At 42.9% G+C, this 57,173-nt stretch carries 41 protein-coding genes, 1 tRNA gene, 1 other RNA gene and 2 pseudogenes (1 of these 45 only partly in view); 16 read left to right on the forward strand and 29 right to left on the reverse strand.

What is annotated here, in order from left to right:
• From F9K33_04080 to sulP, 7 genes are all read right to left on the reverse strand, one after another.
• Window positions 1-303, reverse strand: the 5' portion of a protein-coding gene (locus F9K33_04080; GenBank protein ID KAB2880739.1) for a hypothetical protein. Its footprint begins 240 nt before the window's first position; 303 of the gene's 543 nt are visible here — the first part of the coding sequence; the start codon lies at window positions 301-303; its stop codon lies beyond the left edge, outside the window.
• 60 nt (window positions 304-363) lie between these two features.
• The gene (gene nbaC / locus F9K33_04085; protein ID KAB2880740.1) at window positions 364-888 is read right to left on the reverse strand and encodes a 3-hydroxyanthranilate 3,4-dioxygenase; all 525 of its coding nucleotides are present in this window, start codon (window positions 886-888) and stop codon (window positions 364-366) included.
• A gap of 14 nt (window positions 889-902) precedes the next feature.
• Window positions 903-1,565 (reverse strand): hypothetical protein, encoded by a 663-nt coding sequence (locus tag F9K33_04090; GenBank protein KAB2880741.1) that lies wholly within the window; start codon window positions 1,563-1,565, stop codon window positions 903-905.
• Window positions 1,566-1,598: 33 nt separating this feature from the next.
• A complete protein-coding gene (gene zwf, locus F9K33_04095; GenBank protein KAB2880781.1) occupies window positions 1,599-3,110 on the reverse strand; it encodes a glucose-6-phosphate dehydrogenase in 1,512 nt (503 codons plus the stop codon).
• 254 nt (window positions 3,111-3,364) lie between these two features.
• The gene (gene gnd / locus F9K33_04100) at window positions 3,365-4,258 is read right to left on the reverse strand and encodes a decarboxylating 6-phosphogluconate dehydrogenase (protein ID KAB2880742.1); all 894 of its coding nucleotides are present in this window, start codon (window positions 4,256-4,258) and stop codon (window positions 3,365-3,367) included.
• Window positions 4,259-4,490: 232 nt separating this feature from the next.
• Window positions 4,491-4,715 (reverse strand): translation initiation factor, encoded by a 225-nt coding sequence (locus F9K33_04105; GenBank protein ID KAB2880782.1) that lies wholly within the window; start codon window positions 4,713-4,715, stop codon window positions 4,491-4,493.
• Between the two features lie 91 nt (window positions 4,716-4,806).
• Window positions 4,807-6,528, reverse strand: a complete 1,722-nt coding sequence (gene sulP, locus F9K33_04110; protein KAB2880743.1) for a sulfate permease — start codon at window positions 6,526-6,528, stop codon at window positions 4,807-4,809.
• A 127-nt stretch (window positions 6,529-6,655) separates the two neighbouring features.
• On the opposite strand from sulP, the gene F9K33_04115 reads away from it, so the two are divergent.
• The 6 genes from F9K33_04115 (at window position 6,656) to F9K33_04140 (ending at window position 11,291) form a co-directional block, all read left to right on the forward strand.
• Window positions 6,656-8,044, forward strand: coding sequence for a tetratricopeptide repeat protein (locus F9K33_04115; GenBank protein KAB2880744.1), 1,389 nt, complete (start codon window positions 6,656-6,658; stop codon window positions 8,042-8,044).
• 15 nt (window positions 8,045-8,059) lie between these two features.
• Window positions 8,060-8,857, forward strand: a complete 798-nt coding sequence (locus F9K33_04120) for a DUF4292 domain-containing protein (protein KAB2880745.1) — start codon at window positions 8,060-8,062, stop codon at window positions 8,855-8,857.
• Between the two features lie 6 nt (window positions 8,858-8,863).
• Window positions 8,864-9,844, forward strand: coding sequence for a glycosyltransferase family 2 protein (locus F9K33_04125; GenBank protein ID KAB2880746.1), 981 nt, complete (start codon window positions 8,864-8,866; stop codon window positions 9,842-9,844).
• 24 nt (window positions 9,845-9,868) lie between these two features.
• The gene (smpB, locus tag F9K33_04130; protein KAB2880747.1) at window positions 9,869-10,336 is read left to right on the forward strand and encodes an SsrA-binding protein SmpB; all 468 of its coding nucleotides are present in this window, start codon (window positions 9,869-9,871) and stop codon (window positions 10,334-10,336) included.
• A gap of 149 nt (window positions 10,337-10,485) precedes the next feature.
• Complete coding sequence (locus tag F9K33_04135; GenBank protein ID KAB2880748.1) at window positions 10,486-10,935, forward strand: CBS domain-containing protein; 450 nt, start codon at window positions 10,486-10,488, stop codon at window positions 10,933-10,935.
• Window positions 10,935-11,291, forward strand: a complete 357-nt coding sequence (locus F9K33_04140; protein KAB2880749.1) for a DUF309 domain-containing protein — start codon at window positions 10,935-10,937, stop codon at window positions 11,289-11,291. The genes F9K33_04135 and F9K33_04140 overlap by 1 nt, the downstream gene beginning before the upstream one ends.
• On the opposite strand, the gene F9K33_04145 is transcribed toward F9K33_04140, so the two are convergent.
• Both F9K33_04145 and priA read right to left on the reverse strand, forming a co-directional pair.
• Complete coding sequence (locus tag F9K33_04145) at window positions 11,266-12,573, reverse strand: PAS domain S-box protein (protein KAB2880750.1); 1,308 nt, start codon at window positions 12,571-12,573, stop codon at window positions 11,266-11,268. The genes F9K33_04140 and F9K33_04145 overlap by 26 nt on opposite strands.
• Window positions 12,574-12,594: 21 nt before the next feature.
• The gene (gene priA, locus F9K33_04150) at window positions 12,595-15,135 is read right to left on the reverse strand and encodes a primosomal protein N' (GenBank protein ID KAB2880751.1); all 2,541 of its coding nucleotides are present in this window, start codon (window positions 15,133-15,135) and stop codon (window positions 12,595-12,597) included.
• A gap of 117 nt (window positions 15,136-15,252) precedes the next feature.
• Between priA and F9K33_04155 the strand changes: the two genes are divergently transcribed.
• Window positions 15,253-17,244: a hypothetical protein gene (locus F9K33_04155; protein ID KAB2880752.1), complete on the forward strand. Its 1,992-nt coding sequence runs from the start codon at window positions 15,253-15,255 to the stop codon at window positions 17,242-17,244.
• A 42-nt stretch (window positions 17,245-17,286) separates the two neighbouring features.
• Here F9K33_04155 and F9K33_04160 read toward each other — a convergent pair whose 3' ends face one another.
• Both F9K33_04160 and F9K33_04165 read right to left on the reverse strand, forming a co-directional pair.
• Window positions 17,287-18,075: a DUF1223 domain-containing protein gene (locus tag F9K33_04160; GenBank protein ID KAB2880753.1), complete on the reverse strand. Its 789-nt coding sequence runs from the start codon at window positions 18,073-18,075 to the stop codon at window positions 17,287-17,289.
• Window positions 18,076-18,146: 71 nt separating this feature from the next.
• Complete coding sequence (locus F9K33_04165) at window positions 18,147-19,808, reverse strand: hypothetical protein (GenBank protein KAB2880754.1); 1,662 nt, start codon at window positions 19,806-19,808, stop codon at window positions 18,147-18,149.
• 225 nt (window positions 19,809-20,033) lie between these two features.
• Here F9K33_04165 and F9K33_04170 point away from each other — a divergent pair, with 225 nt between their 5' ends.
• A complete protein-coding gene (locus F9K33_04170; protein KAB2880755.1) occupies window positions 20,034-20,990 on the forward strand; it encodes a hypothetical protein in 957 nt (318 codons plus the stop codon).
• Between the two features lie 129 nt (window positions 20,991-21,119).
• Window positions 21,120-21,407: a hypothetical protein gene (locus tag F9K33_04175; protein ID KAB2880756.1), complete on the forward strand. Its 288-nt coding sequence runs from the start codon at window positions 21,120-21,122 to the stop codon at window positions 21,405-21,407.
• Here the strand turns inward: F9K33_04175 and surE are convergent.
• The 7 genes from surE to pgl form a co-directional block, all read right to left on the reverse strand.
• On the reverse strand, window positions 21,404-22,168 hold the full coding sequence (gene surE, locus F9K33_04180; protein ID KAB2880757.1) for a 5'/3'-nucleotidase SurE: 765 nt from the start codon (window positions 22,166-22,168) through the stop codon (window positions 21,404-21,406). The genes F9K33_04175 and surE overlap by 4 nt on opposite strands.
• 21 nt (window positions 22,169-22,189) lie before the next feature.
• Complete coding sequence (locus F9K33_04185; GenBank protein KAB2880758.1) at window positions 22,190-23,071, reverse strand: acetyl-CoA carboxylase carboxyltransferase subunit beta; 882 nt, start codon at window positions 23,069-23,071, stop codon at window positions 22,190-22,192.
• Between the two features lies 1 nt (window position 23,072).
• Entirely contained in the window at window positions 23,073-23,567 is a 495-nt protein-coding gene (gene rimI / locus F9K33_04190) for a ribosomal-protein-alanine N-acetyltransferase (protein KAB2880759.1), read from the reverse strand.
• Window positions 23,564-24,238: a tRNA (adenosine(37)-N6)-threonylcarbamoyltransferase complex dimerization subunit type 1 TsaB gene (tsaB, locus tag F9K33_04195; GenBank protein ID KAB2880760.1), complete on the reverse strand. Its 675-nt coding sequence runs from the start codon at window positions 24,236-24,238 to the stop codon at window positions 23,564-23,566. The genes rimI and tsaB overlap by 4 nt, the downstream gene beginning before the upstream one ends.
• A 9-nt stretch (window positions 24,239-24,247) precedes the next feature.
• Window positions 24,248-24,748, reverse strand: a complete 501-nt coding sequence (tsaE, locus tag F9K33_04200) for a tRNA (adenosine(37)-N6)-threonylcarbamoyltransferase complex ATPase subunit type 1 TsaE (GenBank protein ID KAB2880761.1) — start codon at window positions 24,746-24,748, stop codon at window positions 24,248-24,250.
• Entirely contained in the window at window positions 24,749-28,132 is a 3,384-nt protein-coding gene (locus F9K33_04205; protein ID KAB2880762.1) for a GHKL domain-containing protein, read from the reverse strand.
• Window positions 28,133-28,194: 62 nt separating this feature from the next.
• Window positions 28,195-28,932: a 6-phosphogluconolactonase gene (gene pgl, locus F9K33_04210; protein ID KAB2880763.1), complete on the reverse strand. Its 738-nt coding sequence runs from the start codon at window positions 28,930-28,932 to the stop codon at window positions 28,195-28,197.
• A gap of 158 nt (window positions 28,933-29,090) precedes the next feature.
• Between pgl and F9K33_04215 the strand changes: the two genes are divergently transcribed.
• The 3 genes from F9K33_04215 to F9K33_04225 all read left to right on the forward strand — a co-directional run bounded on the left by F9K33_04215 (window position 29,091) and on the right by F9K33_04225 (window position 34,215).
• The gene (locus F9K33_04215; protein ID KAB2880764.1) at window positions 29,091-30,161 is read left to right on the forward strand and encodes a branched-chain amino acid aminotransferase; all 1,071 of its coding nucleotides are present in this window, start codon (window positions 29,091-29,093) and stop codon (window positions 30,159-30,161) included.
• Between the two features lie 19 nt (window positions 30,162-30,180).
• The gene (gene pepF, locus F9K33_04220; protein ID KAB2880765.1) at window positions 30,181-32,145 is read left to right on the forward strand and encodes an oligoendopeptidase F; all 1,965 of its coding nucleotides are present in this window, start codon (window positions 30,181-30,183) and stop codon (window positions 32,143-32,145) included.
• A 204-nt stretch (window positions 32,146-32,349) separates the two neighbouring features.
• Window positions 32,350-34,215, forward strand: a complete 1,866-nt coding sequence (locus F9K33_04225; protein ID KAB2880766.1) for an ABC-F family ATP-binding cassette domain-containing protein — start codon at window positions 32,350-32,352, stop codon at window positions 34,213-34,215.
• Between the two features lie 15 nt (window positions 34,216-34,230).
• Here F9K33_04225 and F9K33_04230 read toward each other — a convergent pair whose 3' ends face one another.
• Genes F9K33_04230 through F9K33_04240 form a run of 3 tightly spaced genes read right to left on the reverse strand, consistent with a single transcriptional unit; the run spans window position 34,231 to window position 37,370 of the window.
• Window positions 34,231-35,676, reverse strand: coding sequence for a serine hydrolase (locus F9K33_04230; GenBank protein ID KAB2880767.1), 1,446 nt, complete (start codon window positions 35,674-35,676; stop codon window positions 34,231-34,233).
• Between the two features lie 19 nt (window positions 35,677-35,695).
• Window positions 35,696-36,748: a hypothetical protein gene (locus F9K33_04235; GenBank protein ID KAB2880768.1), complete on the reverse strand. Its 1,053-nt coding sequence runs from the start codon at window positions 36,746-36,748 to the stop codon at window positions 35,696-35,698.
• Between the two features lie 19 nt (window positions 36,749-36,767).
• Complete coding sequence (locus tag F9K33_04240; GenBank protein ID KAB2880769.1) at window positions 36,768-37,370, reverse strand: sigma-70 family RNA polymerase sigma factor; 603 nt, start codon at window positions 37,368-37,370, stop codon at window positions 36,768-36,770.
• A gap of 143 nt (window positions 37,371-37,513) precedes the next feature.
• Here F9K33_04240 and F9K33_04245 point away from each other — a divergent pair, with 143 nt between their 5' ends.
• From F9K33_04245 to F9K33_04255, 3 genes and pseudogenes are all read left to right on the forward strand, one after another.
• Entirely contained in the window at window positions 37,514-38,419 is a 906-nt protein-coding gene (locus tag F9K33_04245) for a MarR family transcriptional regulator (GenBank protein ID KAB2880770.1), read from the forward strand.
• 12 nt (window positions 38,420-38,431) lie between these two features.
• Window positions 38,432-39,926 (forward strand): annotated as a pseudogene (locus F9K33_04250) (ABC-ATPase domain-containing protein).
• Between the two features lie 77 nt (window positions 39,927-40,003).
• Window positions 40,004-40,351, forward strand: a complete 348-nt coding sequence (locus F9K33_04255; GenBank protein ID KAB2880771.1) for a ribonuclease E inhibitor RraB — start codon at window positions 40,004-40,006, stop codon at window positions 40,349-40,351.
• Window positions 40,352-40,438: 87 nt separating this feature from the next.
• Here the strand turns inward: F9K33_04255 and F9K33_04260 are convergent.
• Window positions 40,439-43,715: pseudogene (locus tag F9K33_04260) on the reverse strand (glycosyl hydrolase).
• A gap of 331 nt (window positions 43,716-44,046) precedes the next feature.
• Between F9K33_04260 and F9K33_04265 the strand changes: the two are divergent.
• Window positions 44,047-45,882 (forward strand): DUF4209 domain-containing protein, encoded by a 1,836-nt coding sequence (locus tag F9K33_04265; GenBank protein ID KAB2880772.1) that lies wholly within the window; start codon window positions 44,047-44,049, stop codon window positions 45,880-45,882.
• Window positions 45,883-46,037: 155 nt separating this feature from the next.
• Here F9K33_04265 and F9K33_04270 read toward each other — a convergent pair whose 3' ends face one another.
• The 7 genes from F9K33_04270 to F9K33_04300 all read right to left on the reverse strand — a co-directional run.
• A complete protein-coding gene (locus F9K33_04270) occupies window positions 46,038-49,121 on the reverse strand; it encodes an efflux RND transporter permease subunit (GenBank protein KAB2880773.1) in 3,084 nt (1,027 codons plus the stop codon).
• Between the two features lie 27 nt (window positions 49,122-49,148).
• The gene (locus tag F9K33_04275; protein KAB2880774.1) at window positions 49,149-50,669 is read right to left on the reverse strand and encodes an efflux RND transporter periplasmic adaptor subunit; all 1,521 of its coding nucleotides are present in this window, start codon (window positions 50,667-50,669) and stop codon (window positions 49,149-49,151) included.
• 82 nt (window positions 50,670-50,751) lie between these two features.
• Window positions 50,752-51,144 carry a hypothetical protein gene (locus tag F9K33_04280; GenBank protein KAB2880775.1) on the reverse strand — a complete coding sequence of 131 codons (393 nt, stop codon included), beginning with the start codon at window positions 51,142-51,144 and terminating at the stop codon, window positions 50,752-50,754.
• 166 nt (window positions 51,145-51,310) lie between these two features.
• Window positions 51,311-51,689: a transfer-messenger RNA gene (gene ssrA, locus F9K33_04285) on the reverse strand.
• A gap of 135 nt (window positions 51,690-51,824) precedes the next feature.
• A tRNA-Lys gene (locus tag F9K33_04290) sits at window positions 51,825-51,897 on the reverse strand.
• A 129-nt stretch (window positions 51,898-52,026) separates the two neighbouring features.
• Complete coding sequence (locus F9K33_04295) at window positions 52,027-56,580, reverse strand: PAS domain S-box protein (protein KAB2880776.1); 4,554 nt, start codon at window positions 56,578-56,580, stop codon at window positions 52,027-52,029.
• Window positions 56,581-56,600: 20 nt separating this feature from the next.
• A partial coding sequence (locus tag F9K33_04300) for a DUF481 domain-containing protein (GenBank protein ID KAB2880777.1) occupies window positions 56,601-57,173 on the reverse strand: 573 nt, incomplete at its 5' end.

Below are 57,173 nucleotides of genomic sequence, written 5' to 3' on the forward strand. Positions count from 1 at the left end.
CGGCATGCGTACGATATCTCCCGATAATTTCCAAAACTTGCCGACAACGCCAATAACCAATTCATCGCCGTGTTTTTCAAACAGTAATATAAAACCGGAGCTGGAAATGTCTGAGACAGTCAGTTTATTTCCTTTTAAAACATTTTTTTTTGATTTGAAGATAACAGGCAGGCCCCGAAGAAAAAACAAAATACGTATGAGCGGAGAATCATTAATATTTGCGTTCTTCAAAGCGGAATACACAGAATCAACCGATGCAGAAATCATCATTGAATAACGTTTGGACACATTAAACTTCGGCATGAATTCATCGATAACCATAAGACATATTAAGAATCGAAAATGAAATTTCAAACTGCTTTGTTATTGTTTCAGAACCGGTCTTTCCATTTTAGTTCCGCATTTTTTACAGGTACAGTTTGAACCGTTATTGTAAAACCGCTCGAATATCGGCGGAAGCTGTGAAACAATATCGGTTAATGGAATGTATTCATCGTAGAGTTTTGTTCCGCATTTTTCACAGTACCATTGAAATCCGTCCAATTCTTTTTCATCGCGTTTTCGTTCCACGACCATCCCAACACTATTCGCAGGCCTTTGCGGGGAATGCGGTGTCCTGGGCGGAAGAAGAAAAATATCTCCTTCGTTGATCGGAATATCCCGTGGCTCGCCGGCCTCGATGATCTTTAAAATCATATTTCCTTCAATCTGATAGTAAAATTCCTCTCCCTCATTGAAGTGATAGTCTTTCCGCGCATTCGGCCCTCCAACAACCATGATAATAAATTCCGTATCTTTCCATACTACCTGATTTCCGACAGGCGGTTTAAGGAAGTGCCGGTGTTCGTCAATCCATTTTTTAAAATTAAATGCCGCAAGTTTTCCCATAACAATTCCTTTCGTTAACTTTGAATAGAATTTAAAGGAGGGTAATTGTATTCAAACCATTTCTCTGCCGAATCCGAGCGAACGTCACCGTTAGCCTTTTCTGAAATGGTCTTTTGTACATTCTCAACCGCTTTCGTAATGAAGGAATGGCTCATAAAGGTATTCTTGTCCCAATTCATTTTTTCAAGAAGAGATAAGATTTTGTCTGAGCCGAATAATTTCATGAGCTCGGAATCCAGGGATTCATGATAACACACCGTGCCGGAGGACAACCGGTTAGTCCATGCAATGACGTCCTCATCCCGTTCGAATAGCGGATAATGTTCGGCCACGATAACATACAAGCTTTTTTCTGAATAAATCGGCGAATCGTTTTCTGTTATATCGTCAATGATCATATCTGAACTAATCATGCAGATTTTATCAGCATAGTATCCATCGATCCATTTTTGTAAATCCAGCGCAGACTTAAATTCAACCCACGTGCGTTTTCGGTTATGGAGCAGCGTCTGAATTTCATCTTTCGTTTCTTTAAAATGAAAAATGACAAGAACCAGATTCTGTTCCTTGATCAGAGCTTCGCAGTCCTCCAGAATGCCGTCATATTTACGGGCGCGTCCCGCCCAGAGTTTATCCTCATCACGGATCGACTTAGCGTTTTTATTTCCAAAAAACATTTTTATAAAGAAAGTTAGATGTTATTATTTCGATTACGTCCGCCATTTTCTGCCGTCGTTGGTTAGCAAAAGTTCCGACTCAAGAGGGCCCCAAGTGCCTGCGGGATAATTTGGAAAATTTTTAGGTTTATTTTTTTGCCAACGTTGCAGGATCGGCATCACAAGCCACCAGGCTACTTCCACCATATCTTTACGCATAAATAACGTAGCGTCTCCGCGCATACAATCGAGAATCAGACGCTGATACGCTTCGGCAATTTCGGCATTAAATGCTTCCTGATATGCAAAATGCATGTTGACCGATTTAAGGTTCATATCCGGACCCGGCACTTTCGCCTCAAAACTCATGGTAATGCTTTCATCCGGCTGGATCTGCAGGACAAGAACATTGGGTGCAACTTCCTCTGTGGAGGCATGAGTGAACATCATGTGAGGCGTTCTTTTAAAGAAAATCACAATTTCGCTGTCCCGGCGTGGCATTCTTTTTCCGGTGCGAAGGTAAAAAGGTACGCCTGCCCAGCGCCAATTGTCAACAAACAATTTCGCCGCAACGAAAGTTTCCGTAGCCGATTCCGGATTCACTTTAGATTCCTGACGGTAACCCGACACCATTTCGTTATGAACTACTCCCGCGGCATATTGTCCGCGCACAAAATATTTATCCGCATCATCCTCCTTGATCGGGCGAATCGCGCGCATGACTTTGACGCGTTCATCCCGAACGGCATTAGCGTCAAACGTGCTTGGCGGCTCCATTGCTACCAGCGTCATGACCTGCAACACGTGATTCTGTATCATGTCCCGCAGAGCGCCGGCTTCTTCATAATATCCGCCGCGATCTTCAACCCCCAGGCTTTCCGCTGCCGTAATCTGAATATGATCTATATAATTTCTGTTCCACAACGGTTCGAATATACCGTTAGCAAAACGAAAAGCCATAACGTTCTGCACCGTTTCTTTGCCGAGATAATGGTCAATGCGGTACACCTGCCACTCTTCGAATGCTTTGGCAATTTCCGCATTTAACTCACGTGCCGATTGCAGATCACGTCCGAATGGTTTTTCAATAATTATGCGTCGCCAGTAATTTGTTCCCTCAACGCGCGACATACCGTGCTGCGACAACTGATGTGTGATAATCGGGAAAACACTTGGCGGCGTAGAAAGATAATAAATCCGATTATCCGAACAGGTTCTGGCCTTACAATTTTTTTGAATAAGTTCGTCCAGTTGGGTATATAACGCGTCTTCTTCAAATCCGCCGCCAACATAAAATACATTCTCAAGAAAATGCCTCAATACGTTTTGGTCCGCTTTCTCAGCTTTAGCAAAATTTAGTAAAGCTTCGCTGACTATTTTTCGGTATTCCTCCACCGTCATCAGAGGCTTCCCGCATCCTATCACAGTGAAATGCTCAGGAAGAATGCCTTCTTTGGCGGAGTTAAACAGAGCCGGAAGAATCTTTCGCCGCGTAAGGTCGCCCGATCCGCCGAATATCACCATGGAACATGTTCCGCCCTTCGCATCCGTTTTTACCTGGCGCAGGGCTTCATCCGCACGCATATTTGACATAGATATTCCTTTTAAAATCGAATTGACTTCTTATATGGAGGTGGTTTTTAATAAGTTTGTAACTACTCTGCATTCATTATTCTTATGCCACTAAGCATGCCGGCCTCTGGATGGACACCAAGTCACGAAGAATCAAGAGGATACAAAAAAATTTTCTTTGTCTTACTTTGTGTTCTTGTGCCTTTTTGGCAATTCTTAAAAAGTAAAGAGTCTTTACAATTTTTAAATTATTTCTTTACCGCATGTCCGCCGAACTGGTTTCGCATCATGGCAAGCATTTTAGCGGCAAAACTTTCCGGGCGGCGTGAGTGAAACCGTTCAAATAGAGACAACGTAATGACGGGAGCCGGCACGTCTTTCTCCATTGCTTCCCAGATCGTCCACCGGCCTTCGCCGGAATCGGCCACCCATCCCTTGAGTTCCTTCAATTCCGGATCGGCTTTAAGCCCTTCTGCTGTTAATTCTAACAGCCAGGAGCGTACGACGGATGCGTGCATCCAGAGATCGGCAATTTTGGCCAGGTCCAGTTTATATTCCGATGCTTTCATGATCTCAAAACCCTCCGCATACGCCTGCATCAGACCGTATTCGATACCGTTGTGAACCATTTTTACCATGTGGCCGGAACCGTGTAAGCCCATATATGCATAACCGTCGACGGGCCCTAATGTCTTAAATATCGGATCAAGATAGTCCACATCGGCTTTATCTCCGCCAATCATCATACAGTACCCGTTCTTCAGCCCCCACACGCCGCCGCTCGTTCCGACGTCCACGTAGCAAATACCTTTTTCTTTCAACTCTTTTGATCGGCGAACATCGTCTTTGTAATACGAATTTCCTCCATCAATAATTATGTCCCCTTTGCTCAGAAGTCCTGCAAGTTTTAGGACGGTGTCTTCCGTAGCCTTGCCGGATGGAACCATAACCCACACGGCTTTACGGCCTTTGAGTTTTGACACCATATCTTCCATCGACGTGGACGGCGTCATGCCTTTTTCAGCAACGCTTTTAACCACATCGGCGCTGAGGTCAAAACCCACTACGTCGTGCTTATCCTTCAACAGGCGCTGAACCATAAATCCGCCCATTTTTCCTAAACCAATAAATCCGAGCTGCATAGAAACCTCCTTCGTTTTAAACTTCAAAAAAAGTTAAAAGTAGAATATTCAAAAATTGAAAGTCAATTTTCTTGCGTAATTGGAGAGGAATGAAAATGTCTGTCTGAGTGCCTATGGGAATGATGAACCAATTTGTCTAATTTAATTCACAAAGAAAAGAGAATTCTTTATAATGAATAATGATTAATGAATAATAAATAATCATTTTGTCATTATTCATTAATCATTACGCTTATCCTCCAACACGTTTGATTTTATATCCCAACTGGCCGAGGAACAATTCGATCTTGACGCGGTGATCGCCCTGAATCTCGATTTTCCGGTCTTTTACCGTTCCGCCGGTTGCGCATTTTGCTTTGAGTTGCTTCGCCAGCGCTTCAATATCTTCGATAGATTCCTTAAATCCTTCGATCAGCGTTACCGATTTTCCCGCACGCTGTTTGCGATCCAGCGACATCCGTAGAATATGGCTTTTTTCATGAATACCTTTTTCGTCTTTATCTTCAGGCTTAAAATTCGGATCGGTGGAATAAACGATATTTGAATTTTTATAGCTCACTTTGTTTTTTCCTTTCGCGCGCAACGGTTGCTTCAAATTCGCCCGTGCTATCCACCGGCGTAAGCCCCATTAATTGACGGCCGAAATTCAGCGCGTCATCCAGGTTTCCAAAAAAATGATCCTCGCCCATCTTTTTCATGAAACCCGATTGCTCCGCCGCGATGAGCGGCTGTGTATGTATATCCGATATGAGCATAAATACCTTGTTCTTTTGGCAGCGCGCGCGAACCTCGTCCAATGCATGCAGGCCGCCCGCATCCATGTAAGGAACAAACCGCATGCGCAATATAAGCACTTTTGGGCCCTTAGAACCAAAATTGATCGTATCATGAAATTTATCCACCGAGCCAAAAAAGAAAGGGCCGTTGATTTCAAACACCTCGATGCCTTTAGGAATGAACCTTTTTTGTACTGCATTCAGATCTGGCATTTCCTCTTTATCTTCTATGTCCGATTTTAAAATCTGAATATTCGTCACGTCGGCCATTTGTTTCATAAATAAAAATGCGGCCAGTATCATTCCGATTTCAATCGCAACGGTCAGATCGATAAACACCGTTAAAAAAAATGTGGTCAATAAGACTAGCACATCGCTTCGCGGCCCTTTCATGACAGCAACAAATGCGTCCCTTTCGCTCATATAGTATGCAACGTAGATAAGTATTGCCGCCAAGGATGCGAGAGGGATCAGTCCCGCCCATTTCCCAAACAGGAGCATGATTAGAAAAAGCACTGCCGCATGAACGATTCCGGCAATCGGCGTTCTGCCTCCGTTCTTGATGTTTGTTGCCGTACGTGCAATGGCGCCGGTAGCGGGAATGCCTCCAAAGATAGGAGAGAAAATGTTGGCCGTGCCTTGCGCGATCAATTCCATGTTGGAGCGATGTCTCCCGCCGATCATCCCGTCCGCAACCACCGCACTCAAAAGGGACTCGATCGCCGCCAGCAATGCGATCGTAGTCGCCGGCGCGACCAAACCGGCGATCAGGGACCAGTTCAAAGTTGGAAAAGACGGGGAAGGAAGAGAATCGGGAATATCTCCGAAGCGGCTGTGGATGGTTTCTATATTAATTCCAAAAAACTGAACGAGACATGTGGAAACAATGAGCGCGATCAATGAGCCTGGAATTTTCTGATTGACACGCGGCCAGAGAAAGATAATTGCAAGGGATAATGCTCCGATTCCGAATGCATGGAAGTTAACCTGATCAAAGTGCAAAAAATAGGACTCCCATTTTTCAACAAATTCGCTTGGAACCGAATCCATCTGCAACCCAAAGAAATCCTTAATCTGCGACGAAAAAATGATCACCGCGATTCCGCTGGTAAATCCGGTAATGATCGGGTACGGAATATATTTGATCAAACCGCCAAGCTTGGCCATACCCATCAGAATCAAAATAAATCCGGCCATGACCGTTGCGATCGTTAGGCCATTCAATCCGTATTTTTCCACAATGCCGTAGACGATGACGACAAACGCCCCCGTCGGACCTCCGATCTGAACACGGCTTCCGCCTAAAAACGAAATAATGAATCCGGCTATGATCGCAGTATACAAGCCCTTTTCGGGTGAAACACCGGATGCAATTGCAAAGGCAATGGCCAGCGGAAGAGCAACTATCCCAACAATCGTGCCGGCAGTAAGGTCGGATATGAATTGACGCTTCGAATACTCCCGAAGAGCCGTGAAAAGTTTTGGAACAAACATTGTTCAGAGCCTCTTGAATTATTTTAATGGAGGACAATATACATAGTCCTCTTCTTGGATTCAAATCCCAATTTATGAAAACAACAATTGTTTGTTTTTTAGACCGAAATAAAATATATTTGTTTTCATGACAAAAAGTATTCTACATGTTTGGATGCTCTCTGTTGCATTCTTGGGTTGCGTGGGTTCAGGTTCAGCGCAACGTTCTTCTAAACAAGAAGCGCACGCCCGGGACCCATATAAGATCGAAGCAGTCAAAAGCTACATTGACGGACTGATCAATGAAATGGCGGGTGATCTGGATGCCGCATCAAGGGATTTTCAGATGGCCATTATGCTCGATACCTCGTCCAATACGATGTATGCCTCTTTAGCGGATAATTTTATGCTAACCGGGCAGCCTGAGAAAAGCCTCCCCATTGTTCAAAAAATACTTTCGCGGGAACCCAACCACGTGGCGGCGCTAGAACTGCTTTCTGAAATTCAAATTCAAAAACATGAATTTGAATCCGCCCTTACCACCCTGGAGCGGATCGTTAAAATTGATCCTGCGCATGTGGAGGTGCATTACCGTTTGATCACCATATACGAAATTCAGGGGAAATGGAATGAAGCCGCAGCTCACTATACGACGTTGCTCAATGTCCTCGGCCCAAATACCTTACTCACTCTGAAGCTCAGCGATTTGTATATGAAAAATAAGGCATTTGATAAAGCGGCCAACGTCCTTTCCACAGCCAGGTCGGGCGATCCTAATAACGTTTTTATCCTGGAAGCATTGGCGCAGGCATACGAGTTTAACAAAGAATTTCCTAAAGCCTTATCAACATATGAAACCCTTAGCGATCTTCAGGATAACAACCCGATGATTCTGCTCCGCGTCGGTAGTCTGTCCTTGCAATCCGGTCAATACGAAAAGTCCATCGCTGCTTTCAAAAAAGCGGATGCCATTACACCGAATATTCCCGAAGTGCAACGCTCGCTCGGATTCTCGTTCAGTCAGCTGAAACAAAACGACGATGCGATCCGGTATTTTGAAAAAGCAATTTCTCTTAACCATAAAGATGTGCTTTCCATGAGCCTCTTGACTCCGCTTTATCAGGAAAAGAAATGGTTAGATAAATCAGATTCCTTATTCGAGAGAATACTTACTTTGGAGCCGGAAAACGACATCATCTTAAACAATTACAGTTACAGCTTAGCCGAGCGCGGTATCAATCTCGAAAAGGCTTTGCTGATGGTGCAAAAGGCTTTGAAAATAGCGCCGGGCAATGCGCATTTTTTGGATACCATGGGGTGGGTATATTATCAGATGGGTTTGTATGAACTCGCCCTAAAATTCGTGCTCCAGGCGAATCAAACTAACGCCGGGAGTTGGGAAGTGGCTGACCATCTGGGCGACATACACGCTAAGCTGAAGAACTATCCTGAAGCAAAATCGTTTTGGCAAAAAGCGCTTCAATTGAACCCTGAAAACGAAACTATTAAGAAAAAACTGAATTCAACTATTCACTAACGGCAACGGAATTATTTGCAAAAGCTACTAACACTCATTTTTATATCTGTACTTATCTTAGGTACAAGCTGCGCTCCGCCAAAAGAAATCATTAGGCAACCGGTAACAGTTGATGGAATTAAACCGATGGATCTGGTGCGTAAAAATAATGAAAACGGCAAGAGTCTACGTTACATGAAAGCCGTAACTACGCTGAATCTTGAATCGCCTAAATCCGCCAATCAGTTCAGCGCGCAGGTTGCCGTCAAATTTCCGGATTCCATTTATATCAAAATTGAAGGCATTCTTGGAATAGACGGACTTAAAGCGTCGCTTAACAGAAGAACTTTTGTCGTATACAATATTATTAATCGTTATGTGATTCATGGTGCGACCAGCGCCTCTGCGATTCGTAAGACTTTTGATTACGATATCGGTTTTGATGAAATGGTCGAACTGCTAATCGGCCTGCCCCGAATTAAAGAAAACGACCTTGTTCATCTCTCGGAATTTACAACGGACGAGTCTTATTATGTCATGACTTTCCGAATGTCAAATGAAACGAAAAAAATATGGATAGACCCTTATGCACAATGCGCCGTAGCCCGGATCAGGCATTTTGATAACGACGGAACGCTGTTTATGGAAAAAGAGTTTTCACGTTTCGAAAATATCGACGGAAATTTTATGCCCCGTTATGTCCGAATTATCAAGCCCAACGAAAAAGATCTGCTCAGTATTTTTTTTAACGTGCGCACTTTGAATAAATCATTTAACAGTAACTTGTTTACTATCAGGTATCCGGACGATGTTAAGATCATTGAACAAAACTAAATTACTATGAGTAACCCTTTAGACACCGCTCGTGTATTGACGCGAAGAGAACAACCGTCACTCGATATTTCCGTGATTATCCCTTTACTCAACGAAGAAGAATCATTGCCGGAGTTGACAGACAGAATTCAAGCTGCAATGGCGGGTATGAATCGTTCTTTCGAAATAATTTATATTGATGACGGAAGTACCGACCGGTCTTTTGAAGTGATTCATAAGTTAAAATCCAAGTATGATTTTATCAAGGCTATTCAATTTCGGAAAAATTACGGTAAATCGGCCGCACTTGCCGAAGGTTTTAAAATAGCTATGGGCCGCTATGTGATCACTATGGATGCAGACCTACAGGACGATCCTGCAGAAATTCCTAACCTGATAACTAAGCTCGAAGAAGGATTCGATCTTGTTTCAGGTTGGAAGAAAAGACGATTTGACCCTCTCAGCAAAACGATTCCGTCGAGATTTTTTAATTTTGTTACGCGCGTGATGACGGGGATCACGCTGCACGATTTTAATTGCGGACTTAAAGGATACCGAAGCGAGGTGGTACGGGATGTGAGTTTATACGGAGAACTTCACCGGTACATTCCCGCGCTGGCCAAATGGGAAGGGTACCAGCGCATCACAGAAATCGTCGTTCAACACCATCCTCGAAAGTACGGCTATAGTAAATTCGGCCTGTCACGTTTTGTAAAAGGGTTTCTGGATCTCGTTACTGTTGTATTTTTAACCCGTTATACGAAACGTCCGCTTCATTTTTTCGGTTTGATCGGCACTTTTTTTCTTATGATGGGTTTAGGCATCAATACCTATCTCACCGTCGAATGGTTCATGGGCTCTCCTATCGGAAGCCGCCCGATTCTCTTTTTGGGTATTCTTCTCGTGTTGGTTGGTATTCAGATCATTACCACCGGGCTTATCGGTGAAATGATCACGCATCATTTTCAGAAACAGCGGGAATTTCCTATCCGGGAAAAAATCGATTAGACACACTTAACCTTTTCCTTCCCAATGCCTGAAAAAAAATCCGACATCAAGACTATTGCTACCAATCGAAAAGCGCGTCACGAATACGAAATTATAGACACGATCGAAGCAGGTATCGCGTTATTGGGCAGTGAGGTTAAGTCCCTGCGGGAAGGCAAAGTGAATATGCAGGACAGCCACGCGCGTATCGAAAAAGGCGAAGTAATCCTTTATCACGTCCACATACCCGAATATAAACAGGCTAATCTTAATAACCATCCGGAATACCGACCCAAAAAACTGTTGCTGCACCGCGCTCAGATTCGAAAACTTCAAAGACAGGTTGAGGAAAAAGGTATGACGCTCGTCCCGCTTTCATTGTATTTTAACGAAAAAAACATCGTCAAAGTTCAATTGGCCGTCGCACGGGGCAAGAGGCTCTACGATAAGAGAGAATCTATCGCCAAACGGGACGCCGACCGCTCGCTGCAGAGGGAACTAAAGCGGAAATAACGCGTACAATTTTCGTTGCATTAAAAACTTTTGTACATTATGTTGGTTTATCACTTCTACTTGTTCATCCGCTTCCAAAATTAATTTCGATCATATTTTTCGTATATATTCTGCTTTAAATTAACAACTATTTTTGAAGGAGGTTGTTTATGAAAACAGTCAGCCATATTATCTCCGGGCGGGAACTGTATTGTATTGCGCTGGGGTCGTCTATCTATGATGCCATCCAATTCATGGCTTCAAAAAACATCGGCGCCGTCGTCATCGTGGATAATCTTCAGACAAAAAGATTGCGCGGCATTTTCTCCGAGCGGGATCTGATGAAACGAGTGGTGCTGGAAGGTTTAGATGTGAAGACGACCAAGATTGACGATGTCATGACAAAAAATGTTGCAGTTGGCAATGCCGGCGAAGCTTACGACGCCTGTCTGGAAACAATGAAAAAGATCCGGTCGCGCCATCTCCCTATCGTGGATGGGGAAAAACTGATTGGCATGGTCTCTATGCGCGACTTGATGGAAATCAAGATCGCGGAGGGAACAGAAGAAATTAAAATGATGAACGCATATATTCATGACATGCCCAACTCGATGCTCTAATGAGTATTGACCCCGTACTGTGGCAAAAGGCTTTGCGCCAATTTAACGAGGAAAATTTTTTTGAATGCCACGAAACGCTTGAAGTTAACTGGCTGACTGAAAAGGATGAGGAACAAAGAAACTTATTGCAGGGAATTATACACATGGCCGCCGCTCTATTACATCGCCGCAAGAATAATAATGTCGGATATCGCAGGCAATTAGAGAAGGGATTGATAAAACTGAATGGCGTACGATTAAACGTGTATGATGAGAAGTTAAGAACAAATCTCTCTGAGTTCTATAAAACGGTAGCCACTGATACTTTTCCTCATTTTCCGAAAATCAACTTTACCGCGTCGGAAGCATTACGATAAATTTTGAGCCGGCCCCGACCTCGCTATCAACGTGAATGTTTCCGTTATTTTCCGCAATCAGCCTGCTGCAAATAGATAATCCCAGCCCCATACCCTCGTTTTTTGTCGTATAAAACGGATTAAATATTTTTTCAAGGCTTTCTTCCGGAATACCGCAGCCGGTATCGGCGATTTCGATTGCTACAAAAGGAAGTTTCTTATCAAAAAGGTCATCCGACCAATGCAGATGCGGAAGATCGCCGATCGTAGTCGTGTAAGTCTTTACAGTCAGATTACCGCCTTCGGGCATGGCCTGGATCGCATTTAAAAAAATATTCATTAAGACCTGTTCCACCTGATGCTGATCGGCATATATCTGCGGAACAACGTCTGAAAATTCTTCCCTAAAAATAATTTGTTTATTCGTTAGTTGAGTAGCTATCAACAGATAAATACTGTCAATGACCGTTTCCACATTAAAATAATTACGTGCCGGTTTGACCGGTTTGGCAAATTTGAAGAAATCCATCAGCAAATTATTGACGCGGTCAATTTCACGAACGATGCGGCTAACCAGTTCCAACCGCCGGTCATTTTCTTCAAACGATTCTTCCAGCACTTGCGCCGCGGCCTTGATTCCGCCGAGCGGGTTCCTTACTTCATGGGCAATACCGGTTGCCAATTCGCCCATCGTGGCCAATCGGTCCATGCGTTCTACTTGCTTGCGCATCAACTGCATTTCTGTCAAGTCACGGAAGGTAATGATCACGCCGATCTGCTCTGTTTTTTCATTCAACGGCGTTGTGCTGAATCCGATCGGAATAACGCTTCCGGATTTTGAAATTAATTTGACTTCCTTACTTTCAAATCGTTTATTTTCGATCAGCATCAGGTCAATGATTTTACCGTTTTTCTCCGGTTCCGCTACGATGTCGATCATATTTCTTCCGAGCAGTTCTTCGATCTTATAATCCAGCGTTTTAGCCGCGTTCACATTCACAAAAGTGATAGCCCCTTTCATATCCATACAAATAATACTGCTGCTCATATTTTGTATGATATTGCGATAAAACTTATAAACGCGTTCGATGAGTTTATATTTTTCGTGCAGTGCGCGCTGTTCTTCAAGCCATTCCTTCGGAATACCCTTGGCCGGCGTGGGGGTCGTGGATGTTTGGGCGTCGCCGGATTCTTTTCTTTCCGCCTTGCGATTTTGAATGCGCTGATCAAGGGGAATCAGGTCGCTCAATTCCTTATTGAGTAATTCAAAAGCTTCTTTTTTCTCTTCGAACCTTTTACTCATGCATTCGTCTTTCTAATCGCCTTATAACAGGCTGTAGGGATCCATTTCAATTCCAATTTGTACTTTAGCATCGCGATACTGCGCATCATGGCGTGACAGGGTTTCTGAGATTAGCCTGCGTGTGTGAACGCCTGATTTATCAAACGACTTACTTACTTTGATCAAGATTTGCCAACGGTAGTGATTTCTAATTTTCGCTATGGGCGCCGATACCGGACCCATGAGATCAAATTGATTTTTAACCCATGACCTGCGTCCAATTTCGTCGCGGAGAATATCGCAAAAATGTCCGGCATGTTCAACAACTTTCTTCTCATCCTGGCTTTTGAATTGAATTAGAACAAGCCTGCTAAACGGCGGATACATCAGTTCCCTGCGAAAATCGATTTCCTCTTTGTAAAATGAAGCGTAGTCGTGGTTCTGAGCAAATACGATCGCAGAACGTTCCGAATTGTAGGTTTGGATAAAAACTTTACCCAATTTATCTTTTCGTCCGGCTCGACCTGCAACCTGCGTGAGCAACTGAAACGTTCTTTCCGATGACCTGAAATCCGGGAGAAGTAAGCTGGTATCTGCAGAAATTACACCGACCACCGTCACGTTTTCAAAATCCAGGCCTTTTGCAACCATTTGGGTTCCAAGGAGAATAGGCGCTTCACCGCTTTGAAATTTTTCCAGAATCTTGCCGTGTGCGCCTTTTGTTCTTGTTGTATCCAGATCCATACGTACTACCGAATCGGGGCCGAACATGTCTTTAAGTTGTTCTTCAACTTTTTGGGTTCCTATTCCGTGATTTAATATATACGCATTGCCGCATGTCGGGCATTCGCGGTATGCCGGGATCGTATGGCCGCAGTAATGACAGCGTAATCTAAACTGATGACTGTGAAAAGTTAGCGTGATAGAACAGTGAGGACACTCCCCGATAAATCCGCAATCGTAACACTCCACATAATTTGCATAACCGCGGCGGTTCTGAAAAAGGATAATTTGCTGCTTATACCGTAATGCCGTTTGCATCGCTTCACGAAGCGGTTTTGAAAAAACCGGTTTCCATCCCTCCGTGTGAATGTTTTTTTCGTTACGTAAGTTAACGATCTCCACTTTAGGCATCGGAACGCCGTCAATTCGTTTTGTCAGTTCCAACAGCGTATATTTTCCGCTCTGAGCATTATAGTAGGATTCTATGCTCGGCGTGGCCGAACCGAGAATGACAACGGCTTTATTGAGATTTCCGCGAATGACAGCGTTATCACGGGCATGATATTTGGGAACGGAATCGCTTTGTTTGTACGTGTTTTCATGTTCTTCGTCAACGACGATCAGACCCGGATTCTGCATGGGCGCAAATATCGCCGAGCGCGCGCCAATAACGATTTTGTAGTCACCGCTTTGCAGCTTCCGCCAGGAATCAAACCGTTCTCCCATCGACATACGGCTGTGAAGCACTGCCACAAGGTCTCCGAAATGCGCTTTGAAGCGCTGCACGGCCTGGGGCGTCAGTGAAATTTCAGGAACAAGCACGATAGCTGTTTTGCCTAATTCTAATACGCGCTTGATGGATTCAATATAGACTTGCGTTTTCCCGCTGCCGGTAACTCCATGCAGCAAAAAGGTTTTATATTCGCTTTTTTGAATCGCCTCGTCAATAACCGTAACGGCATTTTTTTGTTCGGTATTGAGCGTCAGCTGTTTTGGCTTTTCCGGAATAAAGTCATAAGGATTACGAATTTTTTCCTTTTCAAATATGGTCACTAATTTTTTGGCCGATAGTCCTTTTAGTGCAGAAAGTGGTGCATTATTGACCTGTAACAAATCCGATTGGCGTATTTCTGTCTCTTCCTCGGAAGAGATGCGTTCTTCTGTCCAATTTTTTAAGTAGGCTAATAGCTCCGCTTGTTTAGGTGATCGCTTCTCCAGCGATTCCATCGCAGCGTCAATACGCTCCGGTTCGTCTGTTAATGCCGGCGAAAATCGAACGTATTTTTCAAATCGTACATTTATGTCAGAATCGCTTAGCACGTCTTGTTCGCTGATAATCTGCAGTTTCTTCAGTTCATCGATATTTTTTGCCAGATTGTTTGTGCCGACTTTTTTAATTAGGGCTTTCAGCGATAGTTTTTTATAGACAAACAATGCTTTCAGTATTCTTGACTGCACCGGTTTGGTCTTCTTTAATGTTTGAATTTCATATTCTCCGATGGATGCTGTCAGCGTAAATATTTTTTCGCTGCGTCTGTCCATCCCCGGCGGCAGCATACTGTCAAGCACTTGTCCGACCGGCGTCATGTAATATTCTGCAATCCATTGCGCCAATGAGAGAAGTTCTGATGAAAAAACCGGCCATAGATCTAAAATATCATAAATGGAAAGACAGTTGGTCACATCGGATGTTTTCAGAAGACGTATGACGTATCCGGTTGTTTTCTTGTTTCCCAGAGGAGCAATGACACGGCTTCCTTCCTGGATGAGTTCCCGGAGATTTTCAGGAATTTCATAAGTAAAATTTTTGTTCAGTGGAATGGGAAAAACAATCTCGGCAAATAGGTGTGATTCTGTCATGCAGCAATATATTTATCTGTCAGTGTAAATGCAAATAGCCGACTCAAATATCCATTGAAATGGATTTAAATATCTTTATATTTAGACGCGAATCAATTATCCACGTACCAAATCTTCATGTCTGCCTCCGTTAAAAACATCGAAATCGAACGCATTGACGCTTTGCTGCGTCTGGACATTCCTGGCCGCCCGCAGGATGATTTCATAAAGACGTTTATCAGGCAAATCGAAATTCTCTCTCCGGATCTTTTACGAACATTTCGGAAAAATATCAGTGAAATTCTCAGCGATCGCGAATCGAATCAAAAAGGCCATCTCAAAGTCGAAGCCATCCTTGAATTACTTGATGTAAGCAAGCTTCAAGCCTGGCTCATCGAGTCGGGTGTACATGAGCGCGCGGCAAAGAATATCGTTCAAGGACTTAAAAGCCGATCTTCCGAGGAATTAAACCGTCTCATTCACGGCTCTTTTTATTCAGACAATGATGGACGTTCGCTGGCCGACATGCTGCTTGAATCCGGGATTACGGAAGGGGATACCTCCAAGTTCATCAGCATCATCGCTGAAATGGAATTAAGTGTAGACGAAATTCTTGAAAAGGTTTTTCAACTCAATTACCTCGCTGAAAATGCAGCCCGGCAGGAAGCTCTTCGCGGGGAGATGAATTTAAAAGAATTGGTTACTTTGTACTTATATACCGTCCTGCAGGTGGTGATCAGCGACTACGGTCTTGACGAAGACATGATATCTGAAATCGCCAATCGTATCGGACTATGCAATAACATGAAGCGCCAATTCATAATCGTTCGACAGCTGGAACGTTATTTTTTCAAGTCCGCCTCCGTTGAAGAGAGTAAAAACAAACCCAAAGAGTTCTGGCTGAAACTGATCAATGATACTGAGTTAAAGATCGCGCTGGAGCAGTACGTCACCGATGAGAAATTGTCTAAGTCGGATATGGAATTGGCAGAGCTGTATTCCGAAGCGCATCATATTTTCGACGACGTAAGTGAACTGCAGGATGAAACATTGGCGCTTATTTCCATCACCTACCGCCTGGATAACCCGGAAGAGAGCGGCCACACTGTGGAAGAACTGCTGGCCATGATTGACCAGATTAAATTACTTACACAGGAATTTGCCCCGCTGACCATACTGCAACGTGATATTTTTTCTTTTTTTGAAATTCTGGGTGAATGCGACCATCATAATCAGGTTTTCCGGAAAACGATACTAACGTTCCGGCGCCAACTCAGAAAAGTAGTTGAGGCAAATGAGAAATCGGGTGATCGAGTCACGTTGGAACAGCTAATACTAACTTATTTGTATTCACGTTTAGATGCTTATTTAGAAGATTACGAAGGCGACAGGCCTTCGCTTCTCAATGGCATACGCAACCGGCTCTCGCAATGTCATGCCTTTAACCGGCAATTTGCTATTGTAGATTTAGTCGAACAGCATGTTTATGAAAACCCCGGGCTTATTCAAATTGCTGACGAATCGTATTGGCCGGAATTGATCAATACGCTTGAGCTAAATATCATTTTGGAAATTTATATCAAGCGGGAATATCTTGTATCCGGGGTAATGAGTTTGACCAAGAATCAGATCCTCGACCGCATTCAATCCAGAATTTATAGTATTGAAGATATTTCGATCAAAAGCTTAACTGTTGTTTTTTTGACGGCGCAACTTTCAGCGCTTCAAGATCAGTACAAAGGCAAAACGATCACGTTGGATGAACTCATTCATACTATAGATGTACTGCAGAAGGACGCATCTATGGCGGCTGCACAAATCAGCGTTCAAAGCAGAGTCAAGCGTGAACTGCTAGGGATTCTTACTGAGAGATTATTTCGCCTGGAAGTGATCCAGCAATCTTTTACTTCTGAAACGCATCACGAATTATCAAGCAGACTTGATGAGGTGGTTGTAGGACTCAGAACCCGCAGGGATAATTTGATGGAAGGTAAAATGGATCCTGAGGAACTTCAATCGGACACGAATCAATATCTTACTGACTTGAAAGTTGTTAAACTTATCAACGACGCAGAACTGGTTCACAAAAATTTTATCGCTTCATCAGCACGGGAACAGCTAAAAAAATAGCTCCGACGAGATTTTATTTCACCTGCAAATTTGATTTTCTTGTCATTTTATGGAAATTTCCAGCTCGGCTGCACCGACTATATTCATAGAAGACGAATGTTGAGCAAAAACTATTAGTGCAGCGTTTTTAAAAACCATTTCCGGCGGAACGATAATCGTCATTTCGCTTTGGCCTTTGACTTTAGTGTTTTGAAAAGCGCGGACGACATTATGGTGTTTCAGTGTTCTTCCTGCATTTTCTCCGCGTCTGATTTCCCTTGACAGCCCGCGTTCTACAACGGCAAAATTCAGAACCATGTCTGCAAGAAAATTGTCAACGGCGTAGATTACCTTAATTGTGCTGTCATTTATAATAAAACATCCTTTTAGGTCGATTCGAACTTCAGCTTGTCTGCTTAATGCATATTTGACGGCCGTTTCTGCTCGAGAGCGATTGGAGCCGACAAACTCCGTCGAACCGTTCACAATCATTTGCGGCGTATACACGCTTTGCAGTGAAAACACTTCACCGTAGCGGGACTGGCGCTGAGTATACTCTTTTTTGCTATAATCGTCTTTCCAACCAAGATAATTCCAATAATCAACATGATAGGCCAAGACATAAACCGGGAGATTATTTTCTTTATATTCGGAATGAAGCTTTCCTAATATTTCATCTGCAGCAGGGCAGCTGGAACATCCCTCCGAAGTAAACAATTCAACGACAGCAAAGGTCGTTGGAATAACATCTCCGGCCTTGTCGCTCTGCGCAGGCACAAAAACCATGCTGACATATATTGCTGACGTAACAAATAGTGCGATGGAGCCGATAAACAAAAAATTGGTTTTCATGTAATTCTTTTATTAGAACGTAAGTGAATCACATGTCATAACGTGATCCGGAGAGAACTATTCCAAATAACTTACATGTTTTCCTTTTTTATGTTTTTGAGATACCAATCTTTTTGGTCTATTAGGGGTTCTGTGGTCGAACGAATGAAAACGGGATTCGCGCCTAATAAAACCCTTGAATCACCCTGGTCGGTCTTGACTTCCATAGGTAATTCATAATCAATATTCTTGATGCTGATCTCGTACTTTCCTTCATCCGTTTTGCGTAAATAGATTTCAGGTAATTCGGTTGTGTGCAAGAAATTGTGAATGAACTTAGTATAATCCACCGGTGAGTTTTTTTTCACCAGTTTGATGAAATCCTCTGTTACCACACGGTTGCGATATGTGTAAGCAGAATCGGTGGCAAATTCCTTTATAGTTTTGAAAAAAAGAGAATCGCCTAACATGTATCTCAGAGAATGCAGAAGATAAGCGCCTTTGGAATATACATCCATGTGATACGATTCGGACGTATTGGCGTTTCGTTTTATTATGATTGGTTTGCGGTACTTTATTCTTCTCTTGATCGACTGCATATATTCGTGATACCCGTTCTCGCCGGTCTTATCAAGATGATACAACGATTCGCCGTAGGTGCAAATACCTTCATGAATCCACGTGTCCGCCCAATCATTGACCGTAACTTTGTTTCCCCACCATTCATGCCCCATTTCGTGCAGCATGAGTTGATCAAATTTATTTCTGGCAATAATATCATAAGAAAATTTATTTCCATACGCGTTCAGTGTCTGATGTTCCATCCCAAGATAATCCGTTTCAGCTAAACCAAACTTCTCATTTGCAAACGGATATTCCCCGAAATATTTTCTGTACACTGTAAGCATGTCAACCGCCATATCGATCAGTTCATCGGCTTTACTACGATCTTGCGGAAGTACATAGAATACAACCGGCATCGTCGTATTTAGATCCGTCGTGTATTGCCGTGTAACCCGATCGTATTTTGCAATACTGATATTCACGTTATAATTATTAATCGGGTAATTTGTAACCCAATTGAAAGTTCTAAAACCGGATTTAGGGAATGTAATACTTCGAAGTAATCCGTTCGAAGCGCAGTAATAGGGTTCTGGAATTGTAATATGTACAGCGACGCTGTCCGGTTCGTCCGACGGATGGTCTTTGCAGGGAAACCAAATTTTGGCGCCTTCTCCTTCACACGAGACACCGATCCAATCGTCGCCGTTGGCATCTTTGGACCAATTGAATCCGCCTCTCCAAGGAGGAAGTTTTGCTTCCATCGGTTGTCCATGATAAACGATTTTGAAGTCAATCACCTCACCGGCACTAAGTGATTTATTGAGGTTGATCCATAACTTATCCTTTTCGCGCGTGAATTTTTGCTGAACGCCATTCATCTCCGTTTCCTGTACAATAAGATGCTCAAAAAGATCCAACTCAATTTTGTCCAAACTGTCTGCTAGCGAAGTTAATTTAATTGTAACGCAACCTGCAATGCTCTTTTCAGTTGAATTTACGGTTAAATCTAAATCGTAAAAAACTACATCGTATTTCGCCTGATTTTCAGATAGAATTCCTCCGGACGGATAATCTACAAATCCGATGTATTTGTTATATAGGAATAGCCCGGTCAAAACAACAGCTAAAATCAGGCTGCCAAGAATAATGCCAATCCATTTCCAAAATTTTTTCATGGTTATAATCTCCATTTTTTTGTGCTATAAATGTATTTCTAAATGATTCAATTATCAAGAAAGAATAAATTTCCGTCGACGGAAATTCCGTCAGTTCGGCGTTTTAGACAGCCGGTTTGTGATATTAAAAGTTATAAAAATAGAGTGTTACATGTTAGGCATGCGATTTGTATTAACTGTAAGCGTTCATGACGACAATGAAGCTAATTAACCATTTTCACTTAAAAAAAGGAGTTTATTATGACAACCGATTTGAGAAAAAGCAGTTTAGTCATGCTGTTCAGCTTGATGTTGTTTGCGTTTTTGTCCAGTTGCGGCGAAAACACAGGTACGACATTAACTGTGGATGAAGAAGCCATCCAAGCGGACATCGAAGAAGATGCCGATGAAATTTACGGGCTTGATATCATGAATGAAGATGATCCAAGCAGTTTCTCGAAATCAAGTTCGACCTCCGAAGCAATAGATCCATTTGCTTACGGTCGCCGGTTAAGAAACCGACAGGTCGAAAGACGCGCTCTTGAATTTGAAGTTTCGGAAACCGGCCAAACAGCCATGGTCACGATTACCTTCATGTTAAGAGGCCAGTTTGTAATTCGCGACAGAGATACGAATACAAACACTAAAGGTATTTATTTAAAACCGTTTGAACATCTCATGCAGCGTAAAGCGACTTTCCAAAGAAATCCTGATACGCTTGCTGTTCGCAAATGGTTAAGAACCTCGGTTACGCCGGCTTACGGAATTTCCAAGAACGGAACCATGAGCCTGACCGGAGACATTCACATTACCGTGACGCACGCGGATCAGAGTGTGACCAATTACACGGTTTCATCGGATCCTCTAACTACCTTCTTCACCGGCGCCACTGTTCCCACGATAGTTCCCGGCGATATGGTAAAAGTAGAAGTCGCTATTGCCAATTCGAATGCCGCGGATGCTCCTTACGGAATTATTCATCGCGGACGTCATGCGCAGCCGCTCAGCCGCCTGAAACAATTGTTCAACGATAACGGCGAAAATGGCGATGCGACGGCAGCAGATGGCGTGTTTACAACGCAATGGACCATTCAGAATAACGGTATCATGGGCTATCATCTTGGCGTCTTGGATTTCTTTACAACGACTACGATATTTGACGACACGCTTCCGTATAATTCGCTGGTTGTCGCGTTCCCGTACAATAAAATGCAGTAATGTCTTTTACCTTTCAGAACAGGTAAGCATTAAGAAGTATATTTTCCTGGATACGTGGTAGAGAGTTTAAGCCTCCTGAGCTCTATCACGTATCCTTCTTCTTTATGGACTGCAAAATGCGAGGAATAAATGAAAACTCTATTGTATGAAATTCGATACTATCTGATTGCTACCCTTCTCGTGATTTGGCTCGTACCGGATCACGGAAAAGCGCCCGTGGTGCAGGAAAGGAAAAGCGCAAAACCTTTCTCTACTATTCGCAAAGACCAAATCAAGTATCCGGCGTATTTGCGAGTCGGGCCAGATAGAGAATGGGACACGGAATTTCAGCTTCTTCTCGAAGAAGAAATGAAAAAAGAAAAAAAGGATTTTGAAAGAGATAGTCATGACCTATTTCCTGAACCGAACCGCTACTAAGGAACAAGCCCCCATTTCTTCAGTTCGTCCAGCATTTGATAGTTGGTCATGTCCACCTGAATAGGGGTAACCGAAATTTTATTCTTTAGCACAACGACATCATCAATATCATCCGCTGTATCCAGGATCATTTTTTTGCCGGTCAACCAGTAGTATGCGCGCCCGTTCAGATCATGGCGTTGTTCAAATATCTCATCGTATCGCCCTTTACCCTGACGGGTGATCGCCACGCCTTTGATGTCGGCTTTCTTACATAGCGGAACATTGACATTGAGCAATGTGTCCGGAGGTAACCCTTTTTCCATAACCGTTTTTGCGAGGCGCGCTGTAAACTCCGCAGCATAAGAAGCGTCCGCTTTGTGATCAAAGCTCAACAGCGATGATGCGATAGATGGAATCCCTAAAATAATTCCTTCGGTTGCCGCTGAAACCGTACCGGAATAAAGAACGTTGGTCGCGGTATTGGAACCGTGATTGATCCCGGATACAATGACGTCCGGTCTCTTCGGCATAAGGCTCTTGATTGCAATTTTCACGCAGTCCGCCGGCGTTCCTGAAATGGCATATCCGTTAAATTTGTCTGCACGGTTATATTCGATAACACGTATAGGTTCGTTGATCGTGATCGCATGGCCGACCGCACTTTTCTCCAGATGCGGGGCTACCACAGTGACTTCGCCGATTTTTTTTAATTCTTTGTATAACGCATATAATCCATTGGAGTCTATGCCGTCATCATTGGTCAGAAGAATATGTTTCATGATTCCTTCCTGTTATTAGTATCAGTTTGAGTTTATTTGACTGATGTCAAAATTTGTATTTGTGTTTTTTTCAAAAAAGACCAGCAATCGGGACAATGTGTCTTTCAATTCTTTTCGATTCACAATCAGATCAACAAATCCGTGCTCCAAAAGAAACTCAGCTCTTTGAAACCCTTCCGGCAGATCTTTACCTGTAGCTTCTTTTACAACTCGCGGGCCGGCGAATCCGATTAATGCGCCAGGTTCTGCCAGGATAACGTCGCCCAACATCGCAAAACTGGCCGTCACTCCGCCTGTAGTTGGATCGGTCAGCAGAGAAATAAACGGAAGCCTCGCCTCATGCAGAAGCGCGAGTTTCGCGCTGGTCTTAGCCATTTGCATCAGGGATAATGCGCCCTCCATCATGCGCGCGCCGCCGGATGCGGACACGATAATAAATGGTAATTTATGTTCTAAGGCGCCGTCCGCAATTCGAGAAATCTTTTCTCCGACAACAGAGCCCATGCTGCCACCGATGAAGCCAAAATCCATAACTGCAATAGCCGTTGGTCGTCCGTGGATTTTTCCATACCCTGTATGCACCGCATCTTTCAGGCCCGTTTTCGAGACCGTGGTCTTTATTCGATCAGAATATTTTTTTGTGTCGGCAAACTCCAGTGGATCAACGGCAATCATATTCTTGTCTATCGGCTTAAACGTCTTCGGGTCCAGTATGATCTGTAAATAAGTTTTAGCAAAAACACGAAAGTGGTAACCGCATTTGAGGCATACATAAAGATTCTTTTCCAGGTCTTTTTTATATAGAATTTCACCGCAGTTATCGCATTTGGTCCAAACATTAGGTAATTCTTTTTTTTCAGTGCCTTCGCTAATTCTGTCTTTGGTTCGCTGAAACCAATTCATCTTATTCCTCATTTGTTAAGTTCAGATCCATCAAAACGGCATCTTCCTGCCGCATAAATCCGTCATAATAATAGTTCTTCCGTACGCCAACTTTTTCAAAGCAATATTTGTTATATAACTGAATGGCGGGTTCATTGGATTTGCGAACTTCCAGCATGATCTTCTTACAATTTCTATCGCGGGCAATCGAAATTATTTTATTCAGCAGTATCTCTGCGACGCCCTTTCGGCGGCAGTCCGGATGAACCGCAATATTGGCTAAATGACATTCATCTATAATTGCCCATACAATGGCAAAAGCAATAATGTGATGATCAAACTCCATAACGAGCTGGGTTGACAGATCGGAATTTTTGAATTCGTCAAAGAAATTGTTCTTCGTCCACGGGCTCTCAAATGATGCCCGCTCAATGGCCATGACCTGATCCAAATCTTCCGGTCGCATCAAACGAATTAAATGATGTTCACGGATTGTGAGTTCATCCATAATCATCAAACTTTTGTCCCGCGAAATCCCTGTACATACATCGGTACCAGAGCGCTTAATGTATCCATTTGCCGGTTGAGAATTTTACGGTGCCCTAGGACCGTCACAAAAAAAACATCCGGATAAGAAAATTCTTTGCTCATGACCATTACTTTCTCTCTTGTCTTTTCAGGTATTTGATTGATGATTGCTTCGGTTTTATCGGAAATTAATACCGTCTCAGGTTCAATTTTATTGATAATTTCCATCGTTGTTAAGACCGTATAGTCGGATATCCTACGCCCCTGCTTATATGAACAATAATAAAACTCATCCTTTCGCGAAGATGTGGCTATATGCAGCGTTTTATCGATAAACCTGACTTTTTCAGCGATCACGTCCAATGAGGGTACGCTTACAATCGGAATATTAAGACCTAACGCCAGCCCTTTTGCCGTCGACAAACCGATTCGCAATCCGGTGAAAGAACCTGGTCCGATCGAAATCGCTATCGCATTAATACTTTTCTTTTCCACACCGGTGGTTTTTAAAAGATCATCGAGCAGGGGCATGATCTTTTCGGAATGTGCGTTCGGAATATTTGGTCCAATTTGCGCAATCGGTTTTAGTTTATCCGAAACCGCTTCAGATAATGCAATCCCGCACACAGCAGAAGATGTATCTATACCTAAGATAATCATTTCAAACTTTTATTGCAAAAATTCAATGTGAATTTTTCGTGTGTTTTCATTTTCTTTTTGAAATTGTACTTTCCAATATTTCCCCTTCAAATGATCCTGAATATGTTCAGACCACTCGATCAAAGCCACTGAATCGGGAGCCCCCATATATTCATCAATACCTAATTCATCAATGTCTTTTGACTTTTCGACACGGTAAAAATCAAAATGATGTATTTTTATTTTATTGTCGGAAATCCGTCCATGATATTCATTCAAAATAATAAAAGTGGGACTGTTTACAGGTTCCTTCGTTCTCAACCCCTTACATATACCCTTGATAAAAACCGTTTTTCCGCTGCCTACCTCTCCAAAAAGAGCAACGATGTCCCCGGGACTAAGTTGATTCGAAAATAAAAGTCCTAATTCGATTGTTTCAGATTCTGAGGATGTTTTTTTTTCGAGTATGTGCGGTGTATTTATCAAAACGTGGCAACCTACAAAGATAAAACAGCCTATGCAAGTGCAAATTCAGTCCGATATTGGGAGGTATATCTTAAACTCCGTGCCTCGGCCAACCTCAGTGTCAAAGGTTATTTTGCCTTTGTGGCTTTGTATAATTCCATAGCAGATCGAAAGCCCTAATCCGGTTCCTTTACCGACCTCTTTGGTCGTAAAAAACGGATCAAAAATTTTATTTTTTATTTCATTCGGAATTCCCACGCCGTTATCTTGCACGGAAATAACCACATTGGGCTTTTCGGCATAACAACTGATCTTTACGCAGCCTTCACTTCCATCATAATTTCTTCGTTCGATTGCCTCTATTGCATTGATCATGATCTGCAGCAGCGCCTGATTCAAATGACTTGGGAAGCCTTTGATTTTCGGAACGTAAGTAAAGTTTTTCAGAATCGTAATATTCCTTCTGTCGCGGGAACGAAGCAGGCTCAGCATATATTCCAGGTTTAGAGCGATGTCAACCTCCGTTGCGGCAGATCCGTCTGAGGTAGAAAAATCACGTAAGCCAACAACAATATCCTTGATGCGCTCTGTTCCGATCTTGATGGCGCGAATCATATCCTGCATTTCATCCATGTGTTCATTGATCTGATGCGCAACGCCCGGGTCCATCTTATGCTCGTCCACACCGGCCTGCATAATCGCCCTGACTTCTTTGAAATCAATGTCTAAATTGGCCGCGTTTCCGTATGTAAAATTCAATGGATTATTCATTTCATGCGCAACCCCGGAAACGAGTCTTCCGAGTGAGGATAGTTTTTCGGCCTGCACCATTTGCGCTTGCTGTTTTTCAATTTGATCGTTTTTGTGTTCGAGTTCTTTGTTTTGCTGGTCAAGAATCTTATTTTTTTCATCAATCTCGCGCGTGCGCTGGGCTACTTTATTTTCCAGAACAATGTTTTGGGTTTTTATGCTCCGTAACCTGGATTGATAAAAACTGTATGCTGCAATTAACAGCAGGAATCCGGACGAAAATTGAAACCAAAGCGTTTTCCAGAATGGCGGCGTGATGATGAGCGTGATCTCAGCAGGCTTTTCGTTCCATATTCCGTCACTGCTTGTAGCTTTGACTTTAAAAACATAATGGCCGCCGTCTAAATTAGTATACGTAGCATATCGGCGTTCATTTGAATATATCCAATCCTCGTCAAACCCTACCAGTTTATACGCATAATGAATTTTTCCTGGAGTCCTGTGATCCAGAGCAACAAATTCAAATCCAAAAAAATTGTCTTTGTATGAAATTTCAATGTTTTTCAAACTACTTATATCGGTGCCAAAGTCGATTTCTTTATCAAATTTTCTAAATGCAGTCAAATAGACTGGCGGAGTATAATCGCTTTCAATCAATTCTCCCGGATCAAAACTGACCATGCCGTTGATCCCGCCAAAAAAAACTCGTCCTTTTTTATTCCCAAAGTAAGAGCCTTGATTAAATTCGTTACTTGGCAGTCCGTCTTGTGTATCATAATTTCGGAAAGCGTCATGTCCGGTCTTTTTAGGATTGAACCTGCTCAAACCCCGATTGGTACTCAACCATAAATTGCCCTCGGCATCTTCTAAGATGCCATACACCACGTTATTAGCCAATCCGTCTTTCTGCGTATACGCCGTAAAAATACCGTCTTTAAATTTATTTAGACCGCCGCCGTGCGTGCCTATCCACAAAGTGTTTGCAGAATCCACGTACATCGACAAGATGGTATTGTGCGACAGACTATTGGGGTTATCTGCAACGTGCCTGTAAACGGTAAAGTCTTTCCCATTGTATTCGTTTAATCCGTTCTGCGTTCCAACCCATATAAGCCCCTTCTTGTCTTCAACCACAACATTAACATAATCATCTGAAATACTGCTATGAGTGGAATCGTTGGTTAACCGCTCAAAAACCGGTCGGGGTTTATCTATTTCTTTCGACGATATCCGGTTGATGCCGCCGCCAAAAGTTCCAACCCACAAATCACCGGTTCGATCCTGATATAGGCAGGTTAATTGGTCATTTGAAAGACTTGTTTTATTATTCGGATCATTTTTGAAGTTAAGAAAACCGGTATTCCTGCGGCCGCTGATTCTTTTTTCATATTTGCTCAATCCGGTTTCCGTACCAATCCAAATATTTCCGGCATGATCTTCCAACAGCGCATATACAGTATTACTTGACAAACTTCCAGAGTTGTTCGGATCATGGCGATAGCTTGATAAAAAGTCTTTCCTGTAGACATTCAGACCGCCGCCATAGAGCCCAATCCACAAATTTTCATGACTATCTTCGAACATTGCCCATACATCATTACCCGTTAAAGAGTTTGCGGATTCCGGAATGGAACGATACACGGTAAATTTATTCTCTTTAAATTTATTAAGCCCGCCGCCGGAGGTCCCAATCCAACAGGTTCCTGCGCGATCACAATACACGAAGAGAATTTCATCGTTCGATAAACTGCTTGGGAGTTTTGGATTATGCTTATACCGTGTGAATTTCCCTTCACGCAGCACATTCACTCCGCCGCCGAAAGTTCCCGCCCATACATCCCCGTTTTTGTCCTGCGTTATGGAAATCACATTATTTTGCGATAGACTATACGGGTCTTTCGGATCGTTTTTATAAGATTTGAACGTATTTTTTTCTCTGTCTAATTTATTCAGCCCACCTCGAACTGTCCCGATCCAAATTTGCCCTTCACGATCCTCGAAGAGAGAGAGTATTCCGTTATACGACAAGGTGCCGGCGTCGCCTGGTTTGTTTTTGTAGGTTACAAATTCTTCTTTTGGCCCACCTGCAAGATCCATTTTGCTCAGCCCGTCTCCCGTGCCGACCCACAATGTCTGATAACGATCCACCAATACAGAACGCACGGAATTATTGGGTAAACCTGTTGATTTTGTAATATCATACTTGTATGACTTGAACTTTTCCGTTTTGGGATCAAACATATTCAAACCATCATCCTGAGTTCCAATCCAGATATTGCCGGCGCTGTCCCCACAAATGGATGTGATGATGTCGTTGGATAAAGAATTTGGATCCGAAGCGCGATTCAGATAGGTGGTAATTTTCCGGTTGGATAACTTGTTCAACCCGCCCAAAGTTCCGATCCACAAGTTGCCCGCAACGTCTTCATACAATGCTTGAACGGTATTATTAGAAATGCTGTTGACGTTACCCGGTTCGTTTTTAAACACGACAAAGGAATATCCGTCAAACCGGTTTAAACCGTCCTGAGTTCCAAACCACAAAAAACCTTTTTTATCCTGATAGATTGTATTGACTACGCTTTGCGATAGCCCCTGTTCTATCGAGATGCGTTCGATCAGATAGTCTTTTTTCTGCGCAAATAACGCAGCGCCAAAAAAAGCAAATGAAAGGCTGATGAAAATAAATTGCTTTTTCATGATGAAAAGTAATTAGGAAACGTTCAGATAATATCGGTCGGTTAAGTAGTGATCCATATTTTCTAAGTTAAATCGGCAGCGGCGTCTTTATCGAGAAACCAAAACAATGAGCCGGGCTTGGGTTGCACCAGTTGTGAAGGAAGGGTTTTAGGAGCCTCCGTATTTGCCAAAACTTGTTTTATCATTTTGCTTTTGACAGATCCGGAAATGATGAATAACACGTTTCTGGCGCGGTTGATCATCGGGAATGTAAAAGTGATTCTGTGCGTATTCAACTTTTTTACAAAATTATCGACGACCAATCTGTCTTTAACTTTTAAAGCCTCCGTATCCGGGAATAATGACGCCGTATGCCCGTCATCGCCCATCCCAAGAAGGATCAGGTCGAATTCAGGAAACGTGCCGTCGGATATACCGAAAAATTCTCTGATATCATCTTCGTATTGTTGTGCAGCCAGCATCGGATCTTCTTCGCTCGCCACACGATGAATATTTGACGGCGGAATTCCTACCGCATCCAGCAAAGATTCTTTTGCCATTCTGAAATTACTATCCGGATGCGTGCGAACTACCGAACGTTCGTCTCCCCAGAATATATGCGTTTTCCCCCAATCAATTTTTTCTTTCAGCGGTAAAGCAGCCAACATGGAATAGACTTCTTTCGGTGTACTGCCCCCCGACAAACACCATGCAAATTGCCCTCTATTTTGAATCGACTCCTGCGCTATTGAAACGATTTTCTCGGCTGAATTGCGTATCAGGTCTTCCGTGCGGTCAAACACTTTAACTTCCCCGGTCATCAAAACTCCTATGGTAAAGTCACCGTCATTGCTAGCAATCTATAAAATCGGGCTGACTAATTCAAGTTTTCAAAATCCTAAATTTAGTTCAAGTTAATCTTGTTTTATCGAAAAAACATTGCCATATTTGCGGCGTTAAAATTGAAAGGGGCTAAAATATGAATCTTGAAATTCAAAAGATTACTGCAGATAAAAAGAAAACCAAACCCGTTTTTGATTCTTCATTAGGATTTGGAAAATACTTTTCTGATCATTTTTTCATAATGAAATACGATGCAAAAAACGGTTGGCACCAGGCGAAAATTGAGCCGTATCGCCAGCTGATGCTGGATCCTGCCGCCATGGTACTGCATTATGCCCAGGAAATATTTGAAGGGCTCAAAGCGTACAACAGTAAGAACGGAATTTTTCTTTTTCGAGCCAAAGACAACTTAAAGCGGATGAATAATTCCGCGCGGCGGCTTTGCATGCCTGAAATTGACATCGATTTCGTTCATGATGCGATGAAAAAACTTGTATTAATTGACAAAGAATGGATTCCATCCGCGCGGGAAACGTCGATGTACATTCGTCCGACCATGATTGCTACCGAAGCATCCGTCGGCGTTCGTGTATCCGGCGAGTACCTTTTCTACATCATTGTCGGCCCGGCCGGATCGTATTATCCGGAGGGATTTAATCCTATCAAAATATTTGTTTCCGATAAATACGTTCGCGCGGTGCGCGGCGGCGTCGGTGAAGCTAAAACCGGAGCAAATTATGCCGCGAGTCTTTTCGCCGCTCAGGAAGCTAAAAAAATGGGATGCAGCCAGGTATTGTGGCTTGATGCGATCGATCAAAAACATGTCGAAGAAGTTGGAACGACCAATATTTTCTTCCGTTTTGACGATGAAGTGGTAACCTCGCCACTTACCGGAACCATCCTTCCGGGCATTACACGCGATTCCGTGATTAAACTCCTTAAAAGTTGGAACATGAAATGTACCGAACGCCGTATCAGTATTGATGAAATCATGGAGGGATCGAAGAACGGTAAACTGAAAGAAGTATTCGGTACGGGAACGGCTGCTGTTATTTCTCCGGTGAGTGAATTGCATTATAAGGATGAAGTTTTTAATGTTGGCGGCGGGAAAATCGGCGATATCTCCCTAAAGCTTTATAATGAAATTCTGTCCATACAATACGGTGAAAAAACGGACCCGTTTGGATGGGTTGAAAAAATAGGATAGCAAGTATTGAACATTACTGATGATTTCCGCGTATACAAACAAAAAATCCGAACAGGCGAACATTCGCACTAAAAAAATCTCATTGAAAGGATATAGTATGCACTCATTTGATGTTACCTTTGCATTTCTTTTTTTGTTTTTCTTTGCTGCCGTTTCCAACGGCACGTCACAGGAACGTGATCGCTCTAAAATAGCAGATAAAGACAAATGGGATCTGACCAAAATTTATTCAAACGACGATGCCTGGCAGGCCGCTAAAGAAAAGATCATCAAAGACATTCCGACCTTACAACAATACAAAGGAAAACTGCATCTATCAGCGGATCAGTTACTCGGATGTATGGATCTGTATTTTGGAATGTCCAAAGAATTTTCAAGGCTTTACAGCTACGCGAGTATGAGTTCAGATCAAGACACGCGTGAATCAAAGTATCTGGCTATGGTTCAGGAAATGGGTCAGATCGGCTCCAATTTCGGCGCCATCGCCGCTTTTGTAGAACCGGAAATATTGAAGATCGATAAAAACAAAGTCGATGCTTTCATAAAAAGCGAAAAGAAGTTGGAAGTTTACAGACATTACCTAAATGACATCTTGCGCCGTCAAGCGCACACCGGTACAGAAGGTGAAGAGAAGATTATCGCCGATGCCGGTATGATGGCGGATAATTCCCAAAGCAGCTACAGCATATTATCCAATGCAGAATTTCCGTATCCCGATGTCACGCTCAGCGACGGGAAGACTGTCAAACTGGACCAGGCGACCTTCGGCGCTTCGAGAGCGCTGCCTAATCGAGAAGACCGCAAGAAAGTGTTTGCGACATTTTTTGGACAGCTGAATAATTACCGCAGGACGTTCGGAACCCAGTTATACGGCGACGTGAAGAAAAATATGTTTTATATGAAGGCGCGTAAATACTCGTCTTCGCTTGAAAGCTCGCTCGACGCAAATAATATTCCGGTGGAAGTTTATTACAATCACGTGAAGAGCGTCAACGCAAACCTGTCCACGTTCCACCGGTATCTAAAATTACGTCAGAGAATTCTTGGAGTTGATCAGCTTCATTATTATGACCTGTATGCGCCGTTGTTAAAAGGCGTTGATCTGGCTTATAACGTCGAAGAAGCGGGAAAGAATATTGTTGCTTCACTCGCGCCGCTCGGTAATGAGTATGTTTCAATCATCAAAAAAGGATTGAACGAACGCTGGATTGATATGTATCCGACCGAAGGGAAACGTTCCGGCGCCTACTCCAATGGTTCCGCCTACGATGTACATCCTTATATGCTGATGAATTATAAAGGTAAGTATGACGACATGAGCACGCTAACGCATGAACTTGGCCACACGATGCAGAGCTATCTGTCTAATAAGACACAGCCGTATGCGACGGCAAATTACCCGATCTTTGTTGCCGAAGTCGCCTCCACATTCAACGAAGCTTTGTTGATCGACTATATGCTCAAAAACATCAAAGACGACGCGACTCGTTTGTCGCTGTTAGGCAGTTACCTCGAAGGCATCAAAGGTACGGTATTTCGCCAGACCCAGTTTGCGGAATTTGAACTACGTATTCATGAGCTGGCAGAAAAAGGCGAAGCCCTCACCGGAGATAAATTTAGCGAAGTATATTACGACCTCACCAAGAAATATTACGGACACGATCAGGGTGTTTGCATCGTAGATGACGAGATCAAATCCGAGTGGGCGTATATTCCGCATTTTTATTATAATTTTTACGTGTATCAATACGCCACATCCTTTACTGCATCTGCGGCTTTATCTGAAAAAGTTTTGGCGGGCGACAAGGACGCGACCGCAAAATATCTGAATTTTCTATCGGCGGGAGGCTCTAAATACCCTATTGAACTTCTCAAGGACGCGGGGGTTGACATGACAACATCTTTACCTATGGAACTAACGATGAAAAAGATGAACCGAGTGATAGACGAAATGGAGAAAATTCTGGACCGTATGAAAAAATAATTTTTTAGGTCAAGCTTACTTTAGCGGGTGAGGTAGTTGCTTCACCCGTTTTTTTATTTCAACTTTCCAAAACTCCAAACTTCAAGCATCAAATAACAAATAATACTCAATGACAAGAACACGAAACTTCGAATCGCAACGGATGTTTCGGTCATTTGGCGTTTGGAATTTATTTGTGATTTGCCTTTTAAGATTTGTCCATATATGAATCTTCTTTCCACAGAAAACATATCGAAATCGTTCGGCATCAAAACTCTTTTTAAAGACCTTTCATTTGGAATTGAAGAAGGACAAAAAACCGCTTTGATTGCGCTCAATGGCGCAGGAAAGACGACGCTCTTGAATATGCTGACCGGAAAGGATGCACCGGACACCGGAATGATCATTCTTCGAAATCAATTGACCGTCGGCTATCTGGAACAAAATCCAAAATTCAATGAGTCGGCGACGGTATTAGAATCCATCTTTCAGGCAGACCATCCGAAACTCCGTGTGATCAGCGCCTACGAAGCCGCTATGGAAGAATCTGAACTCAGTTCTACCGAACAAAATCAGAAAAATTTGGCGGATGCCATGGAATCAATGGAGCACCTAAAATTGTGGGATTACGAATACAAGATAAAAGAAATATTGTCCCACCTAAAAATAACCAATCTCCATCAGACCGTTGAGACCTTATCCGGCGGACAGCGTAAACGCGTTGCGCTTGCGCGCGTATTAGTGGAAGAGCCCGGCCTGCTGATTTTAGACGAACCGACCAATCATCTTGATTTGGACATGATTGAATGGCTTGAAGATTACTTGTCTCGTCCGAATCTTACTTTGTTTCTGGTCACTCATGACCGTTATCTTTTGGATAACGTCTGTGATGAGATACTGGAATTAGATCAGGGCGAACTTTTCCGCTATACAGGAGATTATTCTTATTTTCTAGAGAAAAAAGCGGAGCGCGAAGATATATCGGGAAGAGAACTGGATCATTTGCGGAACCGGCTGCGGCATGAATTGGAATGGATTAAACGCCAACCCAAAGCGCGCACGACAAAATCTAAATCACGCGTAGAGGCGTTTTACGGTTTGCAGGAAAAAGCCGCCGGCAATGCCCCGGAAGAAAAACTCAAACTCGATATGCGGATGAAGCGCGTCGGAGGTAAGATTCTTGAGCTGAAGAAAATTCACAAAACCTACGGCAATCTTACTATACTAAACGGCTTCGATTATACTTTCAAAAAAGGCGAGCGCATCGGAATTGTCGGCAGTAACGGCACTGGAAAATCAACGTTTTTAAATATCATTACCGGATTAGAAACGACCGATTCCGGAAAAATCGACATCGGAGAAACGATTCAATTTGGATACTATTCACAACAAGGCCTTCTTGTCAATGAAGACAAACGCGTAATCGATATTGTTCGGGAATTTGCAGAAGTTATCACCATAGGGGCCGGAGAGAAATTGACAGCCTCACAATTCTTGAATTTATTTCAATTTCCGCCGGCAAGTCAACATACGCCTGTTTCCAAACTCAGCGGCGGCGAAAAGCGGCGTCTTTATTTGTTAACCGTACTTATCAAAAACCCCAATTTCCTGATTCTCGATGAACCCACGAACGATCTTGATCTTACGACATTAAATATTCTTGAAGAGTTTTTGATGAATTTTAAGGGTTGCCTTTTGGTCGTATCGCACGATCGATATTTTATGAATAGGCTTGTTGATCATCTTTTCGTCTTCGAAGGCAACGGCTTCATCAAGGATTTCAACGGCAATTATGCGGAATACAGAGAAAGCCAAAAAACAGATACGCCCAAAGAAACCGTTGTGATAAAACAAAAGAAAGATGAAGGCGCGCCGAAAACCAAACTGTCCTACAAAGAAAGACAGGAATTTCAAAAATTAGAGGTCGCCATTGCCGAACTCGAATTAGAAAAGGACAGGCTTACAAAATTACTCGAGACCGGCGGTTCCGATTACCAGGAACTGCAGAAACACTCACTGCGTTTGGCAGAAGTTACTCAACTTCTCGACGAGAAATCCACCCGCTGGCTCGAACTATCTGAATTCGCGTAAAACACATCAAAACCCCTACTTTAACTTCTCCAGCATCTGCTTCGCATTCTCATTCCCCGGATCCATCTCCAGAACTTTTTTGTAACTCTCTATCGCCAATTCCTTCTTCCCGATCAGCATATAGGCTTCGCCCAGACTGTCGTATCCGTTAGGTTCATCAGGGAAAAGCCTTATATTCAATTTGAATATTTCAACCGCCCAGTTCGGTTTTTTCTCTCCGATCAGGTCGTAGCCAAGCCGGTTCAGCATCATCGGCTCGCGGATCCCGTACTCATTCTTTTTGAGAAGTTCATCGCAGTTCTTTGCAAAATCATCGATCCCGTTCTTGGAAATATATTGATAGATGAATTGAGGCAATGGGAATTTCAGCGTCTCATACGGCCTGCCTAAAATGATACTTTCAATGCTTTCGCCAATCTGTTCAGCCGGTTGTCCGGCTCCGTCGTAATTTGACAAAACAATGACCGTATAATGCAGCGCAGGAATCTGCGTCACGGAGCTGTTCCATCCGTTAAGGCCGCCGGCAAGCGCGCTGATGAACTTTGGATCAGCCATCATTTCTTTCCAGGTCTTTTTAGGTTGATCTTCATAGCGTGTAAAGAGTTTTAATTTCATTCCATCGCTGAGTACTTTGTTACTAAACATCTCTGCTTCATAGAATTTGAACAGATCGGAAGCCGATGCATACATGCCACCGGCCGACGTCGGCACAAGTCCGGGGTTGATCCCTTTTTCAGCTCGTTTCAATCCGGAAAGGGAGATCTCTGTTCCCGCGGCTTTATTCACTGCGTTTCTGGTATCCGGATAGATGAACATAGAATGCGTCATTCCAAGAGGTTTCAGAATTCGATCCCGAACATTTTCCTCGTAGGTCTTGCCGGTGATCTTTTCGATGACACCGCCGAGCACAACATAACCGGAATTAGAATACGCTCGATCGGTTCCGGGTTCAAATAGCAACGGCTCATCTTTGATAAAATCGAGGAGGCTGGAGATCGTTCTTAATTGCCCAAACCGGAAACGCGGGCTTTGCATGTAATCTCCCATACCGGATTGCATGGTCAAAAGTTGTTTTACTGTGATCTTATCGGCTATCGACTTTGGAAACATATTCAAGTACTTGCTCAAAGGATCATTAAACGCCAATTTGTTTTCCTGTACCAGTTGGCATATCAATACTTGTGTGAAGTCTTTGCCGTTGGAACCAATATTGAACATAGTGGAGTCATTGATCGGCGTTTTCGTTTCCCAATCTGCATAGCCGAATGATTTTTGATAAATAATTTTGCCTTCATGCGCTATGAGCACATTTCCGGAAAACACATCTTTTTCGATGGCCTGGGCCATTAGCAAATCTACTTGTTCAACTACATTCATTTTAGATTGGCTCCACACATTCATTGTGAACAACAAAATTGCGCAAACGTCTCGAATTGCCTTAGTCATTATATTCTCCCTCATGTTATGTCCATAATTAATTTTATTCGGTCAATACTAATTCTTTCAAATTATTACGTTGGGGATTAAAAATATCCGGATCATAATCAAGATACTTTTCTTCGAGGAAAGTCAGGTCAAATCGCTCGATCTCATGGCCATTTTGTCTCACAGAATGGGAAACATGAAAGATCTTGTTCTTTTTCATATCAATTTTTACGATCTCCCGAACATCTATTTTTTCAGATTTTGGCGATTCGCCTTTTTCGACCAGCTCAATTAACTTTGAAATGGTTTGACCAGCCTTTGGATCATCCGTGATCCTGAATAAGTACAAGTCGTTGCTGTGATTCACTTCGAGAACTTCGTACATATCGCCGTCGGAACTTGTCTCTCTACCGGCATAGGTCACAAGTGAGTCCGTTTTTAGCGTTTGTACAATTTCCAAGGGAGTTCTTTTTGAAAATGATTCGGGCGTCCAGCTATCATTGAATATGTATACCTGAAGCGTTTTTCTGTCCTCCGGTAATGGAACAACCAAAACGCGAAGATCTTTAACTTCTGTCGTGATAGTTTTGCCGTTATTTTTGGCAGGAATGGATTTTTCTTCAATGTTGAACTTAAATTTTATTTGTTCATGCTGTTTCGAATACATTTTTCCGTTCGTTTTTATAGTATGCCCCAATTCTTCGCCCGTTACCGCATTTCGAGTCTTGATGCTGAACTGACGATGGCGGTCATAAGACCATTCCTCTTCCTCCACGGGAGTTCTTCCCGACAATGTTTTAAAAAGCGTCCGAAGGTAGTGCATTTGCCCATCTCCGGCCATACGCGTGTAAGCCGATTCGATATGAGTAAGAAGCTCATTTGCAGAAGAAAAAGTTGGCGGTGTCATCATATATAAAATGATCACTGCGGTTGCCGCCGCTGTAACGGCGGTGCTGATAACATACTTTATTGTACTACGCCTCAGGGATGTTTTTTTAAAATAGGGTGAGTTCAGTAATTGCCTTCGCAGTTTGTTCTTAAATGTCAGGGGCACACGTTCAGGCAATGGTGTTTTTTCTAATTCTTCAATTAATTTTTGAGTATCCATATCTCAACTTTCACGCTTGCTAACTTTTCATGCCCTCTTTTAATTGCTCCAATGCTCTATGAACCAAAGACTTAACTGTACCTTCGGGTTTAGCGAGGATATCTGCAATTTCCGATAATGTCTTTCCTTCAAAAAATCTGAGAACGATTACGCTCTGATATTTTGAATTCAGTTGGCTTAACAGCTTATGCATCTTAATAAAATAAGACTTCTGCTGCAGTTCTCTTTCAGACTCCAATAACTCAAAATCTGCTGAGTTTGATTCCTCGGTCAAAAGATCGACAAAATCCTCAATGGAGGTTGTTTTATAATTTTTATGTTTTCTGAAATAGCCGTTAACCTCATTGGTAGCTATCCTAAAAAGCCATGCGGAGAATGGCACCTGTTTCCATCGAAAAAGCCAAAGTTTCTTGAGCGCAATATGAAAAGTATCTGCGGCGATATCTCGCGCCAATTCTACATTGGCAGTACGGTGAAGTAAATAGCGGTAAACCTCATCATAATAGCGATCAAATAATTCTCCGAACGCCAATGGATAGGTTCTTGCCCTTTCGATCAGTCTCCGTTCATTCTCCAGAAAATCACCGATTGCCGTTTCAAGTTTTTTGACTGGTTGATCCATATCTACCTATAATGCATTAATTTAAAAAAGGTTGCAAAATAAATTAAGCCTTGAAATATTTCAAATCATTCTTGACACTTTGTTTCTTTTTTAATATAGTTGTTAAATACAACTAATTACTTGAATATTTAAACAATAAAGAAATGATCCACCTGTTAAGAGAAGAGTCTCGGCGCATGGTTCGCGAGCTTAATATGCTCGGGCGCACTTTCCGTAACACGGGTTTGACCCACTCTGAGATACACACGCTAATCGAAGTTGACCACCACAAAGTACTCACAGCAAGCGAATTAGCCGATCTGTTGAATCTTGATAAGTCAACCATAAGCCGAATAGCTACGGCTTTACAAAGAAAAAAATTGATCTCGGTGACTACGGCAAGACACGATGCAAGACAAAAGGAATTACGACTCACTGCTTCGGGCACTGCGAAGCTTCGCAATATTGACCGGCTGGCTAATCAGCAAGTCAGCGCAGCGTGCGAACTGTTGGAGAAGGAGGAAATAGAAAACGTCTATAACGGCCTTCGCCTTTACGCTAAATCATTATGGCGGCGGCGGCATGGTGAGAAATACAACATACGTCCGATTCGTCGGGGCGACGACCCTTTTATCGCTAAGATTATCAGACAAACCATGACGGAGTATGGCGCTGTTGGCGCCGGCTTTTCCATACAAGACAAAGAAGTGGATACGATGTTCGATTCCTATAACACTAATCGTTCGGCATATTTTGTTATCGAATGCAACAGACAAATTCTAGGTGGCGGTGGAATTGCACCGCTAATTGGTGCTGAACCTCATATTTGTGAATTAAAAAAAATGTATTTTTTACCTGAATTACGAGGTTTTGGCCTTGGTAAAAAAATTCTGAACTTATGCTTAACGCGTGCAAAAGAGTTGGGTTATACTCATTGTTATCTTGAAACATTAAAACGAATGCAGGAAGCAAATCGCCTATATCAAAAATCCGGATTTAAATTACTCACTTCTCATTTGGGCAACACGGGTCACCATAAATGTGATGCATGGTATCTTAAAGATCTTTAGCTCTTAAGTGAAATGTTAACTTCACACATCCTCAAACAAAAATTACAGTCAATGGATAGCCAGGATTATGGAGCGTATCAGTCGTTATTAGGCGCTTATGACTTCGGCCTGTTTAAACTCTTTATTCAGCAAATACCCAAAGATCCTTATGCCCCGCCGCATACCGGCATTTATCGTATCCAAGTTCAACGCAACGATAACCGGATCATTACTTGCAACATAGGATCGAAAATACAAAAAATCGCACTCACCGATTTTTTGGCAAGGCGTTTTTTTGATTCCTGTCAGAAATTTTCCAAAGGTCATTGTGGAACGGGTTATGGCGGGATTATCACGATCAATCAACCGGGACAAGCGATCTTGGAAAGAAGCAGTGTTGTTGTCACGGATGAAGTCATCGAAGTGCGCTGTTTTCTGGGCATGCCCGCAGACGGCAGAAAAGTGGTTTCGAGCATTGCAGAAGAAATGTTCCTCACCGAACTTCCTCGAATCGTCGATGAGTCTTTGTTAAGTAAAAATATTGATCACAAGATACTTCAGAGACATATAGCGGCCGCAGAAGATGCGGAATATTTGCGCGATTCTCTCGATTCGCTAGGCTTGATCGCTTACATCGCAAATAATTCCATTCTACCTCGCGAAAGCGGTATTAGCGAGAAACCCACATCCGACAAAAATGCAGTTCCGTTTGTTAGCCCCGAAAGCTTAGTTAAGGAAATAGAACTTCCTCATGCCGGTTCTATAAAAGGAATGGCGATTCCTAAAGGGGTTACATTAATTACGGGTGGAGGCTATCATGGGAAATCAACATTGTTAAAAGCCTTGGAGACAGGAATCTATAATCACATTCCCGGAGACGGAAGAGAACTATGCGTAACGGCAATGCAGACCGCAAAGATACGGGCATACGATGGCAGGAGCGTTTCTAAAACCGACATCTCGCCTTTTATAAAGAATCTTCCGTTTCAAAAGGCTACGACATCATTTTCTACTCAAAATGCCAGCGGAAGCACATCGCAGGCGGCTAATATAATAGAAGCCCTTGAAGCCGGGACAGAGGTTTTGTTGATGGATGAAGATACGTGCGCGACCAATTTTATGATTCGCGACGTTAAAATGCAGAAATTAGTCAACAAAGCAGATGAACCGATCACGGCTTTCATTGACAAAGTAAAACAACTCTACTTAGGTCTATGCAAAAGAAGTGCATCGGTTACATTTTGGCAGACAAGATATTGACCTTACCGATTTAGAGCAACTTGTGGAGCTGTCTCAAACAAAGGCCTTGGGATATGCCCTTGTATATTCTAAAAAATATATGAATACAAAATATACTTTGCGGGAAGTTATTGATCGTGTTATAAAAGATATCGACGAACATGGCATAGATGTCATAAGCGACAAAATTTCCGGTCATTTTGCTTGGTTTAGAGGGCTTGAATTGGCATTAACTTTAAATCGTTTACGAGGTTTTGATGTTATTCAAAAGGAATCGAACGTGATGTGAAGAGAATAAAGGTGAAATAGAATTTTCTAATTCCCGCAGATAAAAGCCTCTGCGAAAGTCTGCGAAATTTGCGGGACATGATAATACGAAATACAAAACCAATGAATCCCATTCATCCGCATTCCGGTTCGTTTCTTATCGGACAGTTGAATCGTTTCGGCTCCGATCTCGATGCGAAACACGAGATAACATTCTGGTTATATTTTCCATCTGAAACATGCGCTCAAAAGGCAAGCCAAAAAGCCGTAGAAGCAGAATTGTCAGCAGACGTCACAGCCTCAATGGATGGCCAATGGCTGTGTTTAATCGCCTGTCCGCACGTGCCGGATGAAGCGTTGATTGATGGGGTAATGCAGTTTTGCATTAAGCTCGCATCGGACCTTGGAGGAGAATTCGACGGATGGGAAAGCCCTTTGTATATTTAGATAAAAATTGTAGTAAATAGGTAGCCGCAAGCTTCAGCTTGCGCAGGTTGAAGCCTGCGACTACCATTCTCTAGCATCTCTTATTCTCTAGTTTTTCTTCCATTCCGGCAGACGACCGGGTGTATGAGGAGCCCCGTATTTTTCAAGATCCGTTTCAACGCGCTTTACTTCTTCACCAATCGTTTTCAAAGAAACCAGAATCTCTCCAAACTGATCGGCCGCGACATCGTACAGATGGTAAAAGGTAGTTGTTGGCTCGGACGTCGTGCTCCACAAACTTCCGGTGACAGTCTCTACTTTTCCTCTCAACGATGTTGGCGCGGCACTTTCGTACGTGGCTCTCAGCTGATCTCCGTTCAATTTCCTGTTCAATACTTTTAGTTTTTCTTCAATTGATAAAACCGTTTGATACGTATCCTGAGGCAATTTTCCGGTTTCTGTTACCGCCTTTTTTAAATATGGAATCTTATCGACGAGCTCGCCGCGGTAGGCATCGGCTCCGGTAATTGCGCGAACCAATTCCGCGACTCTTCTATTGAATTCATCCAGTTTCTTATTGTCAGGTTCCGGCAGACTGGCCGCCTTCAGAGGCTTGCAATTAAAAGCCTGCGCGGGGACCAGCTCTGTCAGCTGGCCTTTGTCAAATTTTGCCAGTGACACTCTGTATTTTCCCGGAACAACCATGTATCCTTTATCGGGTTCGTTCCATGGAACGGTATTATCAAACGGCGTTAACGAAATTGGCGAAAATACATTATAACGAAAATCCCAAGCCAGCCTGTTCAGACCTTTGCTGATCGAGGTTTTTATTTTACGAACCGGGTTTCCCGCCTCATCCGTTATAGTAAATAATAAATACGGCTCCAGCTCATCGGCTTCTTTACGTAAGACGTTGTACGGCGGAAATTCTACTTCTTCCCCTTTTTTTTTGTTTTTCCTTTTCTAAGTCTCTTCTTTTTTGTTTCAAAGACTTGAAATCATCCTTAACATAATAAGTAAATACGGCGCCGATATCGGGATTCGGCGTTGAGAAAAAACCTCCGCCTTGGAATCCGACTCCGGGAAAGCCAAACGGAAGGGACGGGATAAACATCTGTGCATCTTTGATCGGAAATAGAACAGCGTCTTTTTGTAACGTTTCTTTAGACAGATTTCGTAAGGATGAATAATCGTCCAGAATATATATTCCTCTCCCGAAGGTGGAAACCACGAGGTCATTCTCTCTTCGTTGAATGGCCATATCCATTACTGCCATTGCCGGCATACCGTTATTGAAGGGGATCCATTCCTGGCCTCCCGTATTAGAAAAATATAACCCGAACAATGTGCCGGTAAACAAAAGTTTGGGGTCGACATGATCTTCGGCAATAGTGTAAGTTGATCCTCTTTTTGGCAGATTGGCGTTGATGGAACCCCATGTTTTCCCGCCGTCGGTCGTTTTCAATAAATATGGCTTGTAATCGCCTTCCGAAAAATTATGACACGCCGCATAGGCTACGGATTTATCATGGACAGATGCAATGATCTGATGTATCCTGGCATATTCAGGCAATCCAGGAATGGGCGCCGGTTTCGTCCATGTTTTTCCTCCGTCGGCGGTCACATAAATCAATCCGTCTCCGGATCCAACATATAAAATATTCTGATCTAAGGGAGATTCAGCAATAGCGGTGATCTGCGCCATCGATCCTTTTGATGCCAACTCATCAAAACTCCAACTTTTGCCCTGCATTCTTAATATTTTTTGCGGAACTCCGCGGGTCAGATCGGGACTGATAAGGCTCCATGTATTACCGCGATCATCTGTACGAAAAAGTCTATTGCCGCCAAAGTATAAACGCTTATTATCATGATGCGATATCAGCAGCGCCGCGTCCCAATCGAATCGATACGCAACATCCGCAGTATCAATAGGCTTAATATACAACTGCTCGCCTGTTTTTTTATCATACCGCACTAAACCGCCGTTTTGTGATTGCACATACAGTATATCCGGATCTTTCCAGTCTGCCTGCGTTTCAAATCCATCGCCGCCTAAGGTGAAAAGCCAATCCTGGTTGGTAATTCCTGCCGAACTGATCGTCCGGGACGGCCCCGCAAAACTGTTATTATCTTGTGTTCCGGCGTACACATTATAAAACGGCAACGCATTATCTGTTGATACTTTATATATTTCTGCAATTGGCAGATTATTTTTGAAGTCCCAAACTTTACCCTGATCCCAGGATTCGTATACTCCGCCGTCATTGCCTGATAGTAAATGTTTGTTGTTGGACGGATCGATCCACAGCGCGTGATTATCGACGTGTTTGAATTTTTCACCCAGATTGCTCCAGGTTGTTCCGCCGTCACGACTCACCTGATTGAATACGTCCATACTATAAACAAGGTTTTCGTCTTTGGGGTCGCAGAACAATTCCTGAAAATAGAAAGCGTACGTTGATACGTAACTACTGCGCTTGGTCCAGCTGGTGCCTCGATCCTGACTCCTGTATACGCCTCCTTTTTCTTTGGCCTGCACAATCGCATACAATACATCCGGGTTAGCCGGCGAAATTGCCATGCCAATTCTTCCTACATCTTCCGAAGGCAGGCCGTTCATAACCTTTTGCCATGTCGTCCCGCTGTCCGTACTTCGGTAAATTGCGCTTTCTGGGCCGCCTTGAACTGTTGAAAATAGTTTCTTGAACCGCTGATGTGCCACGGCATAGAGTATATTTGAAAATCTCGGATCCATATGCACTTGATAACAGCCGGTATATTCGCTGACATAAAGAACACGTGTCCATGTCTTTCCGCCGTCGGTTGTTTTATAAACCCCTCTCTCTCCGCCTTCATTTCTGAAAGGACCGTAAGCCGCAACATAAACGACATTTGAGTTTCCCGGATCAACCACGATTCCACCGATGTATTCAGATTGGCTCAGTCCCATATTCTTCCAGGTTTTCCCACCATCTTCGCTTCGGTAAACGCCGTCGCCGAAAATTACATTGGACTGATTATTGTTTTCGCCGGTTCCGACCCACACAACATTAGTATTAGAAGGATCAACCGTGACGCACCCGATCGAAAAAGATTTTTGTCCGTCAAACACAGGAGAGAATGTGATACCGTTGTTGGTCGTCTTCCATAAAGATCCGTGGCCGGATGCAACGAAATATTCAGCATGGTTATTCGGATTTACCGCAATATCAACCACACGGCCGCCCGTAAACGCGGGGCCGATACTTCTGAGTCTCAATCCGGAAAGCGAAATGTTTTTTAAAGAATCGGCCAAAGACGGAGCATTCGTTTTTTGAGCCATGATTGAAGTAGAGGCCAGTGCGAGCACACAATAGACCAGAATCAATTTCGTCAGTTTCATAATATTCCTTTCTATGGTAGGTGTTTTAATAACTATTTGAATCTTATTCCCTGAAATCGAATGATCTACAGGATGGATTGTGCGGAAAGATATACGCCGCCATAGCTTAAAGGTTGCAGAACTTTTTGCGATTGTCAAGATTGGAGTTTAAACAAAAAAACCATTAACCTCTACGTTCTTTGCGCGGAGACAAACAATCTTTTGGTCGTTTGAATAAGCCTGTTTGCGGATATGAGATCAAAGTGTAAAATTACGTTTTGTTTTAAAAAAAAGCTTGTATAACTTTTGATGAAGTGCTTTGGATAAGATCCGATAATTGAGGCCATAATTAATGGAGTTAGAAGAAGTTTACGAAAAGCTCGAGTCCCATTCCGAAAACAATTTTTGGCATGATGTCACTGGCGATTTCCTTAAAGTAAGAGATGAAAAAAAGGAAAATGGGTTTGAGGAAATTGCACAAATTGCCCAATGGGAAATTGAATTTTTCTCATTTCGGATTATCAAAAACGAACTCCACTCCATGTGGAAATCTGGTGACCATGAATTTCCAGCATTAAAAACCTTTACAGATCAGACCTACGACTACCTCGTCACCCGCCTAAACTCATCGAAAAACCCGCCTGTTAAAGCGCGATACGCTCATATCCTTTGGCTATCACCAAGACGAAATTTCGATTATGCAAAAACGGCAGTAGACTCTTATTTAGCATCAATTATTCTATTGGAAAAACTTGATCAGGCGGAACCAGATAAACATCACGGACTTCACTTAGTTGATACGCTTCTAAATGCCTTTCGCATTTCTATTTCGACCAAATATAAGGCCGATGTATTAAAGACAGAAGTGTTACGTTTGATCAATGAGTTTTATATTAATAGTTCTTCATCTTTCTATCTCCGGTTTGAATTGACTAATTTGATAATAGATCAGGCAAAGGTTTTCAAAGATAGCGATTTCCTAAATATCACTGGGGTATTGACATCCGTCGCCGATGTTGAACTTAAAAAAGATCATTGGCCTTCGGCAATCAAATTATTTGAACTGGCCGAACGCGTAGACCTTAAAATAAAGAAAGACTCAACGGGCTGGAAACGACGCATGGCTGAAGTTTATGAAAAGCAAATGGAAACCCGAAATGATGAAGATAGTGTTGCCTTGACGTTTTGCTCTCACGCTTTGGAGTTATACAAACAAATTAACGATAGAACAAAGGTTTCGGAATTAGAATTAAAATTCAATCAATTGAAACAATCATTCCAACTTGGTTCTGTTTCTCACGATATTGACATATCTGATGTAATGGAACATGCAAAATCGGAATCTAATCGGCTAAAGGCATTGAACAACGACGATGTGTTCAAGTACTTGATTTCAAACAAAAATTTACTCCCTCGATACGAAGACTTGGCGGACCAGGCTGAAAAGTCAAAGAATGAATTTCCATTACAATATCTAATGCCAAAGACGATTTATGATAAGTGGGGACATCCAATCCAGCATTTTGGCAACGATGAGGAACGAATGCAATTTGCCATTCTTCAGGGATTTGACTTGAGCCTTCAGGCGGCCCATCTTCATTTTTTGCATTACATAATGATTGATTTAATTCGACATAGAAAGATTTCATACGAATCTTTTTGTTCCTTTCTCGATAGAGATTCGTGGCTTACAAAAGAGATTACTAGGAAAACACGTAAGGGTAATTCCTATTCCTATCGTTGGTTAGATATTCTTTCGCCCGGAGTTCAAAGCTATTTTACAGAAATATACTTTTGGCTCTTGGATGATGATCGAAAACCGAATTTCGTGTTAGTTGTCGATTCGTTAGCTTTGAAGATCGAAGGACTACTTAGGGATATTTGTGAGTTTTCAGGAATCACAGCTTTTATTTCTCAAAATGATGGACAGGGAAGAATTACATATCGCCAAAAGGATATAAACACTCTTTTGCGAGAAGAGAAGCTTCTGGCGTTAATCGGTCAAAATGATAGTTTTTTCCTTCGGTTTTTGCTTGTTGAGCATGTCGGGTATAATTTACGAAATCAGGTGGCTCATGCTTTTTTCGGGCCTGATGAATATACAGTTACAGCAGCTCATCTTTTGATTATTGCGATTTTGAAGCTTTCAAGATTTCAAGTTATTGCAAAAGAACCGGCAGAAACTTAGTGTCATTATCAATTTCTGAGTTATAAAAAACGAAAAAAACCATTAACCTTTGCGTTCTTTGCGCGCTCTGCGGTTAATGGTTTTTGTATTGGGTAAAGACGAGCGACCTTTTGTCGAACACCTTTATAACAAAAAATCAAAGCTAGACTTTAGATTCAATTGGAATTATTCCTGCCAAATCTGACGAATAATGCCGGAATAACGATCATGTTTAGTGCCGTTGAACTCAGTAGCCCGCCAAGAATAACGACAGCCATCGGAGCCTGTATTTCGCTTCCCGGTTGATCGGCCGACAAAACCAGAGGAATCAAAGCTAGTGCTGCCGTGAGCGCCGTCATAAGAACAGGGGTTAATCGGTCAATGGAGCCCTGAAAGATGGCCTCACGAAATTCTTTTCCTTCACCTATGAGATGCTGGTAATGGGCAACCATAAGAATTCCGTTTCGGGTCGCAATTCCGAATAACGTGATAAAGCCGATCAACGAGGCCACGCTCACAATTCCGTCGGAGATAAAAACGGCGGCAATGCCGCCAATCAACGCCAGAGGAAGATTGACCATAACGATGAAGGCCGTCCGTAGGGACTTGAATTCGAAAAAAAGAATCAGGAAAACAATCAAAATAGCCGCCACGCTAAGGAAACCAATGGTTTTTGATGCTTCTTGCTCCGTCTCAAACTGGCCGCCATATTCAATATGATAACCTTCCGGAAGCTTTACGTTGTTTTCTATCCGAACTTTAATGTCGTTAACCACGCTCCGCAAATCGCGATCGGAAACATTGGCTTGTACAACAATCTTTCTTTGAACATTCTCACGGCTAATGGTATTGGGGCCTTTTTGCGAGGCGATAGTTGCAACTTCGCCAATCGAAACACGAATACCCATCGGCGTATCGATCATCATTTGTTTGATTTTTTCGATGCTTCCGCGATGGGCCTCATCATAACGCACTAAAAGATCAAACGTCTTTTGTTCTTCTACAATTTGTGAAACGACTTCCCCGTTAAACGCCACATCTATCGCTTCGGATAAATCGGCAACGGTCAATCCATAACGAGCCATCATGGTGCGATTAGCTTTAACGGTAATTTGAGGAACTTCGATTTGTTGTTCCAATGCCAAATCAGCGATACCTTCAATATCCTCCATTTGTTTCTTGACTTCCTGGCCGATAAAACGCAGGCGGTAAAGGTCCGGCCCAAAAACTTTAACGGCGATATTCGCGCGTGTGCCGGACAACATGTGATCAATTCTATGACCCAGAGGCTGACCAATGGTTATGTTAGTTCCGGGAACCACGCTGAGCTTTTGCCGCAAATCATTAAACATTTCTTCCTTAGACGTTCCGTTGAGTTCAAAACGTGCATCCAGTTCAGCCGCGTTGACCCCTTGGGCATGTTCGTCAAGTTCAGCGCGTCCCGTTCGTCTGGCCGTTGATTTAATGGATGGATGGCCGAGTAAAATAGTTTCAACCATCGAGCCGATTTTATTAGATTCTTCAAGCGATGTACCCGGCATGGTCACCACGTTGATAGTGAGCGAGCCTTCGTTGAATTCAGGTAAGAACGAACGGCCTAAAAACGGCACTATCGATAAGGCGGCCAAAAGCGTAATCATGGCTGACGCCAGAACCAGATTGGGCTTCGCAAGTACAACGGTTAAAGTTTTTTTATACCAACGTTTTAAATTCCTGACTACATAGCTGTCACTGGCATGCGTCATGAATTTCATTGTCGGCAGGATATACGCACAAAGCGCTGGCGTGAGCGTTAACGCAACGACTAAAGATGCGGAAACCGATGCGACATAAGCAATTCCCAGCGGCTGTAAGAGCCTGCCCTCGACGCCGCCGAGGAAAAACAATGGCAAGAAAACAACTACAATAATCAGAGTAGCATTGACGATAGATGAACGTATTTCTTTTGATGCAGAGAATATTATTTCCATCGCAGGTTTGCGGGCCGACTCGGGGAGTTGATTATTCTCTTTAAGCCTTCGAAATACATTTTCCACATCGATGATCGCGTCATCCACAATGGCTCCAACGGCGATAACCATTCCTCCAAGAGTCATCGTGTTGATCGTAATATCAAAAAGTTTCATCACGAAAACGGCGGAGATTAAGGAAAGCGGCATTGCGGTCAGCGAGATGAACGTCGTTCTGAAATTTCCAAGAAACAAAAATAACACCATGATTACCAATAACGCCCCATCCCTAAGAGCCACCGCGACATTATCAATGGCAACCTGGATGAAATCAGCCTGGCGAAAAATATGTTTGTTGATGGTCATGCCTTCAGGAAGGGAACCCTGGATATTGACCAATTCGGATTCGATCCGCTCAGTTAAAGACAAGGTATTTGCGGCCGGTTGTTTTTGAATGGAGATAATCACAGCCGGCATCGCGTTGACCGAAGCGTCCCCGATCTTCGTTGCTGCGCCGATTTTGACTTCAGCAACATCGCGAACTAGAATAGGCGAACCATTTCTTACCGCAATGGCTGACTGTTCGACGTCCGCTGGCGAATAGACACGCCCAAGGCCACGAATCAGGTATTCCTGGCCTTTTTCCATAAAAACGCCGCCGGAAGAATTTTGATTGGATGTCTCAACCGCTTTCAGAACTTGTTGTAATGTAACCTCGTAGGCAATGAGCTTTTCAGGATCGACAAGCACTTGGTATTGTTTTGTTCCGCCTCCAATTGGGACTACTTGTGAAACTCCCGGAATAGCTAAAAGTCGTTTCCGTATAGTCCAGTCTGCAGCGGAGCGGACATCAAGCTCGGAATGACGGTCACTTGAAAGGCTAATGAGCATGATTTCGCCCATAATCGACGATATAGGCGCGAGTACGGGTGGAGAAACACCTTTAGGCAATTGGCCGGAAATCAATTGTAATTTTTCGTTGATGATTTGCCGCGCAATGAAAATGTCCGTGCCCCACTCAAACTCAACCCAAACGATTGAGATGCCCATGGCAGTCGATGAACGAACGCGGCGGACATTAGTCGCTCCATTGACGGAAGTCTCGATGGGGAAGGTCACTAAAGTCTCGACTTCTTCCGGCGCCATGCCGTGCGCTTCGGTTAAGATGGTTACCGTTGGCGCGGTGAGATCAGGAAAAACATCAACCGGTATACGGAAGAGAACGTACGTCCCGCCGATCAAAATGCCTATCGCGCTCAATACCACCAGTAATTTGTTTTTTAGAGACGCCTGTATGATTTTATCAAGCATAATTATTCTTTATTTAGGTTAATGAGTTTAATGTTCATGGCCGTGAGCGGGCAACTGGCTTGAAACGGATGCCAAACGTACTTGGTATGCCCCAACCGTTACGACACGTTCACCTTCGTGAAGACCGCTAAGAATTCCCACCCTTTTTCCGTCGCGCTCACCAAGTTCAACCATACGTTTTACAAACGACTCGCCTTCGGCATGAACATACAGTGCATAATGGCCTTCTTCTTCGATCAAAGCAGTTTCCGGCACAGAAAGGACCGTATCGGCTCTTCCGGTTTTGACATGGACGGTGGCAAACATGCCGATGCGAAATTGATCGTTCGGATTTGATATTTCGAAAATCAAGGGAACCGTCCGGCTTTTCTCATCTACGACCGAGCCGATACTGATCAGCTTTCCGTTATTCTGATGGACTTCAAAACGCGAATTAAACCCTGGAATCACAAATTCTGCATTAACAACCCTGCCAATCTTGCCGATTTCCGTGACAGGGACCGCTGTTTTTAGCCAGACCCTATTCGTATTGACAATCCGAAATAAAGGCTCACCGGCATTAAATTGTTTCCCAATTTTAAAGTTCACTTCGGCGATTCGCCCTTCAATGGGTGAAGTTAAGGTAAAGTTGTAGTTTTTCTGGTTTCCTGTATCAAATCGCACGAAGCGTGAAATTCCATTCAAACGGCCTTCCGCTTTTTTGTATTTCGCCTCAGCTTCTTCAAATTCTTTTAGCGAAGCAAGCTTTTGATCGAAAAGTTTTTTTACCCGCTCGAAGTCTTGCCTCGTGACGTAAAGTTCATTCTCTGCGTTTGCATATTGTTCCGCAAACGGTTCGCCGCCATCCGGTTGCTGAACGGCCGGTGCCATTGTTGCAAGCGATTGTCCTTTGCTGACATATGATCCTGGCGCTGGAACGGATAGATTGTCTTCCGGCAAAATCAATCCGGCAAATGGCGCAGATACAATAATATCGCCGTTAAGCCGGGGAATAATTTCTCCTGCACCCGGTACGGAACCGGTGATTACTCCTTTTTGAACAGGCTCTGTGCGAAAATCGATCTTCCATTGCTGTTCTTTGAGAAATGAAATAGTTTGTTCATTGGATTTTTCTTCGGAGGATTCAGGAATATCTTTTTCAGATTCATAAACGGCAATGGTATTCACACGAACCGTATCTTTATTTGGCTCGCCGAGAATCAATGCAAGAGAATACGTGCCGCTTTTTTCAAACTTTACAGTAGGCCTGTAAATACCGGGCGATGTCGGTTTCGACTCCGTTGTTTGAAAGGTTGTGCCATTGGATTCGAATATCAATGTGATACTTCCTTCGCTAACGGCTTTGAAACTCTCGAGTGTTGTGAGATGAACGGCAAAACGCGCTTCACGTCCGACGATTAAAGCCGGATGTTCCATAAAGAGCTCCGTTTTGCTTGTCCAAATTGTGACGGATCCGCCGCCTGTGACTTGATGTACGATCTCTTTTTGCTGGGTTGAGCAACCCCATATTAGAGAATAGACTATAGCCATAAGGCAAAATTGTCTCATAAAAGAACTTTCGTGATGTCTTGAATTGGGAAAAGAGTTTTGTCTCAAAAGACACTACTAAAATCTTTTGAGAAGGAAGAGGCTAGCTAATGGGTGGAGAGCGGCCAAAATTACTTAAGTCAAATGGAGATATGAATTTTGGCGGGGATTCAAAAACCAAACTAAAATCATCCGGAAAAGGATCATCGCTTTGAAAACGCTCAATTTCAGTAACCTGAAAATTCTGATTATTTAGAGGAGCTTGAGTTTTTCGCTGAGTAGCTTCATTCTTGACTATAACAACAGCATGATCGGTTTCATGTGACTCAAAACCCGCATCATGATTCGTGATAAAAAAATCTTCGTGAGCATGGAACACAAGATCTTGATCGTGGTGGTCTAAATCCATGTGGAAATGAGAGCCGGCCGCTGTAACAAGTGTGAACAGGTAGCTCGCCGCAAGAAAGTATCGGCTAATAGTTTTGAAATTCTTCATACCAGCAACATACAGTTTTAAAAATCTTCCGTCAAGTTTTCTTTATCCACATAAAGTTTTACACGCGTCATGGAAGCTCACGTCATAAAAACGAAAAAGCCCTTCTAAACAAAAAACCATTAACCTCTGCGTTCTTTGCGCGCTTTGCGGTTAATGGTTTTTCAATGGGTGGAGACGACGGGAATTGAACCCGTGTCCGAGAGTAAGCTACTAAAGATGTCTACATGCGTAGGCCTGTTTTGGTTTTAACTGATCCATAAAAAACGGCCAAAAAACGAATCAGCGAGCTCGATACTCCGCTTTTGGCGGAGTATTCGCCTTTGTCCTCCGAGCATTGGACATCGGCTAGTTTGTCTGAAATGACATTTTAACAAACCCCAACAAACGGGAGTAAGTTAAAACGGACTGCAGGAAATTAATCCTTAAGCAGCCAATGCGTATGCATTGTTGTTGTTTATCTTTTTTCCGCTTATTTAACGCGCACACAGAAAAAGCGCGGCACGCAACCCTTAGCGACCTAGACCCGTCGAAGCCAGTTCGTCCCCAATATTTTCAATGAACAATTTACAGTGATCAGTTAGCAGTTAGTTGTCTAAATATACAACATGACAGAATAAAATTTATTCCAATTCAAAAAAGCCTTTTTGGTCAATGTAAACTGTTAACTGACCACTGTTTTGTGCGACCAGAAGGAATCGAACCTTCAACCTAATGATTAAGAGTCATTTGCTCTGCCAATTGAGCTATGGTCGCGGAAAAAATGAATACTGATTAATAATTTAAAAATATCCGAGTTCCTAGTACTCATTATTCATTGATCATTGACGAACGGGGCAAATCTATATAAAAAGACTTTCCTTTGCAAGATTTTTCTACGTCTAATCAAGTTCTTGATTCGCTCTGTGAAAGCACGTTATGCAAAAGGATCTTAAACTCCTCGATGTCGTATGGTTTCACTATAAATCCGGAAAAGCCGTGTTTACGGAAATTGGAAATGACCGGATCATTGGAATAGCCGCTCGCAACAATCACTTTAGCCTGCGGATCGTACTCGAGTAACTTTTTGATCGCATCCTTGCCTCCCATACCGCCCGGTATTGTCAGATCCATAATCACCGCATCAAATCCTTTTCCCGCATCTTTAGCTTCTTTATACATCTTAATTGCCTCAATCCCGTCGCCGGCTGCAGCCGATTCGTATCCTATTTTTTTCAATATGCGTGAGGTAATATCACGAATATCTTCTTCGTCATCCATAATCAATATTCGGCCCGATCCCTGCCCGATCGACATTTTGTATTCTTCCGGTTTGGAGATCTGGTGTCCGGATGCGGGTAAATAAATGAAAAAAGTTGTCCCTGAACCCAGTTGGGATTCGACCGTAATATGTCCGTCATGCTTTTTTATTATAGAATAACAGGTTGCAAGCCCAAGCCCGCTGCCTTTCTGTTTGGTAGTAAAGTACGGATCAAATATTTTAGCGAGATGTTCAGGCGGAATTCCCATACCCATATCTTTAAAAATGATCTTGACATAATTCCCGCTTCGCGGAGTTAATGAAAGTTCGTCCACGTGAATATTCTCAGCGAATATTCTAATAAAACCGCCGTCCGGCATGGCCTGTATGGAGTTTATTACCAAATTATGAATAACTTGGCCGATTTGCCCTTGATCAATTTCTGCATGCCACAGATCGTCCGCTATCTGGTATTCACATAATACATTGGAACCGCGAATCATGAAGTCTGCGGATTCACGTATTAATTCACCTACCGCAGCGGCTTTTCGTATAGGCGTTCCTCCGCGGGAAAACGTGAGTAATTGCTGCGTGAGTTCTTTGGCGCGATAAGAGGCCTTTTCAGATCTATTTAGGATATCTGTCAATCGTTCTTTATTATTCGATTCTACGTCCATTTTTGCGAGAGCAATATTTCCCAAGATGGCCGTTAAGATATTATTGAAATCGTGCGCGATGCCGCCCGCCAAAAGCCCTACGGATTCAAGCTTTATGGATTTTATTCTTTCTTCTTCCATTTTGCGTTTCTCTGTCACATCACGAAAAACGATGACCGTTCCGATAACTTCACCGTCTTTGTTTTTGATCGGCGCGCCGCTGTCCGTGATCAATCTTTCAGATCCGTCCCTGGCGATTAAAATAGTATCGTTGAGTAACTCAAAAAACCCGTCCGAATTAATAATTTTTGATATGGGATTGGTGAATTTCTCACGGGTTTTGTAGTTCGCGATATTCAAAACCTGATCGATCGGTTGATTCAGAACTTCTTCCTGGGTCCAGCCTGTCAGTGATTCAGCTACTTTATTCATCAAGATAATATGTCCGTTCACATCTGTGGTAATCACTCCATCACCGATCGACCGCAATGTGACCATGAGCAACTCTTTTTCTTCGGCAATAGCCGCTTCGGCTTTCTTACGTTCAGTGATGTCATAGTAAACGCCCTGAATAGCGGGGTGGTTTTTCCAGGTAATCTCCGCAACTGAAACTTCTACATCGCGTTTCAGCCCGCTCTTTGTTATAACGCTCAACTCGTAATGATTTTCAACTTTTTCTCCAAGTTTTCTTTTTCTTCTTCGTTCCCATATCATATCATGATTTTCAGGCGTTATCAAATTCATATAATCAAACCCCGGCGCCATGACCTCGGCTCGATTATACTCAAACAATTTTTCCCAAGCTTCATTGACCAGTATCAATTTATCAAATTGAATGATATACACGGGATTAGAAGATTGTTCAATTAGTGCCCGGTACTGTTGTTCACTTTCCCGTAACGCTTCTTCCGCTCTTTTTCTATCGGAAATATCATAAGTAATAAATTGCAAAGCAGGCTGATCATTATATGTAATCTTTGATATGACGGAGGTATACCAGTGAACATTGCCCCATTTGTCGATGAACCGGTTTTCAATCGTATCGGAATAGGCCTCTGAGCCCACAATAAATCGCCTAACGAAACTTGCAACGCGCTTCTGGTCGTCCGGATGAATGAACGGGTTTTCTTCCTGCAAAAATTGAAAATCATTGAGCGAATAACCCGTCTGCCTTTCCAAAGACGGATTCGCATATAACATACGCATCGAATAATCCATAATGAAAATGGTGTCGTGAAAGGACTCGACAAACGTACGGTATCGGAGTTCACTTTGAATTAAATTCTCGTACAATTGCGCGTTTTCGATAACGGTGGAGGCGGTACCGGCAAAAACGTTGAGTAAGCGCAAGTCATCATCCGTGAATGCATCGGTTTTGACGGAGGTTTCTAGAGCAATCGTCCCTACAATACGCTTCTTCGTAATGAGCGGAGTGACTATGGCGCTTTTGAGTTCAGTGATTTCCTCTATGTCCCCTTCATATTTATGTTCATTTACATCGGAAACCAAAATACCTCTTCTCTCCCGAATAGCAAAACCGCTGTATCCCATAGTAACCGATATCCGCAGAACTTTAATTCTCGGATCGGCATAACCCATAAGTGCTCCACAATACAATTCCTGGCTTTTTTCATCAAGCAACATGATTGAACCTTTTTCAACTGCGGGAATTGCCGTCTTCAAAGTTTGAAGCATATTTTCTAAAAGCGGTTTGACCTCTATCGTATGGCCGAGTAATTGACTAACCTTAGCAAGAGCTTCAAGTTCACGCACATATTGAATATTTTTTCTTTCGACTCTGGAACGTTCTGAAGATTCCAGTGCAAGTGAAATAGTATCCGCTACCGACGTTGCAAACTCCTGATCTTCAATACTCCATTCTCTGGTTTTGCCGACTTGTTCATGACAAATCACTCCATAAGCTTTTCCGTGAAAGCGGATCGGAATATCCATCATGGAACGAATATCTAACGGTGCGAAATAATCACGCGCCAGTTCTCGTGTTGCCGGATTGGTATGGATGTCCGTCGCTATAACAATACGATTGCTGCTTAAAGCTTCAAAATAGGAGGGGTAATCTCTGACATTTAATCTTTCTTCTGCCACATACTGATCTTTGCTATTAACATACAGATAATTAGTGATGATCGACGATCCGTCTTCGCTGAAAAACCATACGCCGACGCGTTCAACTTCAAGCGTTTTAGCGTTGACCTGAGTAATTTTTTTTAATACCAAATCCAGATCGCTATGATCGATTTTGGATAATTCCAGTAAAACTTCCTGATACCGGATTGTCTTTTCTGCACGCAACCGCTCCGTCATTAAACTTTTTTCACGCTCGGTCATGTCACGGAAAATACCCTGAACAATTCTTTCTCCTCCCAGTTCCGATATGCTCGAGCTTATTTCCACAGGAATTTTTCTTCCGTCAACATGCTGAACATGAAAGAAGTCGGTGTGTCCTTCCGGTTTTTGAGCTAAATTTTGAAAAGTATCTGTTGTTTTTTCTGCATCTTCAGGCGGATGTAACTCCGACTGGTGCATCCCAATGATCTTTTCAGCCGGTAAACCGATTAATTCCTCCGCTTTTTTATTAGCATTGATCACGATGCCCGTTTTCGCATTTGCTACAAAAATGGCGTCGTTAGCCGTCTCAATTAACTTGCGATAGGCCTCTTCCGACTGCCGGAGCGCTGTTTCGCGTTCTTGACGTTTTATTATCTCCTTTTTGAGCTTTGTATTTGTTTTTGTTAATTCAGCGGTGCGCTCTTCAATGCGTATCTCCAGTTCATCCAACGTTTTCCTCAATTCGTCTTCCGCTGTTTTCCTGCTGAAAAAACCCGGGATCTCATACTTCGTTATCTTTTTGGAAAGCTTGGGTTGCGCCTGGAGATAGTCTTTGATGTATCCTCCTACTCTTGACGGATGCCCCATAATGAACCGGCAGTGATCATCGCCTTTGGCTTTACATAATATTTCCGTTGCAACCAGCTTGATGCCGAAACTTTCTTCGCACCATCCGGAAGAATATCCGGAATTCATTACGCATACCGGGAAATCAACTTTCTTCTTTGCTTTGATCCAAGAATCCGATTCGAATGAATACGGATGGTCGTAAATAAGATAATAATTTTCATCCGGCGTCGGGCGGCTTTCCGGAAAAATATCTACGAAGGCCCAACCGGAATGAGAAAAATGAATCGGCCCGGCGGATAGCTTTTCGATAGGATCTTTCAGCTTCATTTTTTTATGAAATGAACGGGCATCCGCAACGCCGATCGCATGCGCTATATCAAAAAGCAGGCTGCGCGCTACTGCCAACGCTTCTTCTTCGCTTTTGTCCCTATAGGTATTCTTGATCATCTCAAAAAACTCAACGGACATGGAGGCGGCGCGAACAAAGATGTAGCGCTGGCCGAAAATTTCAATCGTGCCTTTACTCGCGTTCTCCTTACGTTCTTTAAAATACGTGCTTACAAATTTTTGCGCGCGCGTAAATAACGGTTCAAACTCTTTTGGAACTTTTACTGTTTTTAACATAAAACAACTTGACGCAAAATTTAGAACTGAACAGTTATACCGTTGGTTATTGAGAGATCGTACTTTTTAATATCCGGCGGCGGCTCGTGGTCAAAACGTAAACTTACCGCTGTCAGAAAGTTTAATGACTCGGTAAACGAAAAAGATAGTGAATTTTCATTAATAACCCTGTAATCGGAACTACGCTGTAATGCCATCTGAATATAAGCGGTCGAGGAAAACGACAGACGTGTATCCGGCTTCCATGTAAAAGACAAATAGTTCGTTGAACGAACTAACGTCTTTGTGTCCGGAGGCTCTGTTGTCACTTCACGTTCATGCATCAGGCCTGACCCTACTCCTAAAAATAGTTTTTGCGGACGGCCCAGAGAGGTGTCGATATTGCGAACTTCGTATCGCAAGCCTGCCCCTAAAACGCGGCGATCTTTTAATAATATAAGTTTATTAAATTCCCTCTGAAAAAACGCTTCCGCAATCCAAGACGCACTTAGATCGCGCGTGACTCTTGCGTGTAAAAAACCTTTATCAGAAAATAAGTCGCCTCCGCTTTTCCCGCGCTCATAATTCAATATAAGAAATGAATAATAATTGGT

This window comes from bacterium (genome assembly GCA_008933615.1).
In the GTDB taxonomy this organism is placed as follows: Bacteria; CLD3; CLD3; order SB21; family SB21; genus SB21.

Excerpts from the sequence above, each read along its gene's own strand:
- nbaC (KAB2880740.1), bottom strand. The coding sequence starts at position 888 with ATGGGAAAACTTGCGGCATTTAATTTTAAAAAATGGATTGACGAACAC.
- F9K33_04090 (KAB2880741.1), bottom strand. The coding sequence starts at position 1,565 with ATGTTTTTTGGAAATAAAAACGCTAAGTCGATCCGTGATGAGGATAAA.
- gnd (KAB2880742.1), bottom strand. The coding sequence starts at position 4,258 with ATGCAGCTCGGATTTATTGGTTTAGGAAAAATGGGCGGATTTATGGTT.
- F9K33_04105 (KAB2880782.1), bottom strand. The coding sequence starts at position 4,715 with ATGTCGCTGGATCGCAAACAGCGTGCGGGAAAATCGGTAACGCTGATC.
- sulP (KAB2880743.1), bottom strand. The coding sequence starts at position 6,528 with ATGTTTGTTCCAAAACTTTTCACGGCTCTTCGGGAGTATTCGAAGCGT.
- F9K33_04115 (KAB2880744.1), top strand. The coding sequence starts at position 6,656 with ATGACAAAAAGTATTCTACATGTTTGGATGCTCTCTGTTGCATTCTTG.
- F9K33_04125 (KAB2880746.1), top strand. The coding sequence starts at position 8,864 with ATGAGTAACCCTTTAGACACCGCTCGTGTATTGACGCGAAGAGAACAA.
- smpB (KAB2880747.1), top strand. The coding sequence starts at position 9,869 with ATGCCTGAAAAAAAATCCGACATCAAGACTATTGCTACCAATCGAAAA.
- F9K33_04135 (KAB2880748.1), top strand. The coding sequence starts at position 10,486 with ATGAAAACAGTCAGCCATATTATCTCCGGGCGGGAACTGTATTGTATT.
- F9K33_04140 (KAB2880749.1), top strand. The coding sequence starts at position 10,935 with ATGAGTATTGACCCCGTACTGTGGCAAAAGGCTTTGCGCCAATTTAAC.
- F9K33_04145 (KAB2880750.1), bottom strand. The coding sequence starts at position 12,573 with ATGAGTAAAAGGTTCGAAGAGAAAAAAGAAGCTTTTGAATTACTCAAT.
- priA (KAB2880751.1), bottom strand. The coding sequence starts at position 15,135 with ATGACAGAATCACACCTATTTGCCGAGATTGTTTTTCCCATTCCACTG.
- F9K33_04155 (KAB2880752.1), top strand. The coding sequence starts at position 15,253 with ATGTCTGCCTCCGTTAAAAACATCGAAATCGAACGCATTGACGCTTTG.
- F9K33_04160 (KAB2880753.1), bottom strand. The coding sequence starts at position 18,075 with ATGAAAACCAATTTTTTGTTTATCGGCTCCATCGCACTATTTGTTACG.
- F9K33_04165 (KAB2880754.1), bottom strand. The coding sequence starts at position 19,808 with ATGGAGATTATAACCATGAAAAAATTTTGGAAATGGATTGGCATTATT.
- F9K33_04170 (KAB2880755.1), top strand. The coding sequence starts at position 20,034 with ATGACAACCGATTTGAGAAAAAGCAGTTTAGTCATGCTGTTCAGCTTG.
- F9K33_04175 (KAB2880756.1), top strand. The coding sequence starts at position 21,120 with ATGAAAACTCTATTGTATGAAATTCGATACTATCTGATTGCTACCCTT.
- surE (KAB2880757.1), bottom strand. The coding sequence starts at position 22,168 with ATGAAACATATTCTTCTGACCAATGATGACGGCATAGACTCCAATGGA.
- F9K33_04185 (KAB2880758.1), bottom strand. The coding sequence starts at position 23,071 with ATGAATTGGTTTCAGCGAACCAAAGACAGAATTAGCGAAGGCACTGAA.
- tsaB (KAB2880760.1), bottom strand. The coding sequence starts at position 24,238 with ATGATTATCTTAGGTATAGATACATCTTCTGCTGTGTGCGGGATTGCA.
- F9K33_04205 (KAB2880762.1), bottom strand. The coding sequence starts at position 28,132 with ATGAAAAAGCAATTTATTTTCATCAGCCTTTCATTTGCTTTTTTTGGC.
- pgl (KAB2880763.1), bottom strand. The coding sequence starts at position 28,932 with ATGACCGGGGAAGTTAAAGTGTTTGACCGCACGGAAGACCTGATACGC.
- F9K33_04215 (KAB2880764.1), top strand. The coding sequence starts at position 29,091 with ATGAATCTTGAAATTCAAAAGATTACTGCAGATAAAAAGAAAACCAAA.
- pepF (KAB2880765.1), top strand. The coding sequence starts at position 30,181 with ATGATTTCCGCGTATACAAACAAAAAATCCGAACAGGCGAACATTCGC.
- F9K33_04225 (KAB2880766.1), top strand. The coding sequence starts at position 32,350 with ATGAATCTTCTTTCCACAGAAAACATATCGAAATCGTTCGGCATCAAA.
- F9K33_04230 (KAB2880767.1), bottom strand. The coding sequence starts at position 35,676 with ATGAGGGAGAATATAATGACTAAGGCAATTCGAGACGTTTGCGCAATT.
- F9K33_04235 (KAB2880768.1), bottom strand. The coding sequence starts at position 36,748 with ATGGATACTCAAAAATTAATTGAAGAATTAGAAAAAACACCATTGCCT.
- F9K33_04240 (KAB2880769.1), bottom strand. The coding sequence starts at position 37,370 with ATGGATCAACCAGTCAAAAAACTTGAAACGGCAATCGGTGATTTTCTG.
- F9K33_04245 (KAB2880770.1), top strand. The coding sequence starts at position 37,514 with ATGATCCACCTGTTAAGAGAAGAGTCTCGGCGCATGGTTCGCGAGCTT.
- F9K33_04255 (KAB2880771.1), top strand. The coding sequence starts at position 40,004 with ATGATAATACGAAATACAAAACCAATGAATCCCATTCATCCGCATTCC.
- F9K33_04265 (KAB2880772.1), top strand. The coding sequence starts at position 44,047 with ATGGAGTTAGAAGAAGTTTACGAAAAGCTCGAGTCCCATTCCGAAAAC.
- F9K33_04270 (KAB2880773.1), bottom strand. The coding sequence starts at position 49,121 with ATGCTTGATAAAATCATACAGGCGTCTCTAAAAAACAAATTACTGGTG.
- F9K33_04275 (KAB2880774.1), bottom strand. The coding sequence starts at position 50,669 with ATGAGACAATTTTGCCTTATGGCTATAGTCTATTCTCTAATATGGGGT.
- F9K33_04280 (KAB2880775.1), bottom strand. The coding sequence starts at position 51,144 with ATGAAGAATTTCAAAACTATTAGCCGATACTTTCTTGCGGCGAGCTAC.
- F9K33_04295 (KAB2880776.1), bottom strand. The coding sequence starts at position 56,580 with ATGTTAAAAACAGTAAAAGTTCCAAAAGAGTTTGAACCGTTATTTACG.